The 53,735-nt window shown below is 71.9% G+C and carries 47 protein-coding genes and 1 pseudogene; 14 read left to right on the plus strand and 34 right to left on the minus strand.

Features of this window, described 5'->3' with window-relative positions; genetic code table 11:
• Positions 1-603: 603 nt before the first annotated feature.
• The 6 genes from ACFYWS_RS26605 to ACFYWS_RS26630 all read right to left on the minus strand — a co-directional run bounded on the left by ACFYWS_RS26605 (position 604) and on the right by ACFYWS_RS26630 (position 9,135).
• A complete protein-coding gene (locus ACFYWS_RS26605) occupies positions 604-1,320 on the minus strand; it encodes a TetR/AcrR family transcriptional regulator (protein ID WP_389280636.1) in 717 nt (238 codons plus the stop codon).
• Between the two features lie 68 nt (positions 1,321-1,388).
• Positions 1,389-2,468 carry a PDR/VanB family oxidoreductase gene (locus tag ACFYWS_RS26610; RefSeq protein WP_389280637.1) on the minus strand — a complete coding sequence of 360 codons (1,080 nt, stop codon included), beginning with the start codon at positions 2,466-2,468 and terminating at the stop codon, positions 1,389-1,391.
• Positions 2,465-3,346, minus strand: coding sequence for a metal-dependent hydrolase (locus ACFYWS_RS26615; protein ID WP_389280638.1), 882 nt, complete (start codon positions 3,344-3,346; stop codon positions 2,465-2,467). The genes ACFYWS_RS26610 and ACFYWS_RS26615 overlap by 4 nt, the downstream gene beginning before the upstream one ends.
• 91 nt (positions 3,347-3,437) lie before the next feature.
• Entirely contained in the window at positions 3,438-5,357 is a 1,920-nt protein-coding gene (locus tag ACFYWS_RS26620) for a hypothetical protein (protein WP_389280639.1), read from the minus strand.
• A gap of 79 nt (positions 5,358-5,436) precedes the next feature.
• Entirely contained in the window at positions 5,437-5,961 is a 525-nt protein-coding gene (locus ACFYWS_RS26625; protein ID WP_389281049.1) for a tetratricopeptide repeat protein, read from the minus strand.
• 36 nt (positions 5,962-5,997) lie between these two features.
• On the minus strand, positions 5,998-9,135 hold the full coding sequence (locus ACFYWS_RS26630; protein WP_389280640.1) for an alpha-N-acetylglucosaminidase: 3,138 nt from the start codon (positions 9,133-9,135) through the stop codon (positions 5,998-6,000).
• Positions 9,136-9,207: 72 nt separating this feature from the next.
• On the opposite strand from ACFYWS_RS26630, the gene ACFYWS_RS26635 reads away from it, so the two are divergent.
• Positions 9,208-9,675, plus strand: a complete 468-nt coding sequence (locus tag ACFYWS_RS26635) for a hypothetical protein (protein WP_389280641.1) — start codon at positions 9,208-9,210, stop codon at positions 9,673-9,675.
• Positions 9,676-9,709: 34 nt separating this feature from the next.
• Here ACFYWS_RS26635 and ACFYWS_RS26640 read toward each other — a convergent pair whose 3' ends face one another.
• The 4 genes and pseudogenes from ACFYWS_RS26640 to ACFYWS_RS26655 all read right to left on the minus strand — a co-directional run bounded on the left by ACFYWS_RS26640 (position 9,710) and on the right by ACFYWS_RS26655 (position 13,393).
• The gene (locus ACFYWS_RS26640; protein WP_389280642.1) at positions 9,710-11,221 is read right to left on the minus strand and encodes a DUF1996 domain-containing protein; all 1,512 of its coding nucleotides are present in this window, start codon (positions 11,219-11,221) and stop codon (positions 9,710-9,712) included.
• Positions 11,222-11,276: 55 nt separating this feature from the next.
• Positions 11,277-11,570 (minus strand): annotated as a pseudogene (locus ACFYWS_RS26645) (winged helix-turn-helix domain-containing protein); the annotation flags it as partial.
• 343 nt (positions 11,571-11,913) lie between these two features.
• Positions 11,914-12,945: a glutamine synthetase gene (glnII, locus tag ACFYWS_RS26650; RefSeq protein WP_389280643.1), complete on the minus strand. Its 1,032-nt coding sequence runs from the start codon at positions 12,943-12,945 to the stop codon at positions 11,914-11,916.
• 91 nt (positions 12,946-13,036) lie between these two features.
• The gene (locus ACFYWS_RS26655) at positions 13,037-13,393 is read right to left on the minus strand and encodes an arsenate reductase family protein (protein ID WP_389280644.1); all 357 of its coding nucleotides are present in this window, start codon (positions 13,391-13,393) and stop codon (positions 13,037-13,039) included.
• Positions 13,394-13,530: 137 nt separating this feature from the next.
• Between ACFYWS_RS26655 and ACFYWS_RS26660 the strand changes: the two genes are divergently transcribed.
• Positions 13,531-13,812: a hypothetical protein gene (locus ACFYWS_RS26660; RefSeq protein ID WP_389280645.1), complete on the plus strand. Its 282-nt coding sequence runs from the start codon at positions 13,531-13,533 to the stop codon at positions 13,810-13,812.
• A 63-nt stretch (positions 13,813-13,875) separates the two neighbouring features.
• On the opposite strand, the gene ACFYWS_RS26665 is transcribed toward ACFYWS_RS26660, so the two are convergent.
• Positions 13,876-15,096 carry a winged helix DNA-binding domain-containing protein gene (locus ACFYWS_RS26665; protein WP_389280646.1) on the minus strand — a complete coding sequence of 407 codons (1,221 nt, stop codon included), beginning with the start codon at positions 15,094-15,096 and terminating at the stop codon, positions 13,876-13,878.
• Between the two features lie 129 nt (positions 15,097-15,225).
• Here ACFYWS_RS26665 and ACFYWS_RS26670 point away from each other — a divergent pair, with 129 nt between their 5' ends.
• From ACFYWS_RS26670 to ACFYWS_RS26690, 5 genes are read left to right on the plus strand one after another with little or no spacing between them, the layout of a single operon-like run.
• Entirely contained in the window at positions 15,226-15,702 is a 477-nt protein-coding gene (locus tag ACFYWS_RS26670; protein ID WP_389280647.1) for a hypothetical protein, read from the plus strand.
• A gap of 57 nt (positions 15,703-15,759) precedes the next feature.
• On the plus strand, positions 15,760-16,368 hold the full coding sequence (locus ACFYWS_RS26675) for a chemotaxis protein CheB (protein WP_389280648.1): 609 nt from the start codon (positions 15,760-15,762) through the stop codon (positions 16,366-16,368).
• Positions 16,369-16,379: 11 nt separating this feature from the next.
• Positions 16,380-18,251: a CheR family methyltransferase gene (locus ACFYWS_RS26680; RefSeq protein WP_389280649.1), complete on the plus strand. Its 1,872-nt coding sequence runs from the start codon at positions 16,380-16,382 to the stop codon at positions 18,249-18,251.
• Positions 18,252-18,279: 28 nt separating this feature from the next.
• The gene (locus ACFYWS_RS26685) at positions 18,280-19,128 is read left to right on the plus strand and encodes a GAF and ANTAR domain-containing protein (RefSeq protein ID WP_389280650.1); all 849 of its coding nucleotides are present in this window, start codon (positions 18,280-18,282) and stop codon (positions 19,126-19,128) included.
• 12 nt (positions 19,129-19,140) lie between these two features.
• Positions 19,141-19,869: an ANTAR domain-containing protein gene (locus ACFYWS_RS26690; RefSeq protein ID WP_389280651.1), complete on the plus strand. Its 729-nt coding sequence runs from the start codon at positions 19,141-19,143 to the stop codon at positions 19,867-19,869.
• A gap of 25 nt (positions 19,870-19,894) precedes the next feature.
• Here the strand turns inward: ACFYWS_RS26690 and ACFYWS_RS26695 are convergent, their stop codons facing one another.
• Positions 19,895-20,407, minus strand: coding sequence for a DUF1269 domain-containing protein (locus tag ACFYWS_RS26695; RefSeq protein ID WP_389280652.1), 513 nt, complete (start codon positions 20,405-20,407; stop codon positions 19,895-19,897).
• 171 nt (positions 20,408-20,578) lie between these two features.
• Entirely contained in the window at positions 20,579-21,988 is a 1,410-nt protein-coding gene (glnA, locus tag ACFYWS_RS26700; protein ID WP_389280653.1) for a type I glutamate--ammonia ligase, read from the minus strand.
• 199 nt (positions 21,989-22,187) lie between these two features.
• On the opposite strand from glnA, the gene ACFYWS_RS26705 reads away from it, so the two are divergent.
• The gene (locus ACFYWS_RS26705) at positions 22,188-22,655 is read left to right on the plus strand and encodes an RDD family protein (RefSeq protein WP_389280654.1); all 468 of its coding nucleotides are present in this window, start codon (positions 22,188-22,190) and stop codon (positions 22,653-22,655) included.
• Between the two features lie 89 nt (positions 22,656-22,744).
• On the opposite strand, the gene ACFYWS_RS26710 is transcribed toward ACFYWS_RS26705, so the two are convergent.
• The 4 genes from ACFYWS_RS26710 to lipB form a co-directional block, all read right to left on the minus strand.
• Positions 22,745-23,458 carry a DUF4191 domain-containing protein gene (locus ACFYWS_RS26710; RefSeq protein ID WP_389280655.1) on the minus strand — a complete coding sequence of 238 codons (714 nt, stop codon included), beginning with the start codon at positions 23,456-23,458 and terminating at the stop codon, positions 22,745-22,747.
• Positions 23,459-23,516: 58 nt separating this feature from the next.
• On the minus strand, positions 23,517-23,714 hold the full coding sequence (locus ACFYWS_RS26715; RefSeq protein ID WP_389280656.1) for a hypothetical protein: 198 nt from the start codon (positions 23,712-23,714) through the stop codon (positions 23,517-23,519).
• Between the two features lie 234 nt (positions 23,715-23,948).
• A complete protein-coding gene (lipA, locus tag ACFYWS_RS26720; protein WP_389280657.1) occupies positions 23,949-24,914 on the minus strand; it encodes a lipoyl synthase in 966 nt (321 codons plus the stop codon).
• Positions 24,915-25,026: 112 nt separating this feature from the next.
• Positions 25,027-25,839: a lipoyl(octanoyl) transferase LipB gene (gene lipB / locus ACFYWS_RS26725; protein WP_389280658.1), complete on the minus strand. Its 813-nt coding sequence runs from the start codon at positions 25,837-25,839 to the stop codon at positions 25,027-25,029.
• 298 nt (positions 25,840-26,137) lie between these two features.
• On the opposite strand from lipB, the gene ACFYWS_RS26730 reads away from it, so the two are divergent.
• Positions 26,138-27,589, plus strand: a complete 1,452-nt coding sequence (locus tag ACFYWS_RS26730) for a regulator (RefSeq protein WP_389280659.1) — start codon at positions 26,138-26,140, stop codon at positions 27,587-27,589.
• Positions 27,590-27,653: 64 nt separating this feature from the next.
• On the opposite strand, the gene ACFYWS_RS26735 is transcribed toward ACFYWS_RS26730, so the two are convergent.
• The gene (locus tag ACFYWS_RS26735) at positions 27,654-28,982 is read right to left on the minus strand and encodes an FAD-dependent oxidoreductase (RefSeq protein ID WP_389280660.1); all 1,329 of its coding nucleotides are present in this window, start codon (positions 28,980-28,982) and stop codon (positions 27,654-27,656) included.
• Between the two features lie 279 nt (positions 28,983-29,261).
• Complete coding sequence (locus ACFYWS_RS26740; protein ID WP_389280661.1) at positions 29,262-29,915, minus strand: TetR family transcriptional regulator; 654 nt, start codon at positions 29,913-29,915, stop codon at positions 29,262-29,264.
• Positions 29,916-30,036: 121 nt separating this feature from the next.
• Here ACFYWS_RS26740 and ACFYWS_RS26745 point away from each other — a divergent pair, with 121 nt between their 5' ends.
• Positions 30,037-30,840 (plus strand): SDR family NAD(P)-dependent oxidoreductase, encoded by an 804-nt coding sequence (locus ACFYWS_RS26745; protein ID WP_389280662.1) that lies wholly within the window; start codon positions 30,037-30,039, stop codon positions 30,838-30,840.
• A 106-nt stretch (positions 30,841-30,946) separates the two neighbouring features.
• Here the strand turns inward: ACFYWS_RS26745 and ACFYWS_RS26750 are convergent, their stop codons facing one another.
• Positions 30,947-32,143, minus strand: a complete 1,197-nt coding sequence (locus ACFYWS_RS26750; protein ID WP_389280663.1) for a MarP family serine protease — start codon at positions 32,141-32,143, stop codon at positions 30,947-30,949.
• A 93-nt stretch (positions 32,144-32,236) separates the two neighbouring features.
• Between ACFYWS_RS26750 and ACFYWS_RS26755 the strand changes: the two genes are divergently transcribed.
• Positions 32,237-33,046, plus strand: a complete 810-nt coding sequence (locus ACFYWS_RS26755; protein ID WP_389280664.1) for a peptidoglycan recognition protein — start codon at positions 32,237-32,239, stop codon at positions 33,044-33,046.
• A 16-nt stretch (positions 33,047-33,062) separates the two neighbouring features.
• Here the strand turns inward: ACFYWS_RS26755 and ACFYWS_RS26760 are convergent, their stop codons facing one another.
• The 3 genes from ACFYWS_RS26760 to ACFYWS_RS26770 all read right to left on the minus strand — a co-directional run bounded on the left by ACFYWS_RS26760 (position 33,063) and on the right by ACFYWS_RS26770 (position 36,207).
• Positions 33,063-34,409: a hypothetical protein gene (locus ACFYWS_RS26760; RefSeq protein ID WP_389280665.1), complete on the minus strand. Its 1,347-nt coding sequence runs from the start codon at positions 34,407-34,409 to the stop codon at positions 33,063-33,065.
• A gap of 17 nt (positions 34,410-34,426) precedes the next feature.
• Positions 34,427-35,575, minus strand: a complete 1,149-nt coding sequence (locus tag ACFYWS_RS26765) for a PP2C family protein-serine/threonine phosphatase (protein ID WP_389280666.1) — start codon at positions 35,573-35,575, stop codon at positions 34,427-34,429.
• Positions 35,576-35,706: 131 nt separating this feature from the next.
• Positions 35,707-36,207 carry a GNAT family N-acetyltransferase gene (locus ACFYWS_RS26770; RefSeq protein ID WP_389280667.1) on the minus strand — a complete coding sequence of 167 codons (501 nt, stop codon included), beginning with the start codon at positions 36,205-36,207 and terminating at the stop codon, positions 35,707-35,709.
• A gap of 32 nt (positions 36,208-36,239) precedes the next feature.
• Between ACFYWS_RS26770 and ACFYWS_RS26775 the strand changes: the two genes are divergently transcribed.
• Positions 36,240-37,148 (plus strand): TIGR01777 family oxidoreductase, encoded by a 909-nt coding sequence (locus ACFYWS_RS26775; RefSeq protein ID WP_389280668.1) that lies wholly within the window; start codon positions 36,240-36,242, stop codon positions 37,146-37,148.
• A gap of 51 nt (positions 37,149-37,199) precedes the next feature.
• Here the strand turns inward: ACFYWS_RS26775 and ACFYWS_RS26780 are convergent, their stop codons facing one another.
• The 10 genes from ACFYWS_RS26780 to ACFYWS_RS26825 all read right to left on the minus strand — a co-directional run bounded on the left by ACFYWS_RS26780 (position 37,200) and on the right by ACFYWS_RS26825 (position 50,691).
• The gene (locus tag ACFYWS_RS26780) at positions 37,200-37,715 is read right to left on the minus strand and encodes a DUF4240 domain-containing protein (RefSeq protein WP_389281050.1); all 516 of its coding nucleotides are present in this window, start codon (positions 37,713-37,715) and stop codon (positions 37,200-37,202) included.
• Positions 37,716-37,843: 128 nt separating this feature from the next.
• Positions 37,844-38,836 (minus strand): helix-turn-helix transcriptional regulator, encoded by a 993-nt coding sequence (locus ACFYWS_RS26785; protein ID WP_389280669.1) that lies wholly within the window; start codon positions 38,834-38,836, stop codon positions 37,844-37,846.
• 39 nt (positions 38,837-38,875) lie between these two features.
• The gene (locus ACFYWS_RS26790; RefSeq protein ID WP_389280670.1) at positions 38,876-39,655 is read right to left on the minus strand and encodes a VOC family protein; all 780 of its coding nucleotides are present in this window, start codon (positions 39,653-39,655) and stop codon (positions 38,876-38,878) included.
• A gap of 116 nt (positions 39,656-39,771) precedes the next feature.
• On the minus strand, positions 39,772-42,477 hold the full coding sequence (gene aceE, locus ACFYWS_RS26795; RefSeq protein WP_389280671.1) for a pyruvate dehydrogenase (acetyl-transferring), homodimeric type: 2,706 nt from the start codon (positions 42,475-42,477) through the stop codon (positions 39,772-39,774).
• A 235-nt stretch (positions 42,478-42,712) separates the two neighbouring features.
• Positions 42,713-43,336: a GntR family transcriptional regulator gene (locus ACFYWS_RS26800; RefSeq protein WP_326022828.1), complete on the minus strand. Its 624-nt coding sequence runs from the start codon at positions 43,334-43,336 to the stop codon at positions 42,713-42,715.
• 252 nt (positions 43,337-43,588) lie between these two features.
• Complete coding sequence (gene sucB, locus ACFYWS_RS26805) at positions 43,589-45,337, minus strand: 2-oxoglutarate dehydrogenase, E2 component, dihydrolipoamide succinyltransferase (RefSeq protein ID WP_389280672.1); 1,749 nt, start codon at positions 45,335-45,337, stop codon at positions 43,589-43,591.
• 97 nt (positions 45,338-45,434) lie between these two features.
• Positions 45,435-46,823 carry a dihydrolipoyl dehydrogenase gene (gene lpdA / locus ACFYWS_RS26810; RefSeq protein ID WP_389280673.1) on the minus strand — a complete coding sequence of 463 codons (1,389 nt, stop codon included), beginning with the start codon at positions 46,821-46,823 and terminating at the stop codon, positions 45,435-45,437.
• Positions 46,824-47,095: 272 nt separating this feature from the next.
• Positions 47,096-48,619 carry a leucyl aminopeptidase gene (locus ACFYWS_RS26815; RefSeq protein ID WP_389280674.1) on the minus strand — a complete coding sequence of 508 codons (1,524 nt, stop codon included), beginning with the start codon at positions 48,617-48,619 and terminating at the stop codon, positions 47,096-47,098.
• Positions 48,620-48,762: 143 nt separating this feature from the next.
• Complete coding sequence (locus ACFYWS_RS26820) at positions 48,763-49,536, minus strand: adenosylcobinamide-GDP ribazoletransferase (RefSeq protein ID WP_389280675.1); 774 nt, start codon at positions 49,534-49,536, stop codon at positions 48,763-48,765.
• A gap of 81 nt (positions 49,537-49,617) precedes the next feature.
• Entirely contained in the window at positions 49,618-50,691 is a 1,074-nt protein-coding gene (locus ACFYWS_RS26825; protein WP_389280676.1) for a nicotinate-nucleotide--dimethylbenzimidazole phosphoribosyltransferase, read from the minus strand.
• A 240-nt stretch (positions 50,692-50,931) separates the two neighbouring features.
• Here ACFYWS_RS26825 and ACFYWS_RS26830 point away from each other — a divergent pair, with 240 nt between their 5' ends.
• A complete protein-coding gene (locus tag ACFYWS_RS26830; RefSeq protein WP_389280677.1) occupies positions 50,932-52,005 on the plus strand; it encodes a class I SAM-dependent methyltransferase in 1,074 nt (357 codons plus the stop codon).
• Positions 52,006-52,018: 13 nt separating this feature from the next.
• On the opposite strand, the gene ACFYWS_RS26835 is transcribed toward ACFYWS_RS26830, so the two are convergent.
• The gene (locus tag ACFYWS_RS26835; protein WP_389280678.1) at positions 52,019-53,233 is read right to left on the minus strand and encodes a bifunctional adenosylcobinamide kinase/adenosylcobinamide-phosphate guanylyltransferase; all 1,215 of its coding nucleotides are present in this window, start codon (positions 53,231-53,233) and stop codon (positions 52,019-52,021) included.
• 93 nt (positions 53,234-53,326) lie between these two features.
• Between ACFYWS_RS26835 and ACFYWS_RS26840 the strand changes: the two genes are divergently transcribed.
• On the plus strand, positions 53,327-53,575 hold the full coding sequence (locus ACFYWS_RS26840; protein WP_389280679.1) for a hypothetical protein: 249 nt from the start codon (positions 53,327-53,329) through the stop codon (positions 53,573-53,575).
• Positions 53,576-53,735: the final 160 nt, after the last annotated feature.

A 53,735-nucleotide genomic window follows, 5' to 3' on the forward strand; every position in this document is an offset into this window, starting at 1 on the left:
GGGCTTTGCCCCGGACCTCGCGTCTCAAGTGCTGGCGGGGCTTGGAAGGTCGGCCTCTGTGCCTTGCTTGTCGTGCGGGCTGGAAGGATCGGGGCTTTGCCCCGGACCTCGCGTCTCAAGTGCTGGCGGGGCTTGGAAGGTCGGCCTCTGTGCCTTGCTTGTCGTGCGGGCTGGAAGGATCGGGGCTCTGCCCCGGACCCCGCGCCTCAATCGCCGGCGGGGCTGGAAGAGAAGATCGGACCCTGCGCCTCGCTCGTCGGCGGGGCTGGAAAGGCGGGGCTCCGCCCCGGGCCCCGCTGGCTCTCGTCCAAGAGCGGGGCTTGATGTGCCCGCCTGCCCGTAGGGGCGTGAAATGCCCGCCCGTCCGCAGGCGTTTGATGTGCCCGCCCACCCGCAGGGGCTAGATGTGCCCACCCACCCGCAGGGGATTGGTGTGGCCCGCCTGCCCGTAGGCAGCCGTTCGCCGCCGGCTATCTCCCACCACCCGCCCCCTCCGGGGGCGTCGGCCTCGCGGGGGGACGCAGTCGCCTTGGGCAATCTGCCGCCTTGGGCGGCAGGGTGGGCAAGGCGGCGCCCCGGTGCGGCGGGTCCGTGAATGGGGGCTCAGCCCGCTGCGGCGGGGACGCCGGGGGGCGGAGCCAGTGCTGCGAGGCGGGTGATCAGGGTCGCGAAGGGGCCGTCCGCCGGTTCGTCCGTGAGGAGGTGGCGAAGGAGGGCCGCCGTCTCCTCGTCGTACGCCGCGCTCACCGCGGCGAGCGCCGCGAAGTCGTGGACGAGCTGGAGCTGGAGCTCCGCCCGGGGGATACGACGCCCGTCCAACCAGATCAACGCCGTCGACTCGGCGAGCGAGATCCAGGTGCGGACGACGAGTTCGAGTCGGGCGGAGGGCGCCGCCACCCCCAGATGCGCGAGGATCTGGACGTACGCCGCCTGCCGGACGGAGTCGATCAACGCGTTCGTCGCCGACGAGCCCACCGCCGGGCCACCCCGCATCAGCGCCGAGAAACCCGGCCCGTGCTCGTCCACGAAGTCGAAGAACCGGCCCATCACCCGCAGCAGCCGCGCCCCGAGCGGCCCCTCCTGCGGCTCCTCGAACCGCCCCGCCAGATCCTGCGCCGCCCGCCTCAACGCGGCCTCGTACAGGCTGAGTTTGCCCGGGAAGTAGTGGTAGACCAGCGGCCGCGAGATGCCCGCGGCGGCCGCTATCTCGTCGATGGAGACCTCGTCGGGGGATCGGTGGCTGAACAGGTCGAGCGCGACCCCGATCAACTGCCGCCGCCGCTCCTCGACTCCCATCCTGCGCCGCACCCCGGTAGTCATGCCGAACACTCTACCGAGCGAATCCGGCCTGCCAACCGGCCCCCGCGCGCCGCCCCCGCACGGCTTGGCTAAAGGTCGAGAACCAGACGCCCGCCCCGGGCCCGCGAAACACAGATCAGCATCGACTCGGCGCGCTCCGCATCCGTGAGCAACTCGTCGCGATGCTCGATCTCCCCTTCCAGGACGCGCTGTTGGCACGTTCCGCAGAACCCCTGCTCGCAGGAGTACGCGATCGAGGGCACCTCGGAACGCACCGCCGCGAGCACCGTCGTGTCGGCGGGTACGTCCACGATCCTGCCGCTGCGTCGCAGCTCGACCTCGAACGGGCCGTTGCCCTCCGCCGAATTGCGTGGCGTGAACCGTTCGCTGTGCAGAGTGCAGTGCTCGGGCAGAACCGCCTCCACGGCCGCCAGCAGACCCTCGGGCCCGCAGCAGTACACGGCCGTACCGGGCACGGTGTCCGCGAGCGCGGCGGCGAGGTCGGGCCGTCCGTCCTCGTCCTCCGCCACGACCGTGACACGGCCCGCGGCCCCGCCGCCCAGCTTCTCCACGTCCTCCACGAACGGCATCGAGGCCCGCGACCTGCCCCCGTACAGCAGCTTCCAGTCGGCGCCCCGCGCCGCGGCCTCCCGCAGCATGGGCAAGATCGGTGTCACACCGATGCCGCCCGCGACGAACACGTACGCGGGCGCCTCCCCGTCGAGCGGGAAGCGGTTGCGCGGCCCGCGCACCTCGACCTCCATGCCCTCCCGCACCTGCTCGTGCACCTCGCGCGACCCGCCGCGCCCGCCCTCTTCCGCCGGGATGAGCCGCGTGGCGACGGTGTACGACGACGTGTCCTCGGGGTCGCCGCACAGCGAGTACTGCCGTATGAGCCCCGAGGGGAGTACGAGATCGAGGTGGGCGCCCGGCCGCCAGGCAGGCAAGTCGCGCCCCTCCAGGCGGAGTTGCACCACCCCATCGGCGGTCTGCTCGTGCCGCGTGACGAGCAGGTTCAGCGCGCGGGCCCGCGGCCGCCCCGACGTCGGCTCCTCCAGCGCGGGCAGCGGCCACAGGGGCGAGCCCTGCACACGCCGCCGCATCGCGCGCCGCACGACGTACGCGGCGCCGGCGACGACCACGGCCTTGCGCAGCGTACGGACGTTCATCGGGCGGCTCCCGTACGGGCTTCGGCGGCGATGGCCGCGGGTGACGAGGCGAGATAGGCGACGGCCTGCTCGGTGTCGCCCTCCTGGTCGGGGTGGTAACTCCGGCTCAGATAGCGGGGGATGGACCGCGCCATGGCTCCGGACGTCGGCAGCACGCCCCGCTTGCCGCTCCGGTAGAAGTCCTTCCAGGTGGCCTTGCCGTCGAGCAGCGTCGGGTCGTTCTCCATGAAGAACCGCGCGCCGCGCTGCCAGAAGAAGACGAGCGCGGTGAAGGCGGTGGCCCAGGTGCGCACCCGGCGCCGGTAGCTGCCGTCGAGGTGCTCGAACAACTCGAAGGCCACCGCCCGGTGCTCGACCTCCTCCGCGCCGTGCCAGCGCAGCAGGTCCAGCATCGTCGGGTCGGCGCCGCGCCGGTCCAGTTCCTCGGCGTTCAGCACCCAGTTGCCGAGGAACGCCGTGTAGTGCTCGATCGCCGCGATCAGCGCGACCCGCTCCATCAGCCACCACTGCCGCGCCTTGCCCGGCGGCAGTGTCTTGTCGCCCAGCAACTTCTCGAAGAACCAGTCGAGTTGGGCGGTGTACGGCGTCGGGTCCAGGCCCTGCTCCCGCAGATGCGGCAACACCTCGTCGTGCGCCTGCGAGTGCATGGCCTCCTGGCCGATGAACCCGATCACGTCCTCGCGCAGCCGCTCGTCCGTGATGTACGGCAGCACCTGCTTGTAGACGTGCACGAACCAGCGTTCGCCTGCCGGCAGCAGCAGGTGCAGGACGTTGATGGTGTGCGTGCTGAACGGGTCGTCCGGCAACCAGTGCAGGGGTGTCCTGTCCCAGGCGAAGGACACCTGGCGTGCCTTCAACGGGACGCGCGTATTAGACATGGCGTCAATGTACTGACGGGTAGGCAAACAGAACACCCCCCGTGCACCACTTTTGCCTTCCAAGTCCCGGGGCGGAGCCCCGCGACCGGGCTCACTTCAGGGGCCGAATCTTGGCGCCCTGGGCCGTCCGACCGGACAGCGAAACCTCCGCGTCCCGCGCAACCCGAACCGCCAGCACATTCCCCTCAGCCGACCGCCCAGAGGCGGTCACCGAATTCACCCCCTCGCTGCCCGCGGCAACCAGGTACCACGCCCCCTCCCGCGACTTCCACCGCACACCCGCCAACACCTGCGGCCGACGCGAGCCACACGCCGGTGACGACTGCGACTTCGCCGCGACGACCGCCGCATCCGCCCCCGGCGCCCGGAACAGCGCGAGGGACCGCGGCCCGTCACCCCGCCACGTGTCGGCCCGCGTGCACCACCACTCCGCCGTCCCGTTCGCCTCGGGCAGCGACTGGCGGGCGTACGCCCAGGAGTTGACGGAGCGCACCCCGTGCGAGCGCGCCGCCGTGAGCGAGCACGCGGTCGTCGCCCAGTCCGCGGGCCGCGCCTCGCGGGGCGCGGCGGGGCTGCCGGACGTGAGGTGCGCGGGAACGAGCTCGCCGAGGTCGGTGGTGAGCCGGGTGCCGGTCGAGTCGGTCAGCGCGAGCGCGTTCCAGGACGTGCAGGTCGTCGCGAGCGCCGGGCTCGGGAACGGCGCCGTCACTCCGTCCTTCGTACGCGACAGCGCCCGCGCCCCCGCCGACGGCTTCAGGAGGTCGCGGGTGGCCGCCTTGGCCACCCAAGGGGCTGTCAGATAGCGGACGTTGCCGTCGGCCCGGTCCATCACCACGGCGCTCGACTGCGCGTCCGCCGCACCGTCGACCCGCGCGAAGTCGAGCGCGGCGCCGCTCGTGCCGCTCCTCGGCTCGGCGTAGCGCACGATGCGCAACCCGTCGTAGAGCAGCACGACGCGGGCCTGGTCGAGCTCGCCCGCGTACAGCAGCTGCGGCGGTCCGGGCGGCGCGCCCGCCGGGGTGCCCGGTGTCGCCGAGACCTTCACGGAGCCGCCGGGCCGCGCCCACACGGCGAGCGCCCTCCGCAGCAGATCCTTGTCCCCGGTGAGCGAGCCGCGCGCGGGCCACACCGAGAAGTCGGTGCGGGCCGACGTCTTCCACGTGTCCGGCGCGACCTTCCGCAGCTCGGCCGGATTCAGGGCGGCCTGGCCCGCCGGGTTCTTCGCGTACGGCGGGGCCGCCGCGCCGTCCGGCGCCCAGCCCTCGCCCGGAAGACCGAGCAGCGCGCCGCACACGAGGGTCGCCGCGACCGCCGCGATCGCCGCCTTCAGGTGCTGGCGGCGGCGCATCAGGTCGGTGGGCCGCGCGTGCAGGGAGCACGGGTCGAACTCGGGGGACTCCAAGAGCTCCGTGCAGGACCCGGCGTCGGCCGCCAGGCCGCGCGCCTCGGCGAGGGCCGCGGCCGCGTCCTCCTGCGTGCAGCCCGCATCGGTGAGGACCGCGCGGACGGCGGCGTCGTCGAGGCGCTCCAGGCCGCGCAGCACGTACGCGGCGCGCGCCGGTCCGCTCAGCGCGGAAAGCTGCTGGTCCAGGGTGAGTTCATCGGCGCCGCCCGACTTCGGGAACAGCCGAAGACCCCACACCTGCGGCAGCAGCGGCGGCAGCTGCGCCCGCTTGGGCCAGGCCGCGCGCCGCAGCGGAAGCCCCGCCTCCAGGGCGCTGCGCAGCACCTTCAGGCGTACGTAGGCGAAGCCCGGGTCGCCGGTGCGGCCCGCCGAGTCGCGCTGGGCCGGGACCGGCGCGGGCGCGTCCGCGGTGCGGCCGCGGGGGAGCGCCCGCTGGACCACCGAGTGGGCGGTCAGCACACGGCGGTTGCGGCCGAGGCCCGGCGGTAGCACGAGATAGGCGAGCCGGACCAGTCGTGGATAGTGCTCGACCAGGGCGGCCTCGGCCTGCTCGACGTCGATGACGGCGGCCGGCGCTGCGGACGGGGGCGTGGATTGCTGCTGCACCTTTGACTGCACGTTCAGCTGAACGAGCGAATCGTGGGATGGTCACAGCCGTCACTCTCCGCACGGGCCCCGCACGGGCCTATTCGGACACGGCCAGCGCCTTCGCGTAATTGGCCATGGACCGCTGGTATCGGGGCAGATGGGGCGCCAGCGCGCCGAGCACCAGGGCGAGCCCCTCCCTGTCACGGCCGAGACTCGACAGGCAGAGGGCCAGGCAGGCCCGCACCGCGTCGTCCAACTCGTCGCCAGGAGCGGTCAATTCCGGTTCGAGCAGCGCGACGCCCTCCTCCGGGCGCCCCATGTTCCGCAGTGAGCTGGCCAGTTGAATCTTCGTACGACGGGCCCGGTAGCCGCTCAGGCCGAGCCGCAGCGCCTCCCGGTACAGCGGGGCCGCCTTGTCGGAGTGGCCGGTCGAGTCGAAGGCGCAGGCACGCTCGAACGGGGCGACGGGGCTGTCGGCGGGCAGCTCCGCCGCGAGTCCGTCGATGAGCGCGCGGAAGGCGCCCGCGTCGGCCTCGGCATAGTCGTCGATGGTCGCCCACGCGGCCGCGGTCCGCTCTTCCCAGTCACTGCTCTCGGTGCTCACCGGGGCACTCTCACACAGCGGCGCCCCGGTGTCACCGGAGTTGCGGGTACCGGATCAGCTCAGCTTCCACCCGCTGAACTCCACCGTGCCCCGCGTCCCGTTCCCGCCGTTCGTCGCGCTCATGAACAGGCCCACGCCCTGCGCGGAGGCGAGCCTCGGCGACGGCACGGTCGCGACGGTCCGCCACGTCGCGCCGTCGTCCGTCGAGCACTCCCCGGTGTACGAGTCGCCGGCCCGGGACAGCCGCAGCAGCACCGGCGCCTTGATCCCGGTGATCCGCTTGTACGTGTCGAGGGTGCCGTCCCCGTTGCTGTCGTAGGAGAGGACGACGCCGTTGGCGGGCGTGACCGACAGGTTCGCGAAGCCCGCGGACCCCGAGCCGCCGATGGAGTTGCTCACCATGATCCCGGCGCGCGCCCACGGGCCCGTCACCGCCTGCGCGTCCACCCGCACCACCGCCACCGAACCGTCCCGGAACGCGTTCGCGCGGTACATCGCGCCGAACTCCGTGGTGCCCTTCCACAGGTCCGCGCCGCCGCCGTCGATCGCGAACCGCTCGTCGAGCTGCCCGAAGACCGCCCCGTTGTTGCTGTACGTCCGCCAGACGTCGGCCAACGGCCCGGCCTCGAACAGCGTGCCCCTGTGGACGTAGGTGACCCGCCGCTCGCCGGCCGGACCGTACTGGACGTCGATCGTGTACGGCAGTGGGCGCAGCGGCTTGTCGAGCGGGGTGCCGGGCGCGCTCGCCTGCCAGGCCACCGTGCCTTCCCCGGCCGCCTGCACGCGCGGCAGTGATGTGGCGCCCTCCGGCTCGGCGGTGATCCCCTTGAGTTCGAAGTCGACACGGCCCGTCGCGCGCAGCCCGTTGACATTGCGGAACGTGGCCGTCACGCGCGCGTGCCCGCCCGGCGGGAAGGCGGGCGGCTCGGCGGTGACCGCCACCGAGCCCTGGTACGGGGCGCGCGCGAGGACGTCGCGGACCTTCGAGGCCGTCCGGTACGGGTCGCCGTACGCCCGCAGCGGGTAGTCCTTGCGCTCACGCGTCCAGGGCTCCTCGAACGCGAACCAGTCGACCTTCGCGGGCTCCCGGCCCGCGGCCAGCGCGTCGGACAGCTCGTCGAGCCACTTCTGCCAGCGCGGCAGGTAGAAGTCGGCGATCAGGCCGTGCCAGTCACGGTTGCCGTACTCGTGGAGGTTGCCCGGATCGGACGTGGCCCGGTCGCCCCACACCGTGATCAGCGCCTTCGCGCAGCGCTCGAACTCGGCGCGCTCGGCGTCGCTCGTGGCGAGGTTGCGGGCGTCCCGGATCCACGGGCCGAGCAGGAACGCCCCGTGGGTGCCCGTCACGTCGTCCGAGAGCCGCATCAGCTTCAGCCACAGCGTCGACAGCGCCTTGAAAGCGGCCCGGTCCTTGTCGGCGTAGGCCGACTTCAGCTGCGGCAGGAGCTGGCGGCTGCGGTGCGCGAGGGCCTGGCGCGCCACGTCCACGAGGTCGTACTTGTAGGCCGCGCTGCCCCTCGACTTCCCGTCGACGCCCAGGAGTCCGGCGAGCGCCGCGTCGAAGCGGCCGGGGTCGTAGGAGAGGGCGCGCGGCCCGTAGTAGGCGGCGCGGTCGGCGGACAGGTCGGGGCGGGCCGCGAAGAGCGAGTCGTGCGGGTCCGAGCGCTCGGCCGCCTTGTGCTGGTACGCCGTCTCGTGCAGCGCCTGCCAGGCGGCGCGGGCGTCCTTGTCGCGGCGCCCGTAGCGGAAGTCGGCGTACGAGGCGAACCAGGCCGCCCGGTCCACCTTCGTGTCCATCCACGCGAGTTCGGACCACAGCTCGAACGCCGCCGGGTCCCGGTCGGTGGCCTCCGGCATGTACGCCGTACCGGCCAGCGCGCTGTCCGGCTTGTCGCGCCAGGCGAAGAACTTCTGCTCCCAGATGTGCGCGCGGGCCCCGATCGTCGTCCGCCCGCCGAAGTTGGGGATGGTCCCGAACGCGTACGGGGTGCCGCCCCAGTCCTTCTCGCGGTCCGTGACGGAGGTGAACCGGTCGGACACCCCGTCCACGATCAGCATCTTCTTCTTGTCGATCGCGTCGATCAGCTCGGGCAGCGGGTTCGCCTCCCAGCCGAGGATGACCCACGTCGCCCCAGGACGGTTCTTCTGGAGCGCCGCCTCCACGCCGCGCGCCGCGGCCGGGACCGGCACGTCACCGGCCGTGCCGCCCTCGTGCAGCAGGTCCATCTTGAAGGCGCCGATCTCGCCGAACAGGTCCTTCTGGTGCTTGTAGAACGACTCGGCCACCCGCGCGAAGGCCGTGGTGCGCGGGTCGAGCCAGTCGGGGCGCTCGAAGCCGTGCCACACGCCCTGCGGCACGACGTGCGCGTCCCCGCCGGCCCGCTCCACGAACTCCTTCGGCACGTGCCCGTAGTAGCCGGGCATGACGGGTCTCATGCCGAGCGCACGCAGCCGGTCGACGATTCTTCTCCCCAACTCGGCGCGCCGCCCGATCAGTTCGGGCGACAGCGGCCCTCCGTACGAGGAGAGGTTCTGCAGGAGCCACCACGGCTGGTGGGACGGGGCGGGCAGCCAGGACCGCGCCTCCTCGTCGCTGTAGCCGAAGTCCTTCAGTACGCGGTGGTAGACGGCCTCCATGCCCGCGATGACCAGCACCTCGTTGCAGCCGTGCAGCGCCAGGATGTCGATCTCGCGCTCCCAGTACGACCAGTCGGCGAAGGGCGCCGTATAGCCGTCGTTGGTGTCGTTGAGCGCGAAGCGGTGGGGGAGCGGGGTGCTGCGCTCCAGCGTTTTCGAGGGGGCCGGGAGGCGGTCCGGCAGGTCCAGCTGGGAGCCGTTCCAGGCGATGTGCGCCCCGCACTCGTACTTCAGGAAACAGTGGACCCCGGCGAGCAGCGTCGCCGGGGTCGTCCCGTACACCGTGATGCGGCCCTGCGTCCCGGTCACCCGGAAACGGTCCTCCGTGCCGCTCGCGGTCAGCAGTCTGAGTCTGAACTGGTCCGCGTGATGCGGCAGTTGACGGTTGAGTGCCGCGCGGGCCTCAGCCGTATCAAGAACGGGCACCTCCCTCGCGCCGATCGACCGCGGAGCTGCCTGAGCCGCCTGAGCGGCCGGGGCGCCGGCCCCCAGGGCCGTGCCGAGGCCGACGGCGGCCGTCGTGCCGAGAACAGTGCGTCGCGATGGTGCGGACATACGTGTACCCCCCTTGCGTCGCGGTTGGTGCGGCGCACGGTAGCAACGGAACGTACGGGACAGGAGAGCGCAATGAGGAAAATACTGGTGGCGGCGGCCGTGCTGCTCGCGGCCCCGGCCGCGACCGGATGCGGCTCGGGCGGCTCCGGCGGGGCCCCGGAGGACGACACGCCGAAGATCCCCCGTACGGCCTCCGGAAGCCTGGAACACCTCGCTGAGGAGGCGGGCTGCCGCCCCGACATCCAGACCGACGCCGCCGAGATCCGGCAGGCCAACTGCGGTGCGGGGAAGGGGCGTTACATCCTCGCCACCTTCAGCACCGACAAGGGCCAGGCCCAGTGGTTCGACGAGGCCAACGACTACGGCGGCGTCTACCTCGTCGGACCCAAGTGGATCGCGGTCGGCGGCGCCGCACAGCTCACGAAGCTGCGCGGCCGGCTCGGCGGGACCCTGGAGAAGCCCGCCTCGCACCACACGGGGAGCAGTGGTGGTGGGGGTCACGAGGCGGGGCGGCTCTCCGGGTACGAGGGTCGCCGCTGAGCCGGCCGCGCAGCGGCCGGGGTGGGGCGATCGCTCAGTCGCAGCGATCGCCCTTGTTGATGCAGTCCACGACCGTCCGCATGGTCTGGTCGTCGAAGACGTTGATGAAGTCGTCATGATCCGTGATCGGCTTGTGCAGCTGCTCGGGGAAGCCGTCCAACGCGAACGGGTTCTTCACCTGCCCGTCCTCGATCGTCGGCGTCTGCACGTCGTACACCAGGCGCATCTTCAGCTGCGGGATGGCCTTGAAATTCTGCGGGCAGTTGCCGGCCTGGTCGGCGAATGCCACGTGTGTGCGATGGTTGGCGCTGTCGATGTTCTGCCCGTCCCAGCAGCTCTGGAACGCGAAGCTGCGCACCACCTTCGAGCCGTCGGGGCACAGCGGGTACTTGTCCGTCAGCTGACGGTCCTCGAAGCCGGTGCAGCTCCAGTGCGCGTTCGCGTTCGCCGTGCCGTTGGTGAACGCCTTGGCGTCGCCGGTGATGATGCGCAGGAACCTCGGCATCGCGGTGACCTCGCCCTGCGGGCTCCCGACGAACTTGATGCTCGCCTTCTGGGCCTGAAGGATCGTGCCGACGTTGCCTTCCTTGCCGCCGCCGTCCTTGTCGGCGTCGAAGTCCTCCGAGCCGTCCTGCACGCGCAGCACCGGCCAGTAGTACGTCGACTTGTCGCCCTGGTTCTGGCAGCTGGTGTCGGCGTTCGCCAGGTCGTCGTTGCTGGAGAAGGCGTCGTTGTCCTGGTTGCCCACGTAGTCGTGCAGGTGGTGCGCGCCGTTGGACACGCCGGGCGCCGCGATGAGGTTGTCGGTGTTGAACTTCTTGTTGTCGTTCACTCCGCAGCGGGTGGTGAAGCTGCCGGTCGAGGCGTTGTCGCCGTTCTGGGGCTTCTGGACGTTCGGCTGGACCTTGGTGATGTCGGCGAAGTCGGCGGCGACGGGCCCGTTGCCCGCCTGCCCGCCGTTGCCCTGCTGCTGGTCGCCGTCGCCGTCGCCGCCGCCGTCGCCGCCGTCGCCCTGGTCCGAGCCGTCGCCCTGCCCGTCCGGTGGCTGCTGTTCGCCCTCCTTCGGCTGGGCCGTGCACTCGGCCATGTCGTTCATGCCGCCCGGGGCCTGTCCGCCGCGGCGCTCCATCTCCAGGCGGATGCGCTCAAGGACGGCGCCGCGTTTCTTCTTCAGCGGATCCATGATGCTGTTCCGCACGAACTGCGGGTCCCGGGCTGCCGCATCCCGCGTCGAGGCGAGCCGCTGGTAGGCCTGTGTGATCTGGGTGTCCAGGGTGGCGAGTTCACCGTCGACCTCGTCGCGGGCGCCGCCCGGTACGTCGGACAGCTGTGTGCCGACGTCCGGACAGTCGATGGTGGCCACTTGTTGCGTCTGCTGTGTCTGTTGCGTCCCGCTGCCCGCGTCCTGCCCGCCGGCGGAGTCCTCGTGGGCCGACGCGTATACGTTGACCGCGACCAGCCCACCTCCGCCCAGGAGCAGTGCGGCCGACGCGATGGTCATGCGCGTCGCCAGCGATGAGCGCCGTTTCCGTGAGGTGCGTCCCATGGGACTACGTACGCAACGGGGGCCGACCCTGTTCAATCGGCCCCCGGAATTCACCTCAACTGCCGGTGGGTGGCGTGTACTTGTAGCCGACGCGGCGCACCGTACGGATGGTGTCCCGGTACTCGGCGCCCAGCTTCCGCCGCAGGCGGGCGACATGGACGTCGACGGTGCGGCCGTCGCCCACATGCCCGTATCCCCACACGGTGTGGACGAGGGTGTCGCGGGTGTGCACGCGGTGCGGGTGCCCGACGAGATGGGCGAGCAGCTCGAACTCCAGGTAGGTGAGGTCGAGTTGGCGGCCCGCGACGTGCACCGTGCGGCAGGCGGTGTCGACGGAGATGAGCGGGTCGGTCAGCAGGGCAGGAGCCATGGGGATTCAACTCTTTCGCGCGAGGAGACGTCGGGGAGAAGGACGTACGTCGTGCGCGCGGACCGAAGGCCGTGATGGTCGTGCCAACGGCTTTAGAGGGCCCGCGCGTTCCTCACGCTGCGACACACACGGTCGAAATCGTGGTGCTGTCGGGACGGCCAGAACGGCTCGAGGTCGTGGGAGCGACCCCACGAGCTGCTGTTCCGACAGAGACTGGCCATGCCTCTCATTGAAACAGATGAGTCACGCGGACGAGAGGGCGCCCACACAATGTGGACACCCTCCCGAAGCGGATGGCCGGATCAGGACCCGGCCGGCGCCCTCAGACCTGGCCGGCCTTCTCCAGGGCGGCGCAGCAGGTGTCGACGAGCAGTCGCGTCACGACGTACGGGTCGACGTTGGCGTTCGGACGGCGGTCCTCGATGTAGCCCTTGCGGTCCCGCTCGACCTGCCAGGGGATGCGGACCGAGGCGCCGCGGTCGGAGACGCCGTACTTGTACTCGTCCCACGGGGCGGTCTCGTGCAGACCGGTGAGGCGGTCGTCGATGCCGGCGCCGTAGTTCTTCACGTGGTCGAGCGGCTTGGAGCCCTCGCCGAGCGACTCGCACGCGGTGATGATCGCGTCGTAGCCCTCGCGCATCGCCTTCGTGGAGAAGTTGGTGTGCGCGCCCGCGCCGTTCCAGTCGCCCTTGACCGGCTTCGGGTCGAGGGTCGCGGAGACGTTGAAGTCCTCGGCGGTGCGGTAGAGCAGCCAGCGGGCGATCCACAGCTGGTCGGAGACCTCCAGCGGAGCCACGGGGCCGACCTGGAACTCCCACTGCCCCGGCATGACCTCGGCGTTGATGCCGGAGATGGCGAGACCGGCGGTCAGGCAGTGCTCAAGGTGCTTCTCGACGATGTCACGGCCGAAGATCTCGTCCGCGCCGACGCCGCAGTAGTAGCCGCCCTGCGCGGCGGGGAAGCCGCCGACCGGGAAGCCGAGCGGGCGCTCGCCCTCGAAGAAGGTGTACTCCTGCTCGATGCCGAAGATCGGCTCCTGGGAGCCGAACCGCTCCTCGACCTCGGCGAGCGCGGCACGCGTGTTGGAGTAGTGCGGCGTCATGTCGATGTTCAGGACCTCGCACATGACGAGGATGTCGTCGCCGCCGCGGATCGGGTCCGGGTACTGGGCGACAGGGCGCAGCGCGAGGTCGGAGGCGTGCCCCTCGGCCTGGTTGGTGGAGGACCCGTCGAAGCCCCAGACGGGAAGCGTCTCCAGGCCCTGCGGGGAGCCCGCGATTATCTTCGTCTTCGAACGGAGCTTGGCCGTCGGCTGGGTGCCGTCGATCCAGATGTACTCAGCCTTGAAGGTCACGGGGGCCACATCCTCATTCACGCGGGTCTCGAACTTCCGGGAGCGTGTCACCAGGGGGTTTCCCGGCCGTTGCCCGTTTGTGAACCCCGTGTTACCTGAGTGCCTCGCGTACCGACTCCTCGCTGCGGCCCACGACCGCCGTGCCGTCGTCGGCCGTGATGATCGGGCGCTGGATCAGCTTCGGGTGGGCGGAGAGCGCCTCGATCCACTGCTCGCGGCTGTCCGCGTCGCGCGCCCAGTCCTTCAGGCCGAGCGCCTTCGCGTCGGCCTCCTGGGTGCGGGTGATGTCCCACGGTTCGAGGCCGAGCCGGCCGAGCACGGCGCGGATCTCGTCGGGGGAGGGCACGTCCTCCAGGTAGCGGCGCACCGTGTAGTCGGCGCCCTCCGCGTCGAGCAGGCTGAGCGCGCTGCGGCACTTCGAACAGGCCGGGTTGATCCAGATCTCCATGGGGGCAACGGTACGCGAGTGAAGCCGTGCGACGCCCTCAAGTCGCCTCTGGCCAGCGGCTTTTGTCAGTGCCCTGCCGTAGAATAGAAGCAGTGTTCGAGGGCTACGGGGGCTCTCGGACGACTCGCGACAGGAGGATGCCTGTGCCCGCTGCCGCCGCTCCGATGCTGATCGATCTGCCGTATACGCCACTCGCGAAGAGGCCGCTCCCCGCGGGGCGCCCGCGCGACTGGTACATCACCCACAACCGCCGCCTGAAGGCCATGCGCCTGGCGATAGCCCTGCTCGACTCCGGCGTCTACCTCCCCACCCAGGCCCACAACCACAAGATCCGCGCCACGGCCGACAAGGTCGGGATCCATCCGCCGTCCGACACGACGTGCCACATGGTGCGGGCGCTGATGCGGTATAGCCGATAACTCGTCGCTCCCGGCGTCCGGGGCGTTCCCTACGCCACGGGGCTCCGCCCCGGACCCCGCTGCTCAATCGCCGCAGGGGCTTGCTGTGCTCAACTCCTTCTCCAACGGCGTACGAAACCGCGGCGTGACCCGGGTCGCCCCCAACCACGCCCGGAGGCGATCCGCCTCCGCGGAAACCGCCCGCTCCGCATCGCGCCCACCCGAGGTGTCAAGCAACCGCCACACCACCTCGCCACCCGCCCCCTGCGACCAGCCGCCCACGATCCGCCCGCCCCACCACACCGTGGGCCCGATGTTCCCGCTCCCGTCGAAGAGCGCCGGGCGCAGCTCCGGCGGGCAGTACCAGTCACGCTCCTGCCAGCCCATCGACGTAGGGTCAAGGCCGGGAAGCAGCGCCGCCCACGGCTCCAAGTCGCCCTCCGGCGCGTCCACTTGGTCCGCCGACACGTACCCCGTGCCACCGCCGTCCAGCGACACCGCCACCGCCCCCACCGCGGCGAGCGCCCTGCGTACGTCCGTGACCTTCCAGCCCGTCCACCACTTGAGGTCCCCCTCCGTGGCGGGCCCGCACGCCCCCAGCCACAGCCCGAGCAGCTCCGCCTGCGCATCGGCGACCGGCAGCTCCGGATGCGGCGGCGCGACCGCCCACCGGAACCGCGTCGAGGTCCACGAGCCGAGCGGCCGGCCCCGTACGACCCGCCCCTCCACCCCGAGCACCCGCATGAGCCGCGACGACACCGTGTGCGCGGCCTCGTAACTCTTGCCCCTGCCGTACGTGAACTGCTCCCGCAACCGCGGCTCGTCCGCCACGAGTTCGGTCACCGTCGCCTCCCCGCGCCGCTCAAGGGCGGCCAGCGCCGACGCCTCCACCTCCGCCAGCCACTGAGGAGTGAGGCGCCCGTCGCTCCCGCCCACCATGTCCTTGAGCAGCCCCGCCCGCGCCTTCGCCGCCACCGCGAGCCCGGTCGACGCGTGCACCGTCGCCGCGAGCCCGGAAGGGAACGTGAACACCGTGTGCCGCATCCCGTGCATCCGCACCAGCGTCCGGTCCTCGTACAGCGCCCGCTCGACGTCCGCGACCGTCCCGGAGGCATCCGCGAGCCGCGCCCCCACCGCCAGGTACACGGTCGCCGGATCCGTGCCGTGCAGCGCCACGAGCGAACGCGCGACGTCCTCGGCGCGGCCGGCGCGTACCGAGGGGGCGAGGCGGTGCGCGCGGGCCAGCCGCACGCGTCGCTCGTCGTCGCCGATGTGCCGCACCGTCCCTGTGCTCTTCGTGGTCATGCGGCACATCCTGCCCGCAGCCCGGCCCCGCCGCGTAGGTCACCTGTTCGGCCTCCTTGGCATGCGTCCCGCCCCCGCCCACCGTTGACTGGGGCGACCAGCTGTGATGGTCGAGCGGAGGTGTCGGCAGTGGCGGACGTACGACGAGGTGCCCGAGGCGTACGAGCGGTGGGCGCGGCCCTGTGCGCGGCGGCCCTGACCGTGGCGGCGGCCGGCTGCTCCGAGGACGGCGACGGCCCCTCCGGCGCCGCGTCGAAGGCCGCGTCCAGGGCCTCGGACGTGGTGGCGTCGGCGACCGCGGAGGCGCAGAAGAAGTTCGACGACTTCAAGGACGGCGTCGACGCCAAGGGAGACGTGAAGCTCGGCGACGTGAACTCCGACGGCGATCGCAGCACGGTCCCGGTGACCGTCAGCAACGGCGCGTCGGACACCCAGTCGTACGTCGTCGAGGTCGACTTCAAGAACGGCGACGGCAAGCTGGTGGACACCGTCGTGCTCAAGGTGAACGACGTGAAGGGCGGTGGCTCCAAGGACGCCACCGCCCGCAGCACCCACTCTCTCGACGGTGACATCACCGCCGAGGTCTCCCGCGCCCTGCGCCATTGACCGCCGGCCGCCACGCACCCGTAGCCGCGGACCCGCCGGGCGCCTAGGGTCGATGCTGTGCCGTCACCGATCAGTGCCGACCGTCCGGACGACAGCTTCGGCGTCGTGGCCGTCGCCGCGTCCGCGGGCGGCCTCCATGCCCTTGTCACCGTCCTCGGCGGGCTCGAAGCCGACCTGCCCGTGCCCGTCCTCGTCGTCCAGCACCTGGACCCGCGCCACCGCACCGTCCTCGCCGACATCCTCGACCGCCGCGCCGTCCTGCACGTCAAACTCGCCGAAGAGGGCGAGCCGGCCCTGCCCGGCACCGTCTACATCGCGCCGCCCGACCGCCATCTCCTCGTGCGGCCGGACGGCAGCCTCGGCCTCTCCCAGAGCGAACTGGTCCACTTCCTGCGCCCCTCCGCCGACCTGCTCTTCGAGTCCGTCGCGGGCGCCTACGGACGCCGCGCCATCGCCGTCGTCCTGACCGGCACGGGCAGCGACGGGACCATGGGTGTCGACGCCGTGAAGTCCCGCGGCGGTACCGTGATCGCCCAGGATCCGCACACCGCGGAGTTCCGGGGCATGCCGGAGGCGGCGGTGGGTACGGGCACAGTGGACTTCGTGCTGCCGCTGAATGAAATCCCCACGGTGATCCGCGGACTGGTCGACACCAAGAAGCAGTAGGTAGGACAGCGATGAGCGAGGCACAGCGCGACGCGGAGACGGACGAGGAGCTGGAGGAGCTGCTCGGCTTCCTGCGGGACTCTCGCGGCTTCGACTTCACCGGCTACAAGCGCTCGTCCCTGGGACGCCGAATCCGCAAGCGGATGAGCGACGTCGGCATCGACTCGTACGCCGACTACCGCGACCAGCTGGAGACGAACGCCGACGAATTCAGCGCCCTCTTCAACACCATCCTGATCAACGTCACCTCCGTCTTCCGCGACGCGGACGCCTGGACGTACCTGCAACGGGAGGTGATCCCCGAGGTCCTGTCCGAGCACGGCCCGGAGGACGAGATCAGGGTGTGGAGCGCGGGCTGCTCCAGCGGCGAGGAGGCGTACTCGCTGGCCATCATGTTCGCCGAGGCCCTCGGCGTCGAGGAGGCCGTCAACCGCGTCAAGATCTACGGCACCGACGTCGACGACGAGGCCCTGCGCGACGCCCGCTCCGGCCTCTACCCGGCCAAGTCCCTGGAACCGCTCTCCGACACCCTGCGCGAGAAGTACTTCGAGCAGAACGGGGCCCGCTATCTCTTCCGCTCCGACCTGCGCCGCCGCGTCATCTTCGGCCGCCACGACATCACCCGCGACGCCCCCATCTCCCGCCTCGACCTGCTCGTCTGCCGCAACGCGCTGATGTACTTCAACGTCGAGGCGCAGACCCAGATCATCGACCGGTTCCACTTCGCGCTGCGCGAGGGCGGGTTCCTGTTCCTCGGCAAGGCCGAGATGCTGCTCAACGACGCCGAGCGCTTCGACGTCGTGAACATGCGCCAGCGCGTCTTCCGCCGCCGCGCGGGCGAGTCCGCGGCCCCCTACCAGCCCACGCCGGTGAAGCTGCGCGCGAACCTGGGCGGGGAGATGCAGCACATGGCCCGCAACCGCCAATTGCGCGACCTGATCCTCGACGCCTCGCCCGGCGCCGCCATCGCCGTGGACGCCGAGGGCGCCGTCGTCCTCATCAACAACCACGCGCGCACGCAGTTCGCCCTCACCACGAACGACATCGGCCGCCCCTTCCGGGACCTCGAGATCTCCTACCGGCCCGTCGAGCTGCGCTCACTCATCGAACAGACCACGCATGAGCGCCGCACGCTGCGGGTGAACGGCGCGGAGCGCCGGGTCGGCGAGGACATCCAGTTCTTCGACATCGTCGTCCAGCCGCTGGTCGGCGCCGGCGGAATGGCGGCGGCCACCCACATCACGTTCACCGACGTCACCGTGGCCACCCAGCTCAAGGCCGAGGTCAAGCAGGTACGCGAGGACCTGGAGACCGCCTACGAGGAACTCCAGTCCACGAACGAGGAGTTGGAGACCACGAACGAGGAACTCCAGTCCTCCATCGAGGAGCTGGAGACGACCAACGAGGAACTCCAGTCCACGAACGAGGAGTTGGAGACGACCAACGAGGAACTCCAGTCCGGCAACGAGGAACTGGAGACGATGAACGAGGAGATGCGGATCCGCAGCGACGAGCTCGACGAGACCCGCGCCTTCCTGGAGGGGGTGCTCACCTCCATCGCGGCCGCCATCGTCGTCCTCGACAAGGACCTCAAGGTCAAGAGCTGGAACCGGGGCGCGAGCGACCTGTGGGGGCTGCGCCAGGACGAGACGGCCGACAAGCCCTTCTTCGGCCTCGACCTCGGGCTGCCCACGCAGCCGCTGCGGGAGGGCGTGGAGGAGTGCGTCAGGTCCCGCAAGCGCGCCGACCCCGTGGTGATCGCCTCCGTCAACCGCCTCGGCCGCAGCATCAACTGCACTGTGCACTGCAGCCCCTTCGACGGGCACCGCGGTGGCGTCGTGCTGCTGATGGAGGAGGGCGGCCGGGGCAACGGAGCCTCCTGATCCGCTCCCCGGGCGTACGCTGAAGGGCATGACCCTCGGGGGGAGCTCGGTGGAGCTGGCGGCGGCCGTCTGGCAGCGAGCGGCCCGCGCTCGTGAGCGCGCGGACCGCACGCTGGACCTCGTGCGCGAGTGCGAGCGCTTTGCCCGGGAGGGCGGCGGCGACCTGCATGTCCGCCTGGCGCACATCCACCGGACGAGCGCGAAGCGGCACGAGGTGGCCGCGCAGCTCCTCGAATCCCATGCCCGCCGCGCCGCCCGCTGGGCGGACACGGGAGGGCGGCCCCCGCTGTTCATGACGGGGGTCGCGGAGGCCTGCGGGGCCGACAGCGCCGCCGTCACCCTCGTCGACATCGACCGGAACCAGATCGCGACCGCCGCGTCCGACGAGCACGCGCGCGCCGCGCAGGACCTGGAGTACATCCTCGGCGAGGGCCCGGCGCGCGACGCGGTGCGGGACCGCTGCGCGGTCGCCGCCTCGGGGCCCGTGCTGACGGACCGCTGGCCCGGCTACGGTGCCGCCGCCGAGGGGCTTGGAATCGGCGGTGTCCTCGCCGTGCCCCTGCGGTCCGCCGACAGCTGCATCGGCGCCCTGGCCGCGTTCGGCGTGCGCGCGGACGCCGCGTCCACCACGACCGTCACTCAGGTCGCCGATTCCCTGACCGGCAACGTTTTCCTCGGCACGGACGCGGTACCCGGTTTGTTCGGAGGCATCGACTACCGCGCCGAGGTCCACCAGGCCGCGGGTATGGTGGCCGTCCAGCTCGGCTGCCGCATACCGGATGCACTGGAACTGGTCAAAGTGCGCGCCTTCGCGGACAGCCGTCCCCTCGGCGAGATCGCTCAGGATATCGTCCAGGGACGACTCCGACTCGGCTGAGAGGTCAGCACCGTGACACTGCGAGAGCAGGAAGTCGCCGCGGTATTCGCCGAGTTGACCGGCGGAGCCGCCCGCGACCCCATGAATACACAGACCTTGCTGGCCACCCTCGCCGAAGGGGGCAGGCGGCTGTTCCACGCGCGCGGGGCAAAGGTGGGGTACGTGCCCGGCGGCCGCTCGCCGGCCCTCACCGACGGCACCGATCCCTCCCTCGGCTCCCTCGCGGCCGACGCCGCCCGCTGGGAGGAGGGCGCGGGCCACGACGCCCGTACGACGGGCTGCGCCCTCGTGGACGTCGATGTGACGGCGCGCCCCGCCCAGCTGCGCTGGCCGCGCTGGTCCGCGCGCGCCAGGGCCCTCGGCTTCGGCCGGGTCACCGCCCTGCCGCTGCACGGCAGGGACGGGGAGATCGGTGCGCTGGTGCTGTTCTCCGCCCCCGGGAAGCCGCTGGACGAGGAGGCCCTCGCCCTGGTCCGGAGCTTCGCCGACGTCGCGGGGCACACGCTCACCCTGCAGCGTGAGCTGAACGAAAGCCAGGTCCTCACGGGCCAGTTGGAGCACGCGCTGTCCAGCCGGGTCGTCGTGGAGCAGGCCAAGGGCATCCTCGCCGCCCGCCACGGACTGTCACTGGACGAGGCCTTCGCGGGACTGCGCGGCTACGCGCGCTCCCACCAGCGCAAGCTGGCCGACGTGGCCCGTGAGGTCACCGAGGGCCAGCTGCTCGAACTCCTCGCCCAGTGAGCCCGTCAGGCCCAGTGACCGGCGGCTACGCCGACGCCTGAGCCTTGGCCTGCGCGTCCTCCAGGATCCCGCGCAGCACCTCCTCCTCGTCGTTGCTCAGCGAGGTCTGCACGAGCTGACCGCCGTACGTGGCGATCTCGGGCACGACCTTGTCCTTGGCGGCCTGCTTGACGAGGACGAACAGCGCGGCGGCGCCGGGCCGCAGGTTCTGGCTGAGTTCCTTCATGAAGTTGTCGTTGATCCCGGTGTCCGTGACGGCCCCGCCCGCGGCACCCGCGGCGGCGCCCACGGCGGCCCCCAGGAACGGCACGAGGAACAGCATGCCGATGACACCGCCCCACAGCGCACCACCCGTGGCGCCCGTCGTGGTGTGGTTCACGGCCTGGTTCAGCTTGATCTTCCCGTCGGACTCCCGGCGCTCGACGACGACGATGTCCTCGAGCTCGACGAGGTGCTCCTTCGACATCTGCAGGAGCCGTTCGCGGACCTGGTTGGCGGTGGCGAGGTCGTTATAGGCGACGACGAACAGATTGCTCATGACGGCACTCCTCCGAGGCTTGTCAGCGTGTGCGACTTGCCCGAGTTTAAGGCGCTTGCCCGGTTTTCGCCTGGCGAGGTTCACACACCCCTGACACGGCCGAGGGCCCGGCCTCCCTGGTGGGGGAGACCGGGCCCTCGGCGCCGAGCGCGTCCGGAGTTACGGGACGGCTTAGAGGTCGAAGTAGAGCTCGAACTCGTGCGGGTGCGGGCGCAGCTGGATCGGGGCGATCTCGTTCGTGCGCTTGTAGTCGATCCACGTCTCGATCAGGTCGGCCGTGAAGACGCCGCCGGCCAGGAGGTACTCGTGGTCCGCCTCAAGGGCGTCGAGGACCGCGGGGAGCGAGGTCGGGACCTGCTGGACGTTGGCGTGCTCCTCAGGAGCCAGCTCGTACAGGTCCTTGTCGATCGGCTCGGCCGGCTCGATCTTGTTCTTGACGCCGTCGAGGCCCGCCATGAGCAGCGCCGAGAAGGCGAGGTACGGGTTCGAGGACGGGTCGGGCGCGCGGAACTCGACGCGCTTGGCCTTCGGGTTCGAGCCCGTGATCGGGATGCGCATCGCGGCGGAGCGGTTGCGCTGCGAGTACACCATGTTGACCGGCGCCTCGAAGCCCGGGACCAGGCGGTGGTACGAGTTCACGGTCGGGTTCGTGAAGGCGAGCAGCGACGGGGCGTGCTTGAGGATGCCGCCGATGTAGTAGCGGGCGGTGTCCGAGAGGCCCGCGTAGCCCTGCTCGTCGTAGAAGAGGGGCTCGCCACCGGCCCACAGGGACTGGTGGACGTGCATGCCCGAGCCGTTGTCACCGAAGATCGGCTTCGGCATGAAGGTCGCGGTCTTGCCGTTGCGCCAGGCGACGTTCTTCACGATGTACTTGAAGAGCATCAGGTCGTCGGCCGCGGCGAGCAGCGTGTTGAACTTGTAGTTGATCTCCGCCTGGCCGGCCGTGCCCACCTCGTGGTGCTGGCGCTCGACCTTCATGCCCTGGCGGTCGAGCTCCAGCGAGATCTCGGCGCGCAGGTCGGCGAAGTGGTCGACCGGCGGGGTCGGGAAGTAGCCGCCCTTGTAGCGCACCTTGTAACCGCGGTTGTTCTCGACGGCGCCGGTGTTCCAGGCGCCCGCCTCGGAGTCGATCTCGTAGATCGAGCGGTTGGCCGTCGTCTCGAAGCGCACCGAGTCGAAGACGTAGAACTCGGCCTCGGGGCCGAAGAACGCGGTGTCGGCGATGCCGGTGGAGGCCAGGTAGGCCTCGGCCTTCTTCGCCACGTTGCGCGGGTCACGGCTGTACTGCTCGCCCGTGATCGGGTCGTGGATGAAGAAGTTGACGTTCAGCGTCTTGTCACGGCGGAAGGGGTCCACGCGGGCGGTGGTCAGGTCCGCGCGCAGCGCCATGTCGGACTCGTGGATGGCCTGGAAGCCGCGGATCGACGAGCCGTCGAAGGCCAGCTCCTCCGTGGGGTCGAACGCCTCGGCCGGCACCGTGAAGTGCTGCATCACACCCGGCAGGTCGCAGAAGCGAACGTCGACGAACTTGACGTCCTCGTCCGCGATGAATTTCTTGGCGTCATCGGCGTTCTGGAACATCCAACTCCTCCTACTCCCACCCAGGGAGGGGCGGGGTTGCAGCTCTTGGCAGCTCGATCGCGCGACCGGTGCGGTGGCACACGCTGGGGCCTGACGATATGCAGGCGTGATTTCTCAAGCATGACCCATTTGTTTCGCCCAAGTTAACCGGAGCGGGGGTCAGAGCCGCATCAGGAGAGCGGCGCAGTACCGTTGACGCGTGGACAACAGGGAAGCAATGGGATCGTGGCTGTCCGGGCCTCGTGAGGCCATGGAACAGGCGGGCGCCGACTTCGGCTACCGCGGTGAACAGCTCGGTCTGCCCGAGCACGGACCCGGCTCCATCGCGCGCCCCGGCCGCCGCATCGGAGCCCTCGTCGTCGACTGGGCGCTGTGCATGCTGATCGCATACGGCCTGGTCACGGACGGCTACAACCAGGCGACGGGGAACTGGGCGCTGCTCATCTTCTTCGTACTGAGCGTGCTCACGGTCGGCACCATCGGCTGCACGCCCGGAAAGCGGCTCTTCGGTCTGCGGGTCGTCTCCGAGGCCGGCGGCCGCGTCGGTATCGGCCGGGTCCTCGCCCGCTCGGTGCTGCTGTGCGTCGCCATCCCGGCGCTGATCTGGGACCGCGACGGCCGCGGCCTGCACGACCGCGTCGCGAAGGCGGTGCAGGTCCGCATCTAGGGGCGCGGGGAGCCGCGGGAACGTAGGAGAGGCGGGCCGGAACCATCAGGTTCCGGCCCGCCTCGTTCACGTAGAAGCAGCGGAGCGTGTCAGCGGGTCCGGCCGCCGCCACCCTTGGGCATCTTCATCCCCTTGGGCATCGGACCCTTCGGCAGCGGCATGTTCGACATGAGGTCGCCCATTGCCTTCAGCCGGTCGTTGGTCGCGGTCACCTGGGGACCGGTCAGCACGCGCGGCAGCTTGAGCATCGTCGTGCGGAGCTTCTTCAGCGGAACCGTTCCCTCCGGTCCCTGGCTCGTGCCCACCACGAAGTCGTGGACCGGGACGTCGGAGACGATGCGGGCCATCTTCTTCTTCTCGGCCGCGAGGAGCGACTTCACCCGGTTCGGGTTGCCCTCCGCGACGAGCACGATGCCGGCCTTGCCGACCGCGCGGTGCACGACGTCCTGGCTGCGGTTCATGGAGACCGCAGGAGTCGTCGTCCAGCCACGGCCGATGTTGTCGAGCACTGCCGCGGCCGCGCCGGGCTGTCCCTCCATCTGCCCGAAGGCCGCCTTCTCGGCCCGGCGCCCGAAGATGATCGCCATCGCGAGGAAAGCGAGCAGGAGGCCGAGAATTCCGAGATAGATGGGGTGACCGAGCAAGAAGCCGATCGCGAGGAAGACACCGAAGGTGACGATTCCCACAGCCGCGAGTACAAGACCGATCTTCGGATCGACCTTGCGAGTCATCTTGTAGGTCTGAGCGATCTGCTTGAGCCGCCCGGTGTTAGCAGCGTCCGCTGCAGTTTCCTTCCTCGCCATGTCCTGAAGTCTACGTGGCCGGGGAGGCGGGCAGAACCCGCACCTGGTCCGGGTTCGCTCAGCCCCGCGAGGCGGCGGCCTCCAGGACGCGCTGCGCCTCGAACCGGTCCTTGGCGCGGCGGCGGTCCTCCAGGACCGAGGTCCAGGCGTTGCGGCGTGCGGTGCGCTGGCCGCTGCTCATGAGCAGCGACTCCACGGCGCGCAGGGCGTCGGTGACGGTCGGGATGGCGGTGGCGCGGACGGGCGCGGCCTGCATGGGTGAGGTCCCCCCTCGAAGAGTGATCACGGCAGTGGCACGGGATGTACGGGGCGTGATTCCAGAGTCACTGATTGGTGTTACCAGGGCGTGACCGGACGGTCAAACACCAATGAAGCCTTGACGCTCGCGCCGCAAACGCAGACGCGGCCCTGACGGTGCCCCCCAACTGCGGGGATCGTCAGGACCGCGCCTTACCGGCCACTACTGGCTAGTAGCCTCTTGTGCGTGAATTCACACGGCCTGCGAGGCGGTGAAGGAGCCGCGCCTCTCCTTGGCCATCTGGAACAGTCGGCCCGCGCGGTACGAGGAGCGGACCAGCGGGCCCGACATGACGCCGGAGAAACCGATCTGCTCGGCCTCGTCCTTCAGCTCCACGAACTCCTGCGGCTTGACCCAGCGCTCCACGGGGTGGTGCCGCACGGAGGGGCGCAGGTACTGCGTGATGGTGACCAGTTCGCAGCCGGCGTCGTGCAGCTGGCGCAGCGCGTCGCTGATCTCCTCGCGGGTCTCGCCCATGCCGAGGATCAGGTTCGACTTGGTGACCAGGCCGAAGTCGCGGGCCTCGGTGATGACCTTCAGCGAACGCTCGTAGCGGAAGCCCGGACGGATCCGCTTGAAGATCCGCGGGACCGTCTCGACGTTGTGCGCGAAGACCTCGGGGCGGGAGGAGAAGACCTCGGCCAGCTGCTCCGGGTTCGCGTTGAAGTCCGGGGCGAGGAGCTCGACCTTGGTGCGGCCCTCGGCGCGGTTGGTGGTCTGGCGGTGGATCTGGCGGACCGTCTCCGCGTACAGCCAGGCGCCGCCGTCCTCCAGGTCGTCGCGGGCGACGCCGGTGATCGTCGCGTAGTTCAGGTCCATCGTGACGACGGACTCGCCGACGCGGCGCGGCTCGTCACGGTCGAGCGGCTCCGGCTTGCCGGTGTCGATCTGACAGAAGTCGCAACGCCGGGTGCACTGGTCACCGCCGATGAGGAAGGTGGCCTCGCGGTCCTCCCAGCACTCGTAGATGTTGGGACAGCCCGCCTCCTGGCAGACCGTGTGCAGACCCTCGGACTTCACGAGGTTCTGCATCTTCGTGTACTCGGGACCCATTTTCGCCCGGGTCTTGATCCACTCGGGCTTGCGCTCGATGGGGGTCTGAGCGTTACGGACCTCCAGGCGCAGCATCTTGCGTCCGTCGGGTGCGACTGCGGACACGACCGGCTCCCTAAAGCTTTGATTCCTCGGCGTACATCAGGGTACGCCCGTGATGTTCATGGCCCTTACGGGTGGCCAACCGGCGGCCTGCGGGGTGCATTCCCCGTATGGGCTAGACCGAGGCCTTCTCCGGTTTCTCGACGGCGCGGGGCCTGAGGTCCGCGTTCCCCAGCACGGTCTGCAGATGCCTCTCCGCGATCGGCAGCACTTCGTCCATCGTGACCTCGCGCCCGAGTTCGTACGAGAGGGAGGTCACGCCCGCGTCGCGGATGCCGCAGGGGATGATCTTGTCGAAGTTCGAGGTGTCCGGGTTCACGTTCAGCGCGAAGCCGTGCATCGTGACGCCCTTGGCGACGCGGATGCCCATGGCGCAGATCTTGCGGTCCTCGTGCCGCTGGCCCGCGTTCGAGGGCGCGTACTCGGCGCCGACGAGGCGGTGGTCGAACTCCTCGTCCTCGCCGCTGAGGCGGGGGTCGAAGTCCAGCGACAGACCGCCGAGCTTCGTACGCTGCTCGATCGGGTCGCCGAGCACCCACACCCCGGCCCGGCCCTCCACGCGCGCGGCCTCGATGCCGAACTCGGCGCAGACCGCGATCATCGCGTCCTCCAGGCGGCGCAGATGCGCGACCACGTCCACGGGGCGCGGGAGCTTCTGGATCGGGTAGCCGACGAGCTGTCCCGGACCGTGCCAGGTGATCTTGCCGCCGCGGTCGACGTCGATGACCGGGGTGCCGTCGAGCGGGCGCTCCTCGGGGGCGGTGCGACGACCGGCCGTATAGACGGGCGGGTGCTCAAGGAGCAGACAGGTGTCGGGCGTCTCGTCGGCGAAGCGAGCGGCGTGCACACGGCGCTGCTCGTCCCAGGCGACCTGGTAATCGACCATGTCCGCACCGAAACCCATGCGGACGAACCGGAACTCACTCACGGCAAGTGCCTCCCTAAGAACCTTCACCGTGCATATAACGCGCCCGGAGCAACTGTACGGCTCCCGGTTCGCGGCTCAGCCGTCCACCCCTCGCGCGGTTTGTCACACGATCGGATGAAGGAGGGGTTCGGCTCGGCTGATTGGGGGACGCCGTGTGCGCTGCGTGATAATTTCGGCGCCGTCCGTGAGCGGGAGCCGGTCACGGCGTACGCCGTTCCATGAGGGAGCAGCGACCAGAGGGGGGCACTCGATGGCCCCCCTTTACCGCTTCCAAGGGCCCGGAAGGCAAACGCACAGCATGACGGAACGACCTCCGCAGCGCATTCCGAACCGCCAGCTCGCCGCGCTCATCGCGGAGGCCGGTTTCTCCAACGCGGGCCTCGCGCGCCGCGTGGACCAGCTCGGGCTCGAACACGGGCTTGACCTGCGGTACGACAAGACGTCCGTGACGCGGTGGCTGCGCGGGCAGCAGCCCAGAGGGACGACGCCTGCGCTCATCGCGGAAGTGTTCACGCGCCGCCTCGGCCGCCGACTCTCCGCGCAGGACCTCGGGCTCGACGCGTGTGCGCCCGTGTACGCGGGTCTTGAGTTCGCGGGATCGCCCGAGGAGGCCGTCGACATCGTCAGCGGTCTGTGGCGCAAGGACTCCGGCAGCCATGCCGAGCTCCGGAAGATCGCGTTCACCCCGGCCGGGCTCGTCGTGCCCAGCCGCGACTGGCTGATCGGCCGCGCCGACGACCGGGTGGCCCACGGCGAGCAGCTGCCGCGGGTGCCGGTGCAGGGACGGCCCGGCGCGGCGCCCACCGCCGTGCCGCGGCAGCGGGGGCAGACCGAGCGCGGGCCGGGGCACCGGGTGACGAGCGGGGACATCGCGGCACTGCGCTCGGTGGGCGAGCTGTTCCGCGCACTCGACCACGCGTACGGGGGTGGGCACGCGCGCCAGGCCCTCGTGCGGTACCTGGAGCACGAGGCCGAGCCGATGCTGCGCGGCGCGTACGGGGAGCAGCACGGGCGGCGGCTCTTCTGCGCGGTCGCCGATCTGACCCGGCTCGCGGGCTGGACCTCGTACGACATCGCGGCGCACGGGCTCGCCCAGCGGTACTTCGTGCAGGCGCTGCGGCTCACGCAGGCGGCGGGGGACCGGATGTACGGCTCCTACGTGCTGGTCACCATGAGCCGGCAGGCCGTCTACCTCGGGCACGGGCGGGAGGCGGTGCAGCTCGCGCGGGTCGCACAGCAGGGCGTGGGGGCTTCGGCGCCGCCCGCGGTGCAGGCGCTGCTGCATGCCGTGGAGGCGCGCGGGCACGGGGTGCTGGGTGAGGTGCGGGCGTGCACGGCGTCGCTGGTGCGGGCCGAGCGGGCGCTCGGGGCGGTGCGGCCGGGGGACGAGGTGCCGCCGTGGGCGCGGTTCTTCGACGAGGCGCAGTTGGCGGACGAGTTCGGGCACTGTCACCGGGATCTTCAGCAGTACCGGGCCGCCGCGCAGCATGCGGAGCGGTCGCTCCAGTTGCGGGCGCCGGGCTTCGCGCGCAGCCGGTTGTTCTGCCGGGTGGTGCTGGCGTCGGCACGCCTCGGGCTCGGGGAGCTGGACTCGGCGTGCACGCTCGGGGCGGAGGCGGCGTCGGCCGCGGCGGAGATGCGGTCGGTGCGGGCGCACGAGTATGTGCGGGAGTTCGAGCGGAGGCTGGAGCCGTACCGCGACGCGGGGCCCGTCCGGGGATACCGGGAGAGGGTCGCGGCGTTGGGGTGAGAGTGGGGCGCCCGCCCCCGGAGTAGGGCCACGGAGGCGGGCGCGGTCTGGAGGGGCACTGTCCCTAGGCGGCGTGGGTGATCGGGGGCGCCGCGGGTTCGGGGATGCCCAGGTCGGTCAGGAGCGCGTGGGTCGCTCGGCGGGCCGAGTGGAGGGCGCCCTGCACCGTGCCGGCGTCCCGGTGGTCCCCGCATACGTACAGGCCGTCGAGGAGGCGGACCGGGCGGCGCGGGTCGTGCGGGGGTGGCATCGCGGGAACGGCGTGGGTGTCGTGGTGCACAGCCAGGGTTTCCCAGTCGGCGGTCGACGTGCCGTAGAGGGCGCCGAGTTGAGTGCGGAGTTCGCGGTCCGTGGGGGGTGGGCCGAGGACCGTGGAGGAGACCAGGGCGCGGCCCGCAGGGGCTCTCGTGGGGTCGACCTGGCTGATCACCGACGAGTGTGCGACCGGGCCGAGCCGGTCCGCGTCGAGCAGCAGCGCGGGTTCGGCGAGCGGCGGCTCGGGCATGGCGTGGTGCACGACCGTGACCTCGTGGAAGGCGGGGACGCGCAGGCCGGGGAGGAGTTCGGCGGCGTCGTGCGCGCCGGTGGCCAACACCACGGCGCGGCACGGGAGTTGGCCCAATTCGGTGGTCGTGACCGAGGTCGTGGCGACCGCCGTGGCCCGTACACCGGTGTGCACCGTGCCGGGCGGCAGGCCCGCCGCGAGCAGCTCGGGCAGTGCGTCGGCGCCGCCCTCCGGTACGGCGAGCCGGCCCGCCGCGTACGCGTGCAGGGCGAGGTCGGCGCACCGGCTGGAGGTGTGGAGGTCCGGGTCGCAGAGCAGGGCCGAGAGCAGGGGGCGTACGAAGCCGTGGAGGGTCGAGGGTGGCAGGCCTCGGGTCAAGAGGGCCTGGGCGGTGGGGAGTTCGGGGCGGGCGAGGAGGCGGGACGGCTCCGTCGCCGCGAGCCGGGACAGGCTCGCGCCCAGGCGTGCGTGGTCGAGCGGGCCGCCGAGGGCGGGGCGGGTGCCGCGCGGACTCCGGGGGGCGCTTGCCAGGGCGCGTGCCGCGTTGAGTGCGCCCCTTGTGCGCCGGGGGCCGGTGGGTTCGCCCGCCCGGTGCCGCAGTCCCTCGCTGTGCACGAGCGCGCCGGGGGAGAAGCGGCGCAGGGCGAGGGGAGCGAGGGCGGGGTCGCGGCGCAGTTCGGGGTACGAGGTGCACAGTGGCCGGCCGGTCCGGTCGAGGCGGAAGCCGTCGACCTTCTCTGTGGACATGCGGCCGCCGATGCCCGTGGCGGCCTCCAGGACCAGCGGGTGCAGGCCCGCCCTGGTCAGGTGCCGGGCCGCCGCGAGTCCCGCGATCCCGGCGCCCACGACGACGATGGCTCCCGGGCTTACGTCTGCAGGGTCGAGCACGGTGTGCCTCCGCGGGTCGGGTGGCTGACGTCCGGGGGCTCATGCCCTCAACGCTCCCTCGGGATACCTGAGTTCGAGGCCCAGGGAACTTGAGGGTAGGCGCGCCGCGCACGCCGGGCAGTCGCGCGCGGGGGCGGCACGGGGGCACGACGGCGCACGACCACGCGTCTGCGTGCGGGACGGGTCCCGCGGCGTACGGCCCGGCCCCGCATCGGGCGCCGCGGCTCCGAGCCGGACTCCGCGGTCCCGCCGTCCGATGCCCGGCGGTCCCGCCATCGGTCACCCGGCAGTCCCCGCCGCCAGATGGCGCAGGCCGCGGATCGCCAGTGACGCGGGGGAGTTCGGGCCGGAGGTGGGTGCGTCCGTCGTGGCCCAGAGTTCAAGTGCCACCCGGATCGCGTCGGTCGCCGCGGCGGCTGTCAGGCGGGTCTCCAGGGGGTCCGTGCCGGGGGCCGCGAGGCGGGTCACCACCGCGAGCAGTTTCTCCTCCGACTCCTGGTTGACCCGGTACCAGACGGCGCGCAGGGCCGGGTCGTCCTGGGCCGCGCGCAGCAGGGTCCGGGTGCCCTGCAGTGCCTCCTCCGCCGCCTCGTCCGGGGGTGAGAGCGTCGCCGCCGCGGCGGATTCGAGGGCCTGCGGCAGCGGCGTGCCCGGCTCCGTCGCGGCCAGCAGCTCGCGCCAGCGGTCGCCGCCGGACGCGAGCAGCGGGCCCACGGCGTCCTGCTTGTTGCGGAAGTAGCGGTAAAAGGTGCGCAGCGCGACCCCGGCGCCGCGCGCGATCTCCTCGGCCGTGGTGCCGTCGGGGCCCTTCTCCGTGAACAGCTCCATCGCCGCGCGGGCGATGTCGAGCTGGGTCGCCGCCTTGCGGCGTTCGGTCAGTGAGGGCTGTGCGGGTGGCGAAGACGGCGAAGAGGGCGTTCTGGGCTCGTTCACCTGACGAAGCGTAACCGCACCGGGAATGGAATGGCACGAAACGCCGTTATGGCAAAACGTGCCACCGAAGCGTACGGTGAGCAGCGTGCGAGGACGCACACAGGAACGTAAGGGAGTCGCCATGAACAGCCAGAACGGCCTCAACCGCTACGAAGGGCGCCGTGCGCTCGTGACCGGTGGCGGGTCCGGCATCGGCCAGGCCACCGTGCTGCGCATGCTGGCGGAGGGTGGCCGGGTCGTCGCCGCCGACGTCAGCGAGGCCGGCCTCGAAGACACCGTGAGCAGGGCCGGCGCCGACGCCGAGCGCCTCACCACCGTCGTCGTGAACATCGCCGACGAGGAGTCCGTGCGCGACGCCGTGGCCGGGGCCGTACGGACGCTCGGCGGCCTGGACGTACTCGTCAACGCCGCCGGCATCCTGCGCTCCTCGCACACCGAGAAGACCAGCCTCGCCGAGTTCAACCAGGTGCTCGCGGTCAACCTCACCGGCACCTTCCTGATGATCCGCGAGGCGATACCGGCACTGCTCCAGGGCGAGGGCCCCGCCGTCGTCAACTTCAGCTCCACGTCCGCGATGTTCGCCCACCCGTACATGGCGGCGTACGCGGCGAGCAAGGGCGGCATCCAGTCCATGACGCACGCGCTGGCCGCCGAGTACAGCAAGCAGGGCATCCGGTTCACCGCCGTGCAGCCCGGCTCCATCGCGTCCGGCATGACCGACGGCTCCGGTCAGAGCAAGCAGAGCCAGGGCCCCGGCCTGCCCGAGGACACCGACTGGAGCCTCTTCGCGAAGCTGTCGCCCTCGCTCGGTGACGGCTTCGCAGGGCCCGAGTCCGTGGCCGGTGTCGTCGCGATGCTCGCGTCGCAGGACGGGAAGTTCATCACCGGTACGGAGATCCGTATCGACGGCGGCACCCACTACTGAGCCGACTCCAGCCGCTGACGGGCACGCTCGACGCGCGCCGACTCGACGTACGGGCCCGTGCCGTTGCACTCGACGGTGTCGTCCCGACGGGGAAGTCGCTCTCGGCCTAAGAGGACACCAGCGCCCCGGTGTCCACCGCCGTCGTCGCTGACGCCGCCCGCCGCGCGTCGGGCGACACCTCGTCGGCCGTCAGCACGTAGCCCGTCCCGTCGTCGGTCGTGGACCGGGCGAACACCACGCCGTACACCTCGCCGTCCGTGTCGAGGAGCGGGCCGCCGGAGTTGCCGGGGAGGACCGTGGAGCGGATCGAGTAGATGTCGCGCGAGACGTTCCCGGAGCCGTAGATGTCCTGGCCCGCAGCCTTGATCGTGTCGTCGACCGTGGCGGCCTGGAGGTCGAGGCTGCCGTTCTGCGGATAGCCCGCGACCACGGCGGCGTCCCCGCGCTCGGCCGAGTCGTCGAAGCGGAGCGCGGGCGCGTCGAGCCCGGGGACGTAGAGGACCGCCACGTCCTTGTCGGGGTCGAACAGGACGACCTTCGCCTCGTACGCCTGGCCCGTGCCGCCCACCCGCACCGTCGGGTCGTCGATGCCCGCGACCACGTGCGCGTTGGTCATGACGTGCTCGGAGCTGTACACGAAGCCACTGCCCTCGCGGCCCTGGGTGCCGGACGCGCCCTGCACCTTGACGCTGCTGCGCTGGGCCGCGCCGGTCGCCTTCGCCGTCACGCTGTCCCCGGAGGGCTTCGCGACCTTGGCGGGCGGCTCGCTCGCGAACGGGTCGAAGACCTGGGGGAAGCCCGCCGAGGTGAGCGCCCCCGTGGCCTGCGAGAACCAGGACGGCGTCGTCGACGGCATGGTGTGCTGCACCGCGCCGAGCACCGAGGAGTTCCGGATCGTCTGGTTGAGGACCGTGGAGGAGGAGGCGACGAGGACGCTGCCCGCCACCCACGCCACCACCAGGACGGCCACCGCGGTCGCCGCGCCGCCGCCCACCCCGTCGGCCACGCGCAGCGGACCCGGCGCGTGCGACATCCCGCCGCGCACCCGCGTCGCGAGCAGCCCGGCGAGACCGTGCCCGGCGACCGCGGGCACCAGCACCGTCAGGACGGCGACGACGGTGGCCGACGTGGTGCCCGGCGTGACCGTCTCCATCAGGTACGGCAGCAGCCAGACGCCGACGGCCGCACCGCCCACGAACCCGGCCAGCGAGACACAGCCCGCGAGCAGTCCGCGCCGATAGCCGGACACGGCGTAGGCGAGGGCCACCACGAGCAGCAGCACGTCGAGTATGTGGAGGTCCATACCGGTAAGAAACGCCCGGGCGCCCCCGATGGTTCCACCACCTGGCCCACTGTGGCTGACCGCACAGGGCGCGCAGGGCCCAGGGTGAGAAGCGTGCGTGTCATACGGAGAAGGTTGCGCTGGCTGCCCGGGGCCCTGGTCCTCGGGCTGTTTCTGCTGTGTGCCGCGGCGGTCGACCGGCCCGGTCCCGAGCGCCTCGCGACCACGGCCCGCGGCGAGCCGCAGGCCTCCGCGGGATCGGCGAAGCGGGTCGCGGCCGTGGGCGGGCGCGTACCGGCCGCGCGCCCCCGGATCGTGCCGCGCTCGCGGTGGCTCGCGGGAGCGGAGACGTACCACCGCGACCCGATCCGCTACGGCGACCGCGTCAAGGCCGTCTTCCTGCACCACACCGACTCGCCGAACGACTACGACTGCGCGGACTCGCCGCGCATCATCCGCTACCTGTACGCGGGTCAGGCGGGCGGCGGCGCATCGGGCGGCAAGGAGTGGGACGACATCGGCTACAACTTCCTCGTCGACCGCTGCGGAACGGTCTACGAGGGGCGCGCGGGCGGCATCGCCCGGCCCGTCGTCGGCGCCCACGCGCAGGGCTTCAACCGGAACACGGCGGGGATCGCCGCGATCGGCACGTTCACCGAGGGCACCCCGGTGCCGAAGGCGATGACCGAGGCGATCGCCGCCCTCTCCGCCTGGAAGCTGGACCTGTCCAGGATCGACCCGCGCTCGCACGTGCGCCTGGTGTCCAGCAACGACCTGGCCCGCTTCAGGTCGGGCAAGGCGCACAACTTCTTCGCGGTGTCCGGGCACCGCGACGGCTACGAGACGTTCTGCCCCGGCCTCGCCCTGATGGGAAAGCTGCCCGAGATCAGGGAACGGGCCGCGGCGCTCCAGAACCGCCTGTAGGGCTTGCTCACCGGCCCTACGCGGGCTTGAGCTGGCCGCCGCCCTCCAGCTGGTACTTCTTCCCGTGCAGGTCCGGGCTGGACGCCTTGTCGTACGTCACCGTGTGACCGTTGCCCACGATCACGTCGGAGACCTTCGCCCCGCCGGCCAGCTTCAGGCCCTTCAGCGCCGAGTCCCCGGACACGGACCACTGCGTCCTGGGGCCGAGCGTCAGCGACGCCGCTCCCACGATCTTTCCGTCCAGATCGGCGGAGCCGGTCAGGTCGAGGGTGGCGGAGGAACCCTTCGTCACGGCGACGCTGCCCTTCAGCTTCTCGCCGTCCGCCGTGAACTTCGCGGTGCCCTTGTCCGTGACCCGCAGCAGCTTGCCGTCCTTCGTCTGCACGTCGGCGCCGCCGCTCAACTCGATCTCGGCGTCGGCCTGTTGGACCGCGAAGATGTCGCCGTCGGAAGCCTGGAGCGCCCCGCCGGTCATCCGGTACGAGGTCTCGCCGTCGCCGCGCAGCACCACACCGCCCGCCGCGGCGGACGCCCGGACGTCCTTCAGGGTCAGCGAACCCCCGGCCTCCACGGTGAACGCCTCCGAGTTGGCCAGGTCGAACAGCGTCTGCGACAACGACACGTCACCCGCCGTCTGCACACCGGGCGACCCGCAGCCCGCCGAGGTCATCGTGCCGCCGGACACCGTGACCTTCCCGCCGCCCGGCCCGACCGCCACCGGAGCCGCCTGCGCGGCCGCCGTGTCGATCTCCACGTACGTCAGGTCGAGCGCGCCGCCGTGCGCGGCCGCCACACCGTGCGAGGAGGCGCCGTGAGTGCGGATACCGGCCGAGCTGAGCGTGGCCTTCGTGCCCTCGCCCGAGGCGAAGACCGCGATCGCGCCCTTGTTCTGGGTGGACATCCGGCCGCCGGACATCGTGAGCGTGCCCCCGTCGCGGGCGAGCGCGGCGGCGTTGAGGCCGTGCCCGTCGGACGCGGTGACGGACGAGGTGCCGCCGTGCTTGATGAACTTCCCGTCGCGCGTCGTCAGCTTCCCCGAACCGGACACGAGCAGCGCGGACTCGTCCGGCTTCGTCGTCTTGAACTCCTTCTGGGCCTTCGCCTTCACGGTCTTGTCGGTGACCGTGTACGCGGCCTTCGCGCGCGGCTCCGCGTCCGGGCCGTGGTCATCGGCCGAGCGGTCCGTGACACAGCGGGCGCCGCTCGCCGTCGCGGCGGGCGAGGCCGTGGGCGGCGGATTGGTCGCCCCGTCGTCGTCGGAACAGGCGGACAGCGTGGACACGGCGAGCGGCAGCAGCAGTACGGAGGCGGTGGCCGCGGCTCGGCGGTGTCCCTGGCGGCGCGGGAGTCCCGGGTTCTTCATGCGCCTACGTTCACACCTCACGCCTCGCGAGGCACGTCCGGGGTCCGCGTGGCGCCGGGAGCGGACACGAGAGGGGCGAAGACGAGCAGTGTCAGATCGTCCCTGACCGCTCCCGCGAACCGGATGACGTCCCGCCACACCGCGTCCGTGAGCCCGGCCGGATCCTCGCCCGCGAACTGCGGGAGCCGGTCGGCGAGCGGATAGAACTCCCCGTCCCGGTTCCGCGCCTCCGTCACCCCGTCCGTCGGCGCGATCAGCCGGTCCCCGGGCCGCAGCTCGACCGTCAGCCGCTCGGGCGGCGCGGCCTCCGCGAGGCCGAGACCGAGCGGCGCCCCCGACGGCACGTCCAGCTCGGTCACCCGCCCGTCGCGCAGCAGTAGCGGGGGCGGATGGCCGCAACTGATGACGCGTACGACGGGCGCTTCGCCGGGGGAGGGGTCGGGGAATTCGAGCAGCACCGCCGTCGCGAACAGCTCCGCGTGCTCGTCCTCCGCCGTGTCCACCACGAGCCGCCGGTCGAGCCGCGCCGCCACGCCCTCCAGGTCCGGCTGGTCGAGCACCGCCTCCCGGAACGCGCCGAGCAGCCCCGCCACCGTGCCCACCGCCGACAGACCATGGCCCTGTACGTCGCCGACGACCGCCCGCACGCCGGTCGGGCTCTTGCGCACGTCGAAGAGGTCGCCGCCGACCAGGGCACCGCGGTGCGCCGCCCGGTACAGGCCCGCGCAGCACACGGCGCCGACCCGCTCGGGCAGCGGCGGCAGCACCGCGAACTGGGCGGCCTCCGCGACCGTGCGCACCGAGACCAACTGCTCGTCCCTGCGCCTGCGTACGAGGGCGATCGCCGTGCTCAGTACGGCGACAAGACCCACCGTCAGGATGTCGCTGTCGCCGGGGCGCCCGAAGCCGGTGCGGGGCAGTTCGAGGAGCAGGACGACGAAGCCGCCGTAGAGGGCCGTGGCCGCGGGACCGTACGACAGCGCCGCGAGCGGCGGGATGGCCGCGAGCGGGAACGCGAGCTCGAACCGGTATCCCGTGGGGGCCTGCAACGCGTACAGGACCACCAGCAGCCCGATCGGCAGCCATCGCACCCAGCGCGGCGGCGGCGCACCGCGCAGCCAGGCGCGCTCCGCCTCGTCTCTGCGGCGCGCCACGGGCCAGGTCATGCGGGCTACGGCTCCCTTCGCGACGGAGACGTTGGACGGGGTGTCGGAGACAAGGGGGTGTTGGAGGTGTCACCTCACCCTGCTACGAGTCGCCGCCCGTCGCACGCCGTGACCGCGCCGCGCCGGGCGGCCTACAAGGCCTGTCCCATCAGGACGTCGTCCACGTACGCCCCGTCGAGCAGGAACTCCTCGGGCAGCACGCCCTCGACGACGAAGCCCTCCGCCTCGTACAGCTTCCGTGCCGGGGTGTTGTGGCCGAGGACGCGCAGCGTGATCCGGCGCGCGCCCTGCCGTCGCGCCAGCGCGACCGCGCCCCGCACCAGGGCCCGGCCCGCGCCGCGCCCGCGGGCCGCGTCGCCGACCGCGAGCCCCATGATCTGCCGTACGTGCGCGTTCGTCTCCAGGGGTGTGGGCCGGCCCAGGCGGACATAGCCCACGAGCCGGGCGTCGAGCTCGGCGACGAGGTGGTCGCGCGGCCCGAAGCGCTCGTTGAAGAACGGCGAGGGGGCCGGGTCGAGCGGCTTCACCGCGTGCAGATACGACCAGGTCTCCCGGTCGAGACGGTCGAGCGCCGCCTCGTCCTCGGGGACGGCGAAACGTATGTGGGCCTCGGAGCCCTCGGGGGCTGACATGCGGCCGACTGTACGACGGGCAGGATGGGCCCATGACACGTTTCGCGGTGGCGGGCGCCTCCGGACTCATCGGCTCCGCCCTGGTCCGGTCCCTGACGGACGACGGGCACGACGTGGTGCGCCTGGTGAGGCGCGCCCCACGGGTTGCGGACGAGGCCCGCTGGGATCCGAAGGAGGGTTACGTCGACACGTCGCGGCTCGCCGGCTGCGAGGCGATCGTCAACCTCGCGGGGGCCGGGGTCGGCGACCACCGGTGGACGGCCGCGTACAAGCGGGAGATCCGCGACAGCCGGGTCCTCGGCACGCAGACGCTCGCGCGGGCGGCGGCCGAGCTGGACACGCCGCCGCGCGTCTTCCTCAACGGCAGCGCGGTGGGCTACTACGGCGACACGGGCAGCCGGACCGTCGACGAGTCGGCCCCCGCGGGCGACGGCTTCCTGCCCTCGCTCAGCGTCGAGTGGGAGGCGGCGGCCGCGCCCGCGCACCAGGCGGGCATCCGTACGGTGTTCGCCCGTACCGGCCTCGTCGTCGCGCGGGGCGGAGGCGCCTGGGCCAAGCTCTTCCCGCTGTTCAAGGCGGGGCTCGGCGGGCGCATGGGAGACGGCCGGCAGTACTGGTCGTACATCGCGCTCGCCGACCATGTGGCGGCGCTGCGGTACCTCTTGGACACGGACGACCTGGCCGGTCCTGTGAACCTGACGGCGCCGCAGCCCGCGACGAACCGTGAGGTGACGGCGGCGATGGGGCGGGTCCTGCGGAGGCCTGCGGCGCTGCCGGTTCCGTCCTTCGCCCTCCGTGCGGTCCTCGGCGAGATGGCGGGGGACGTCCTGGGGTCTACGCGGGCGGTGCCCACGCGGTTGCTGGAGTCGGGGTTCGAGTTCGCGCACCCGGGGGTGGATCAGGCGATCCGGGCGGCACAATCAAGCCCCTGCGGCGATTGAGCAGGCCCGTCCGGCAGGACTGTCGGGAATGGCCCCGCCCCGCTGCCGCGGCTACCCGAACCGTGCCGTCAGTCGCGGGTACGTCCGGGACATCACCCCGTCGTCCTCGAAGTCCAGAGGGGTGCCCTCCGGTTCCGGGGGCGCGGGGGAGAGGCCCAGGTCGGGGGCGACCACCCCGGTCAGCTGCTCGTACGCCTCGTCCGCCGCGTAGCCGATCTCCTCGCCGTCCCCGTCGACCTCCTCGTCGAAGTCGTCCAGGAGTTCCGCCAGCGAGTCCGGGTCGTGCAGCGCCCCCTCGAACATCTCCCGGCCCTGGCCGATCAGCCAGCACCGGAAGTAGTCGAAGGCGTCGTCGCTCACCCCGTCGAGCAGCACCCACGCCGCGCCCCAGAGGTCCCAGCGGTACGCCCGGTTGTACCGGGACTCGAAGTGCCGGGCGAAGTCGAGCACGAAGTCCGGATCGGACCGCAGCAGCCGCTCGACGAGCAGCTCGGCGTGGTCCTCGGGGTCGCCACCCGCGGCCTCACGCGTACTGTCCACGATCTCCCAGAACTCGGTCTCGTCCATCACGGGACCAGCATCGGCCCTGTACCGATGGGGCGCACGCCGAGCGCGGGAGCTGCTCCACTTCGTTATGCATGCACATGCCCACGGCACGCCCCGGAGCGCCGCCCGGCGCCGCCCGGCACGCACCGTCAGCCGTACCACCCCCACATCCGCCGCGCGGCCAGCGCGAACCGCTCCCGCAGCGCCTCGGGAGCCACCACCTCCGCCTCCGGCCCGAGCGCCATGAGCTGCGTGTACGCCACGTCCTCCGACTCGACCGGCAGTGTCACCGTCACCCGCCCCTCCGCGTCCGCGGCCTCCGCCGACCCCACGGCCTCGCGCGCGGACGCCGGATCGGTGGCGTACGGCAGCTGACGTACCCCCGAGGGCGTGAGCCGCACGACGACCTCCGACCGCAGCAGTGCCCGCACGAACTGCGCCGACCGCTCCTCCCAGAACGCGGGCAGGTCGAACGCGTCCTCCCCCTCGGACCGCCCGAACCGCTCCTCGCCCGGCTCCACGGCCGTGAACCGGTCGACCCGGTACACCCGGAAGGCGTCCGCCCCGCGCACCGACGCCGCCAGGTACCAGACCCCCGCCTTGAGCACGAGCCCGTACGGCTCCAACTCCCGCTCCACGTCCTCCTCCCGCCCGAGCGAAGTGCGGTGGTAGCGGACCCGCACCACCCGGTCCTCCCACACCGCCTCCGCGAGCGCGGGCAGCAGCTCCGGCGTCTGCGGCTCCTGGAACCAGCCCGGCGCGTCCAGATGGAAGCGCTGCGCCGCCGCCCGCGGCGCGTCCCGCAAGGAGGGCAGCAGGGCCGCCGACACCTTCAGATGCGCCGCCGACGCCGCGTCCTGAAGGCCCATCTCGCGCAGCGCCCCCGGCACCCCCGACAGGAACAGCGCCTCCGCCTCGCCGCGCGCCAGCCCCGTGAGCCGCGTCCGGTACCCGCCGATCAGCCGGTACCCACCGGCCCGCCCCCGGTCCGCGTACACCGGAACCCCGGCCTCGATGAGCGCCTGCGCGTCCCGCGTCACCGTCCGCTCGGACACCTCGAGCTCGCGCGCCAGCTCGGCCGCGGTCATGGACGGCCGGGACTGGAGCAACAGCACCATCTTGATCAGGCGGGCAGCACGCATACCGTCATCATGAAACGCTCCACTGACAACGGGCCCCGCTCATACCGCCGGGGCCGCGAATCGCATCACCGAGAACGCCGCGCCCTGCGGATCCGCGAGCATCGCGAACCGGCCCGGCGCGGTCACCGTCGGCTCCACCAGGACCTGCCCCGACAGCTCCGTACAGCGCTCGGCCACCGCGTCCGGATCGTCCACGGACACGTACAGATTCCAGTGCGAGGGCACCTCGGGCGGGAACTGGCCGGTCGACATGTCGACCATGCCGCCGAAGGGCTCGTCGGCGACGGACCACTGCGTGTAGCCGCCGTCCGCGCTCGCGCCCCAGCCGAGCACCGACTGGTAGAAGTCCACCGAGCCCGCCCCGTCCCGCGTGTGGAGTTCGAACCAGCAGAAGCTGCTCGGCACGTTCACCGCCTCGAACCCGGCGTGCTCCCGCGGCTCCCACAGCCCGAAGGCCGCGCCCGCCGGATCCTGGCAGACCGCGAGCCTGCCCTGGCTCCGCACGCCCCTCGGACCCACGACGCCCCGGCCGCCGTTGCCGCCCACGCGCGCGGTGACCGCGTCGATACCGCTGGACTGGAAGTACGGCAGCCACGCGGCGGGCTGATGCCGGTTCATCACCGGGCCGACCCCGGCGACCTGCGGCCCGTCCGGGCTGTCCAGGGCGAACAGGCCGTACCCGCCGTCCTCGTCCTCGGGATCGTCGACCGCCCGCGAACTCCAGCCGAACAGCGCCTCGTAGAAGAGGCGCGCCGCGGGCGGATCGGGGGTGGACAGATCCGCCCAGCAGGGCGCGGAGGGGGTCTTGGAGATCTTCATGGAGGTATGCCTCCCAAGACGGTGAACGGGCCCCCGGAGCGGACGCGTCCATTCACGCACGCGTGCCCCGCCCCGGCAATCGGGACGGGGCACGCACGCGTACCTCTCAGCAGGCCTTACAGGCCGTAGCGCTCGCGCGCCTCCTTCACGGCCGTCGCCTTGACCTCGCCGCGGCGGGCGAGCTGGGCGAGGGACGCGACGACGATCGACTCGGCGTCGACACCGAAGTGGCGGCGGGCGTCCTCGCGGGTGTCGGAGAGGCCGAAGCCGTCCGCGCCGAGCGAGGTGTAGTCCTGCTCGATCCACTGCGCGATCTGGTCGGGGACCTGGCGCATGTAGTCGGAGACGGCCAGGACCGGGCCCTCGGCGCCGGCCAGCGCCTGGCGGACGAACGGCACCCGCTCCTCGCCGTTCAGCAGCGCCTCGTCGGCCTCCAGGGCGTCGCGACGCAGCTCGGTCCAGGAGGTCGCGGACCACACGTCGGCGGCCACGCCGAAGTCCTCGGCGAGCAGCTGCTGCGCCTTGAGCGTCCAGTGGATCGCCGTACCGGAGCCGATGAGGTTGATCCGCGGGGCGTTCGCCGCCGCCACGTCCACACCGGCGGTCTCCGCCGTGTTGAAGCGGTAGAGGCCCTTGATGATCGCCTCGTCGAGACCGTCCACGGCCGGCTTGGCCGGCTGCGGCATCGGCTCGTTGTAGACCGTCAGGTAGTAGAAGACGTCCTGGTCCTCGCCCGGCTTGGCCTCGCCGTACATGCGGCGCAGACCGTCCTTCATGATCGCGCCGATCTCGTACGCGAACGCCGGGTCGTACGTCACGGCCGCCGGGTTGGTGGCCGCGATCATCGGCGAGTGGCCGTCCGCGTGCTGCAGGCCCTCACCGGTGAGCGTCGTGCGGCCCGCCGTGGCGCCGATGACGAAGCCGCGGCCCATCTGGTCGCCGAGCTGCCAGAACTGGTCGCCGGTGCGCTGCCAGCCGAACATCGAGTAGAAGATGTACAGCGGGATCATCTGCTCGCCGTGCGTCGAGTACGACGTGGCGGCGGCGATGAAGTCCGCGAGCGAACCGGCCTCGTTGATCCCCTCGTTGAGGATCTGGCCGGACTCGGACTCCTTGTAGTACATGAGCTGGTCGCGGTCGACCGGGTCGTACGTCTGGCCCTTGGGCGAGTACAGACCGAGCGACGGGAACAGCGACTCCATGCCGAACGTGCGCGCCTCGTCGGGAATGATCGGCACCCAGCGCTTGCCGGACGTCTTGTCCCGTACGAGGTCCTTCAGCAGGCGTACGAGCGCCATCGTCGAGGCGACGGTCTGCGTGCCGGAGCCCTTGTCGAACGAGGCGAAGGCCTTGTCCGCGGGCGCGGGCAGCGGCGCGAGCGGCTGCGTACGGCGGGCCGGGGCGGGGCCGCCGAGGGCGGCGCGACGCTCGGTGAGGTAGCGCAGCTCGGGGGAGCCCTCGGCGGGACGCGCGTACGGGACGACGCCGTCCTCGAAGTGGCTGTCCGGGATCGGCAGGTCAAGGAGGTCACGCATCCCCTTGAACTCGTCGATCGTCAGCTTCTTCATCTGGTGGTTGGCGTTCTTGGACTCGAAGCCCTTGCCGAGCGTGAAGCCCTTCACCGTCTGGGTGAGGATCACGGTCGGCTTGCCCTTGTGCTCGACGGCCGCCTTGTACGCCGCGTACACCTTGCGGGGCTCGTGGCCGCCGCGGGAGGTGTGGAAGCACTCGGAGATCTTGTCGTCGGACAGGACCTTGGCGAGCTCGATGAGCGCCGGGTCGGTGCCGAAGAAGTTCTCTCGGATGTAGGCGACGTCGCGGGTCTGGTACGTCTGGAACTGGGCGTCCGGGACCTCGCGCAGGCGGCGCAGCAGGGCGCCGGTGGTGTCGAGCTGGAAGAGCTCGTCCCAGGCGTTGCCCCACATGGACTTGATGACGTTCCAGCCGGAGCCGAGGAACTGGGCTTCGAGCTCCTGCACCACGCGGAAGTTCGGACGGACCGGGCCGTCAAGGCGCTGCAGGTTGCAGTTGATGACGAAGGTCAGGTTGTCCAGACCCTCGCGGGCGGCGAGCGTGAGCGCCGAGGTCGACTCGGGCTCGTCCATCTCGCCGTCGCCGAGGAACGCCCAGACGTGCGAGTTCGACGTGTCCTTGATGTTCCGCGCGGTCAGGTAGCGGTTGAACCGCGCCTGGTAGATCGCGGACAGCGGGCCGAGGCCCATGGACACCGTCGGGAACTCCCACAGCCAGGGCAGGCGCCGCGGGTGCGGATACGACGGCAGGCCGTTGCCACCCGCCTCGCGGCGGAAGTTGTCGAGCTGCTGCTCGCTGAGGCGGCCGTCGAGGAACGCGCGGGCGTAGATGCCGGGCGACGCGTGGCCCTGGATGTAGAGCTGGTCGCCCGAGCCGTCGCCCTCCTTGCCGCGGAAGAAGTGGTTGAAGCCGGTCTCGTACAGCCAGGCGGCCGAGGCGAAGGTGGCGATGTGGCCACCGACGCCGTGCTTCGAGCCACGGGTCACCATCGCGGCCGCGTTCCAGCGGTTGTACGCGGTGATCTTGGCTTCCATCTCCTCGTCGCCCGGGAACTCCGGCTCGGCGGCGGTGGGGATGGAGTTGACGTAGTCCGTCTCAAGAAGCTTCGGCAGCGCCAGGCCGCCCGCTTCGGCGCCTTCCAGGGTGCGCCGCATCAGGTACGCGGCACGGTGTGGCCCGGCCGCCTTGGTGACGGCGTCCAGGGAGGCCCGCCATTCGGCGGTCTCCTCGGGGTCACGGTCCGGGAGCTGGTCGAGCTCGCTCGGCTGGATGCGCATGGGGTCGGTCATAGTCGCCGCACGCCTTCCTGAGTCGAAGGGGGTGGGGTGGGGGTGCCCTTTGTCTTTGGCAGGACAGGGCGAGGTCCCGGTAGGGACCCATCCGGGACTGTAACTCCCTGATCGATGATCGATCAAAGGATTCACCCGCAAAATCTCTTCAGATCGAGAAAGTCGGCACAGGGTGTCGCCGGTTTTCCCGGTTCAGGGCACGGAGTGCCTGGTCAGAGCTGCGGACCGTGACGCCTCATGCGCGGGGCGCACACCCCAGGACGTGGGCCTTCACGAGGGCCGCGATCTCCGGGTCACGCCGCCGGAACGCGGCGACGAGATCGGCGTGCTCCTCCGCGTACGACTGCTGCACGGTGCCCAGCCAGCGGATGGACAGCGCGGTGAAGACCTCGATGCCGAGCCCCTCCCACGTGTGCAGAAGCACCGAATTGTCCGCCGCCCGCACCAGCGCCCGGTGGAACGCGACCGTGTGCCGCACCTGGGCGGTCCCGTCCGCCTCCTGGTCGGCCCTGTACAGCGCTTCTACGTGGGGTTCCAGGGCCGAGCAGTCGTCGGCGAGGCGGGCGGCCGCCAGCTCCGCCGCGATGGCCTCCAGGCCCGCCCTGACGGGGTAGGACTCCTCCAGGTCCGCCGCCGAGAGGTTCCGGACCCGCACGCCCTTGTTCGGCGCCGACTCGATGAGCCGCAGCGACTCCAGCTCCCGCAGCGCCTCCCGCACCGGGGTCTGGGAGACCTCCAGCTCGGTCGCGATCCGGCGCTCCACGATGCGCTCGCCCGGCTTCCAGCGGCCGCTGACGATCCCCTCGACGATGTGCTCGCGAATCTGATCGCGAAGCGAGTGGACGACGGGCGCGGTCATGGGGGCTCCTTGGCAGGGTGGACCCGGTGGGTCGGCGGGGACCCTTAGACAATACGGCCGCTGCCCTGGCCAGACGGGGTACGGCCGCGCATGCGACGGGTGATGCCGGTTACAGAGAGCGTTTGTCGCGGCGGGCTACAGAAGGGGGTGCCCGCCGGAGCGTGCGGCTACGCACGCGCGCGTACGACGGCGCCCCCGACCGGAAGCTTCCGGTCGGGGGCGCCGTCGTACACCTGCTGTCTTTACCTGCCCTTACAGACCGAGCTCGGCGGTGAACTCGCCGGCCTCGAGGATCTGCTTGACCGTCGTCAGGTAGCGGGCGGCGTCGGCGCCGTCCACCAGGCGGTGGTCGTAGGAGAGCGTCACGTAGGTCATGTCGCGCACGGCGATGGTGTCGCCGAGCTCCGCGTCGGAGATGACGACGGGGCGCTTGACCGTGGCGCCGATGCCCAGGATGGCGACCTGGTTCGGCGGGACGATGACGGTGTCGAAGAGGGCGCCGCGCGATCCCGTGTTGGAGATCGTGAAGGTCGCGCCGGACAGGTCGTCCGGGGCGATCTTGTTGGTGCGGACCTTGTCGGCCAGCTCGGCGGTCTTCTTGGCGATGCCCGCGATGTTGAGGTCACCGGCGCCCTTGATGACCGGGGTCATCAGGCCCTTCTCCGAGTCGACGGCGATGCCGACGTTCTCGGAGTCGAAGTAGGTGATGGTGCCCTCGTCGTAGTTCAGGCGGGCGTTGATGACCGGGTGGGCCTTCAGCGCCTGGACGGCGGCCTTGACGAAGAACGGCATCGGGGACAGCTTGACGCCTTCGCGGGCGGCGAAGCCGGTCTTGGCCTTGTTGCGCAGCTTCATCAGCTTGGTGATGTCGACCTCGATGACCGAGGACAGCTGGGCCTGGTCGTGCAGCGCCTTGTGCATGTTGTCCGCGATGGCCTTGCGGATGCGGGGCAGCTTGACCGTCTGGCCGCGCAGGGGGGAGGCCTCGATCGACGGGGCCTTCGGCGCGGCAGCGGCGGCCGGGGCGGCTGCGGCGGGGGCCTGGGCCTTGGCGGCTTCGGCGGCGGCGGTGACGTCCTGCTTGCGGATGCGGCCGCCGACGCCGGTGCCCTTGACGGTGGACAGGTCGACGCCGTGCTCGGAGGCGAGCTTGCGCACGAGCGGGGTGACGTAGGCGCCCTCGTCGGCCGGGGTGACCGGCGCGGCGGGGGTGGCCGGCGCGGCCGGGGCGACCGGAGCCGCGGGGGCGGCCGGCGCGGGGGCCGGAGCGGCCGGGGCGGCGGGAGCCGCGGGGGCGGCCGGAGCCGGGGCCGGGGTGGGCTCGGGGGCCGGAGCGGCGGCCGGAGCGGCCGGGGCCGGGGTCTCGGCGGCGGCCGGGGCGGTGCCCGCGGCGCCGACGACGGCGAGCTTGGCGCCGACCTCGGCGGTCTCGTCCTCGGCGACGGTGATCTCCAGGAGAACGCCGGCGACGGGGGAGGGGATCTCGGTGTCGACCTTGTCGGTGGAGACCTCGAGCAGCGGCTCGTCCTCCGCGACCTCCTCGCCGACCTCCTTGAGCCAGCGGGTGACGGTGCCCTCGGTGACCGACTCGCCCAGCGCGGGCAGCACGACGTCGGTACCGGAGGCGCTGCCACCAGAAGGTGCGGGCGCGGGCGCGGCGGGGGCCTCGGGAGCCGGGGCCGGAGCGGCCTCGGCGGCGGGGGCGGCCGGAGCCGGGGCCTCGGCGGCGGCCGGGGCGGGCTCGGCGGCGGCCGGGGCGCCCGAGCCGTCGTCGATGACGGCCAGCTCGGCGCCGACCTCGACGGTCTCGTCCTCGGCGACCTTGATGGACGCGAGTACACCGGCGGCGGGCGAGGGGATCTCGGTGTCGACCTTGTCGGTCGAGACCTCGAGCAGCGGCTCGTCGACCTCGACGCGCTCGCCCTCGGCCTTCAGCCAGCGGGTGACAGTGCCCTCGGTGACGCTCTCACCGAGCGCCGGAAGGGATACGGAAACCGGCATGGTTTCGGTTGCTCCTTAACGGTGTGCAATGCGCGGCAACGCAGTGCGGAAGTCTGTGGTGGTCGGTCGTCGCGCCCAGGTGCGACAGGGGCGTGGCTCAGTCGTGCGCGTGCAGCGGCTTGCCCGCGAGGGCCAGGTGGGCCTCGCCGAGCGCCTCGTTCTGCGTCGGGTGCGCGTGCACGAGCTGGGCGACCTCGGCGGGCAGCGCTTCCCAGTTGTAGATCAGCTGGGCCTCGCCGACCTGCTCGCCCATGCGGTCGCCGACCATGTGGACGCCGACCACGGCACCGTCCTTCACCTGCACGAGCTTGATCTCGCCCGCGGTCTTCAGGATCTTGGACTTGCCGTTGCCCGCAAGGCTGTACTTCAGCGCGACGACCTTGTCCGCACCGTAGATCTCCTTGGCCTTGGCCTCGGTGATGCCGACGGAGGCGACCTCAGGGTGGCAGTAGGTCACGCGCGGGACGCCGTCGTAGTCGACCGGAACCGGGTTCAGGCCGGCCAGGCGCTCCGCCACCAGGATGCCCTCGGCGAAGCCGACGTGCGCGAGCTGGAGGGTCGGGACCAGGTCACCGACGGCCGAGATGGTGGGGACGTTGGTCTGCATGTACTCGTCGGCGAGCACGTAGCCACGGTCCATGGCCACGCCCTGCTCCTCGTAGCCGAGGCCCTGCGAGACCGGGCCGCGGCCGATGGCGACCAGGAGGACCTCGGCCTCGAAGGTCTTGCCGTCGGCGAGGGTCACGCGGACGCCGTCCTGCGTGTACTCGGCCTTCTCGAAGAACGTGCCGAGGTTGAACTTGATGCCGCGCTTGCGGAAGGCGCGCTCCAGGAGCTTGGAGCTGTTCTCGTCCTCGACGGGGACGAGGTGCTTGAGGCCCTCGACGACCGTGACGTCGGTGCCGAAGGACTTCCACGCCGAGGCGAACTCGACGCCGATGACGCCGCCGCCCAGGACGATCGCGGACTGCGGCACGCGGTCCAGCTTCAGCGCGTGGTCCGAGGAGATGATGCGGTTGCCGTCGATCTCCAGGCCCGGCAGCGACTTCGGCACGGAGCCGGTCGCGAGGAGGATGTGACGGCCCTGGATCCGCTGGCCACCCACGTCCACGGACGTCGGGGAGGAGAGCTTGCCCTCGCCCTCGATGTACGTCACCTTGCGCGAGGCCACGAGGCCCTGCAGGCCCTTGTACAGGCCGGAGATCACGTCGTCCTTGTACTTGTGGACGGCGTTGATGTCGATGCCCTCGAAGGTGGCCTTGACACCGAACTGGCCGGCCTCGCGTGCCTGGTCGGCGATCTCGCCGGCGTGCAGCAGGGCCTTCGTCGGGATGCAGCCGTTGTGCAGGCACGTGCCGCCGAGCTTGTTCTTCTCGATCAGGGCGACGTCCAGGCCCAGCTGCGCTCCACGCAGGGCCGCGGCGTAACCGCCACTGCCACCGCCGAGGATCACTAGGTCGAAAACAGTGCTGGCGTCGTTCGCCACGTCACGTCCTCCATGCATGTGCGCCGTACGCCGGTCTCCGACGACCGGGCGGCGGGGTGTGCGGCCGCTCGTTCTTCGGCCCTGGGTGAGGGCCCTGTCCTGCCGTACCCCATCCTCGCACTTGTCGGCGGCAGTCGGGACGTCGGGCTGGGGGGTGAGACGGCCGTTACACCGGAAACAGCCGTGACAAGCGAGGACAAACCCGAAGATTTCGTTCAAAGCGAACAGCCCCCGGTGCTGTGCACCGGGGGCTGAACAGTGACTTTCCGGGGTCAGCCGAGGTCGCCCGCCGCCGTCCGCTCCGCGAGACGGACCAGCGTGCGCACCGCGGAACCCGTGCCGCCCTTCGGCGTGTAGCCGAACGGGGCCGACTCGTTGAAGGCCGGGCCCGCGATGTCGAGGTGGGCCCACGTGATGCCCTCGCCGACGAACTCCTGAAGGAACAGGCCCGCGACCAGGCCGCCGCCCATCCGCTCGCCCATGTTCGCGATGTCGGCGGTCGACGAGTCCATGCCCTTGCGCAGGTCGGCCAGGAGCGGCATCGGCCAGGCCGGCTCGCCGACCTCCTCGGCGGCCTCGTGGATCGAGCCGCGGAAGGCGTCGTCGTTGGCCATGATGCCGAAGGTGCGGGCGCCGAGCGCCAGCATCATCGCGCCGGTGAGCGTCGCGACGTCGACGATCGCGTCCGGCGTCTCCTCGGAGGCCTTGGCGATGGCGTCGGCGAGCACGAGGCGGCCCTCGGCGTCGGTGTTCAGCACCTCGACCGTCTTGCCCGAGTACATGCGCAGCACGTCGCCGGGGCGGGTGGCCGAGCCCGACGGCATGTTCTCGGCGAGCGCCAGCCATCCGGTGACGTTCACCTCAAGGCCCAGGCGCGCGGCGGAGACGACGGCGGCGAACACGGCGGCGGCGCCGGCCATGTCGCACTTCATCGTCTCGTTGTGACCGGCCGGCTTCAGCGAGATGCCGCCCGAGTCGTACGTGATGCCCTTGCCGACGAAGGCGAGGTGCTTGTCCGCCTTGGCGCTCTTGTACGAGAGCTTCACCAGGCGCGGCGCCGAGGCGGAGCCCGCGCCGACGCCGAGGATGCCGCCGAAGCCGCCCTTCTCCAGGGCCTTCTCGTCGAGCACCTGCACCTTGATGCCGTGCTCCTTGGCCGCGGCCTGGGCGACGGCGGCGAAGGACTCCGGGTTCAGGTCGTTCGGCGGGGTGTTGACCAGGTCGCGGGCGCGGTTGAGCTCCTCGGCCACCGCGAGGGCGCGCTCGATCGCGGCCTTGTGCGCCTTGTCCCGGGGCTTGGCGCCGAGGATCGCGACCTCGGCGAGCGGCTCCTTGCCGTTCTTCTTCGGGTCCTTCGGGGACTCCTTGTAGGCGTCGAAGGAGTACGCGCCGAGCAGGGCGCCCTCCGCGATCGCGCCGACGTCCTCGGCGTCGTCGACCGGCAGCGCGAACGCGGCCTTCTTCGAGCCGGTCAGGGCGCGGGCCGCGACACCGGCGGCGCGGCGCAGCGTCTCGCCCTCGTAGGAGCCGTTCTTCTCGGGCTCGCCGCCGAGACCGACCGCCAGCACGACCGGCGCCTTGAGGCCGGACGGCGCGGGGAGCTTCGTCACCTCGCCCTCGCCGCCACTGGCGCCGAGGGCCTCCAGGACGGAACCGAGCTTTCCGTCGTACGCCTTGTCCACGGCTTCCGCGCCGTGCGCGACGACGGGGCCCTTGTCGCCCTTGACGACGCCGACGACGATCGCGTCGGCGCGCAGGCCGGTCGCCGCGGCGGTGCTGAGAGTCAGAGCAGTCACGGTGGTGAGGTCCCTCTTTCGTACGGGTGAGTCCGGCTTCTTCGCCGGGGTCGGGGGGAGTTGGCCCGCCCGTGGCTGAGCCTACGCCCGTCGTTCTTGGGGTGCTTCGTCCAGGTGCGGCCCGCCGCTGGGGCTTGAATGGTTCACCCGAGCGTGAGGATCACCAGGGACGTCGTGGCCGCCGTCTCGGCGAGTGCGCCGAAGACGTCGCCGGTCACGCCGCCGAAGCGGGCTACGCAGCGGCGGGACAGGAGTTCGGCCGCCGCGCAGCCGAGGACGACGGCGAGCGCGGCCTGGAGCGAGAGGGCGGCGCACAGTGCGACGACCACCGCCCCCGCGATCAGCGCCGCCCGGCGCGACACCGTCTCCGCGACCGCCGCGCCGAGGCCCTCCGGGCGGGCGGCCGGTACCCCGGTGCGGGAGGCGAAGGTCAGGGCGAGGCGCGCGGTCACCGCGGAGACGGTCGCGGCGAGGGCGCCGCGCCACCACGACTGCCCGAACTGGTCGGCCAGTACGGCGACTTGGGCGAGCAGCGCCAGGACGAGGGTGACCACACCGAAGGGGCCGATGTCGGACTGCTTCATGATCCGCAGCGCGTCCTCGGCGGGTTTCCCGCTGCCCAGGCCGTCCGCGACGTCCGCGAGCCCGTCGAGGTGCAGTCCGCGGGTCAGCGCCGCGGGCACCGCGACGGCGGCGACGGCGGCGAGCGGCGCGTCCGCCCCGAGGAAGGTCAGCGCCACGCCGACAGTGGCCGCGGCGAGGCCGACGACCAGCCCGGCGAGCGGCGCGCAGAGCATCCCGGTCCGGGCGGCCGCACGGTCCCAGCGGGTGACCTTCACCCGCAGAACGGTGAGGGTCCCGAAGGCGAAACGTATGCCGTCCGGCACGGAGGCGGGGGAGGAGTCGGTAGCGGACACCGGGGGAGGTTACCCGGCGCCATCAGGACGGATCTTTCCAGCCCCGCCGGCGCTTGAGGCGCGGGGACGTCCGGCCTCCCCCTACGCCTCCTGGTCGGCCGGCTCCGCCGAGTCCGCCTCCGGCAGCTCCGCCGCCAAGGACGCCGCCGCCTGCACCAACGGAAGCGCGAGAAGCGCGCCCGCGGCGCCGCCCACCCGGACGTCCTGGTCGAGGAGTACGTCCATGGCCATCCGGTCGAGCGCCTTCGCCTGGGCCGGTTCGCCGCTGGCGTGGGCGGCCAGCCACCAGTCGGGGGCGCGGAACGCGACGCGCTGGCCGACGAGCGCGCAGGCCGCGGAGACCACGCCGTCCAGGAGCACGGGCGTGCGCCGCACCGCGCACTGGAGCAGGAAGCCGGTCGCCGCCGCGAGGTCCGCGCCGCCCACCGTGGCGAGGAGCTGGAGCTGGTCGCCGAGGACGGGGCGGGCCCGGCGCAGCGCGTCCCTGATCGCCGCGCACTTGCGCATCCAGGCGAGGTCGTCGATGGGGTCGCCGCCGCGCCCGGTGACGACGGACGCGTCCGTGCCGCACAGCGCCGCGATCAGCGTGGCCGCCGCCGTCGTGCCGCCGACGCTGATGTCGCCGAGGACGACGAGATCCGTACCGGAGTCGGCCTCCTCGTCGGCGACCGCCATGCCCGCGCGGAACGCGGCCTCCGCCTCTTCGAGGGTGAGCGCGTCCTCGGTGTCGATGCGCCCCGAGCCGCGCCGCACGCGCCGGTCGTCGACGGACTTGGGCAGCTCGTCGGGCTCACAGTCGAGGGAGACGTCGACGACCCGTACGCCGACACCGAGCCGGCGCGCGAGCACCGCGCCTGCGGAGGCGCCCTCGACGACATCCCGTACGAGTTCCGTTGCGCTGCCCGCCGCCCGCTTCGACACGTCGAGTCCGGCCACGCCGTGGTCGCCCGCGAAGAGGACCACGCGCGGCCGGGCGACCGGTCGTACGGGCACCGCGCCCTGGGCGGCGCTCAGCCACTCGCCCAGTTCATCGAGGCGGCCGAGGGCGCCCGGAGGCACGGCGAAGCGGGCCCTGCGCTCCTCCGCGTCGCGGCGGGTCCCGCCGTCGGGGCGCTCGATCAGATCGGTGAAGTCGTCGAGGTTCAGCGAGCTCATTCGCCGAACAGTACCGGCCGTCGCGGACGTCTGGCCCCAGCCGCACCCTCCGTCACGGGACACCGATGGGTGCGTCCTTACGGCGGACGGTGGAGACGGGCGGTGAGTCGCCTCCGGCCTGTCATGAACTGCACGGAGATGATCGGTTGCGTTCGTATTCGCGTCGAATTGTCATATCTGGCGCGCTTGTTTAGGCACCGCAGACCACGGCAGCGCAGACCATGACTGGAGGCATCACCCTTGACCGCCCCCGCCACCCCCCAGGCCGTCGCCGAGCGCCGCCCCGCCTATCTCACCGAACTCGCCCAGGGCACCGAACGCTTCCACGAGCCGCGCCGCCCCGACTGCCCCTGGTGCGGCAGCACCCGGCTGCGCACGCGCCTGCGCACCACCGACCTCCTCCAGCACAAGCCCGGCAGCTTCACCCTGGTCCAGTGCGGGTCCTGCGCCCACTCGTTCCAGAACCCCCGCCTCACCCCCGAGGGCCTGGACTTCTACTACCGGGACTTCTGCGAGGGCCGCTACGCCGACCAGGCCGAGTGGATCTTCCGCGCGCGCACCTCCGCCCAGCGCGACCGGTCCCGCGCCCGCGCCCTCGCCGCGTTCCTCGAACCGGAGAGCTGGCTCGACATCGGCACCGGCCAGGGCCACTTCCCCGCGGCCGCCCAGGAGATCCTGCCGTACACGTCCTTCGACGGGCTCGACAGCGGAGACTGCGTCGAGGAGGGCCGCAGGGCGGGCCGCGTCGAGCGGGCCCACCAGGGCCTGCTCACCGAGCTCGCCCCCGGACTCCAGGGCGGCTACGACGCGCTGAGCATGTTCCATTACCTGGACCGCTCCCGCGATCCGCGCGAGGAACTGAAGGCGGCGCACCGCGTGCTGCGCCCCGGCGGGCATCTGATGATCGAGCTCCCCGACCCCGAGAGCCGCTTCGCGAAGCTCCTCGGCAAATGGTGGATCTCGTACTTCCAGCCGCAGCACCTGCACCTGATCCCGCTCGCCAACCTCCGCGCCGAACTGCGCGCCCTCGGCTACACGGTCGTCGCCGTCGACCGCCGCGCCGCGCACGTCCCGCTGGATCTCGCGGCCGGCCTCGCCCTGTTCGCGGGCCGGCACCTGCCCGATGCCGACGACCCGTGGCGCACCAAGGCCCCCGGCGAGGCCAAGCGCGTCCTGCGCAAGGCACTGATGTACGCCGTCGCGCCCGCGTTCCTCGCCGCCTGCGCGGCCGACCGGCTCCTCGCGCCACTGGCCCGCCGCACCCGCTTCTCCAACGCCTACCGGGTGATCGCGCGCCGCGACCCGGACGCGTAGCAGCGGATCGGGGTCAGCCGCGCAGCGCGAGCGGCTGACCCGCGACGACGAGCAGCACATGCTCGCACTCGGCCGCGAACGCCGCGTTCAGACGGCCGAGTTCGTCCCGGTAGCGGCGCCCCGACGCGGTCGCGGGCACGATCCCCGAACCCACCTCGTTCGAGACGGCGACGACGGTACGCCGCGCGCGCCGCACCGCGTCGACGAGCCCGGCCACCTTCTCCCGCAGCGCCTTCTCGCCACCGCCCGCCCACTCGGCGTCGTCCCAGGCCCCCACCTCGTCCATCGCGTACGTCAGCCACAGCGACAGACAGTCGACGAGCAACGGAGCCGTGTCCTCGCGATCCTCAAGCAGCGGCACGAGGTCGCAGGTCTCCGCCGTCCGCCACGAACCGGGCCGCCGCTCCCGGTGCGCGGCCACCCGCTGCGCCCACTCAGGGTCCTTGGCGGCTCCGCCGCGCGTCCCGCCGGTCGCCACGTACAGCACGTCGGGGAACGCCTCCAGGCGCCGCTCGGCCTCCACCGACTTCCCGGACCGCGCCCCGCCGAGCACCAGCGTCCTGCGCGGCACATCGGGCACGTCCTCGTACGTGCCGACGTCCAGGGTCGTGCCATCGGGCACGGCCCGCGCGCCCGCCGCCGCGAGCCGCCGCACGAGTTCCGGGCCCGGGAAGACGTCGTGGTCCAGATGGACGGCGAGGACATCGGTGGTCGGGCCGATCGCGCCCGCGGCGCGCAGCCGGGCCAGCGCGTCGGGGCGGCCGACGACATCGGCGAGCACCATCTCGTACGGCGCCCGCGGCTCGTCGAGGCCCGCGGGCGCGGTGCCCGGCGGCAGATACAGCAGCCGCTCGCCCTCGGGCCCCGTCACCTCGTAGCCGGTGCCCGGCGCGTCCAGCGCCAGCGCCCGCACCCGGTGCCCGCTCATGAGCGCCAGCTCCCGGCCGTCCGGCACCCGGCCGGGCTGCGGAAGCCCCGCGGGCACCTCGACCGCGGGCCCGTCGTGCGGATGCGAGAGCAGCACCTGCCGCACGCCGCCGAGGCTGTGGCCCGAACGGGCCGCGGCGAACGCGGCCCCGGGCGTCAGGTCGAGCAGCAGCGTCCCGTCGATCAGGACCGCCGTCGCGGCACGGGCGTCGCGGCCGAGCGCGGTGGCGCATGCGGCGCAAGGGCAGTCGGGGCGGGGCAGCCCGTCGGGGCCGCCGGTGCCGAGCAGTGTCAGTTCCACAGGAAGATCCTCCCGCGCCCCCTTCATCGACGCGCGCCCGGATAGGCTTCCGGGGACAGCGGCACAGCGGACGTCCGAGACCGGGAGGCTGACATGGCGGCGTGGACGTGGCGGTTCGAGAAGTCCGACGGGACGGAGGTGGCTCCCGCGGTACAGCCCGAGGAGTTCACCACACAGGGGGACGCCGAGTCCTGGGTCGGCGAGTACTGGAAACAACTCGCGGACGGAGGAGCCGACCAGGTCACTCTCCGCGAGGACGACAAGGTCATCTACGGCCCGATGAGCCTGCACCCGGAGGACACATCGACTCCGTCAGGCTCTTCAAGCCCCGCCGAGGGCTGAGCCTCTTAAGCCCCGCCGGCGATTGAGGCGCGGGGTGCGGGGGGGGGCCCCCCGGCCCCCCCCCCCGGGGGGGGGGGGGGGGGGGGGGGGGGGGCCCCCCGGCCGCCGGGGGGCGACGCCCGCGGGGGGGGGTGGGGTGGACGCCGCGCGCGAGGGCCCG

It is taken from the genome of Streptomyces sp. NPDC002795 (assembly GCF_042888725.1).
Classification (GTDB): Bacteria; Actinomycetota; Actinomycetes; order Streptomycetales; family Streptomycetaceae; genus Streptomyces.

Excerpts from the sequence above, each read along its gene's own strand:
- ACFYWS_RS26605 (WP_389280636.1), bottom strand. The coding sequence starts at position 1,320 with ATGACTACCGGGGTGCGGCGCAGGATGGGAGTCGAGGAGCGGCGGCGG.
- ACFYWS_RS26610 (WP_389280637.1), bottom strand. The coding sequence starts at position 2,468 with ATGAACGTCCGTACGCTGCGCAAGGCCGTGGTCGTCGCCGGCGCCGCG.
- ACFYWS_RS26615 (WP_389280638.1), bottom strand. The coding sequence starts at position 3,346 with ATGTCTAATACGCGCGTCCCGTTGAAGGCACGCCAGGTGTCCTTCGCC.
- ACFYWS_RS26630 (WP_389280640.1), bottom strand. The coding sequence starts at position 9,135 with ATGTCCGCACCATCGCGACGCACTGTTCTCGGCACGACGGCCGCCGTC.
- ACFYWS_RS26635 (WP_389280641.1), top strand. The coding sequence starts at position 9,208 with ATGAGGAAAATACTGGTGGCGGCGGCCGTGCTGCTCGCGGCCCCGGCC.
- ACFYWS_RS26640 (WP_389280642.1), bottom strand. The coding sequence starts at position 11,221 with ATGGGACGCACCTCACGGAAACGGCGCTCATCGCTGGCGACGCGCATG.
- ACFYWS_RS26655 (WP_389280644.1), bottom strand. The coding sequence starts at position 13,393 with ATGGAGATCTGGATCAACCCGGCCTGTTCGAAGTGCCGCAGCGCGCTC.
- ACFYWS_RS26660 (WP_389280645.1), top strand. The coding sequence starts at position 13,531 with ATGCCTGTGCCCGCTGCCGCCGCTCCGATGCTGATCGATCTGCCGTAT.
- ACFYWS_RS26665 (WP_389280646.1), bottom strand. The coding sequence starts at position 15,096 with ATGACCACGAAGAGCACAGGGACGGTGCGGCACATCGGCGACGACGAG.
- ACFYWS_RS26680 (WP_389280649.1), top strand. The coding sequence starts at position 16,380 with ATGAGCGAGGCACAGCGCGACGCGGAGACGGACGAGGAGCTGGAGGAG.
- ACFYWS_RS26685 (WP_389280650.1), top strand. The coding sequence starts at position 18,280 with ATGACCCTCGGGGGGAGCTCGGTGGAGCTGGCGGCGGCCGTCTGGCAG.
- ACFYWS_RS26695 (WP_389280652.1), bottom strand. The coding sequence starts at position 20,407 with ATGAGCAATCTGTTCGTCGTCGCCTATAACGACCTCGCCACCGCCAAC.
- glnA (WP_389280653.1), bottom strand. The coding sequence starts at position 21,988 with ATGTTCCAGAACGCCGATGACGCCAAGAAATTCATCGCGGACGAGGAC.
- ACFYWS_RS26710 (WP_389280655.1), bottom strand. The coding sequence starts at position 23,458 with ATGGCGAGGAAGGAAACTGCAGCGGACGCTGCTAACACCGGGCGGCTC.
- ACFYWS_RS26715 (WP_389280656.1), bottom strand. The coding sequence starts at position 23,714 with ATGCAGGCCGCGCCCGTCCGCGCCACCGCCATCCCGACCGTCACCGAC.
- ACFYWS_RS26730 (WP_389280659.1), top strand. The coding sequence starts at position 26,138 with ATGACGGAACGACCTCCGCAGCGCATTCCGAACCGCCAGCTCGCCGCG.
- ACFYWS_RS26745 (WP_389280662.1), top strand. The coding sequence starts at position 30,037 with ATGAACAGCCAGAACGGCCTCAACCGCTACGAAGGGCGCCGTGCGCTC.
- ACFYWS_RS26750 (WP_389280663.1), bottom strand. The coding sequence starts at position 32,143 with ATGGACCTCCACATACTCGACGTGCTGCTGCTCGTGGTGGCCCTCGCC.
- ACFYWS_RS26760 (WP_389280665.1), bottom strand. The coding sequence starts at position 34,409 with ATGAAGAACCCGGGACTCCCGCGCCGCCAGGGACACCGCCGAGCCGCG.
- ACFYWS_RS26765 (WP_389280666.1), bottom strand. The coding sequence starts at position 35,575 with ATGACCTGGCCCGTGGCGCGCCGCAGAGACGAGGCGGAGCGCGCCTGG.
- ACFYWS_RS26770 (WP_389280667.1), bottom strand. The coding sequence starts at position 36,207 with ATGTCAGCCCCCGAGGGCTCCGAGGCCCACATACGTTTCGCCGTCCCC.
- ACFYWS_RS26775 (WP_389280668.1), top strand. The coding sequence starts at position 36,240 with ATGACACGTTTCGCGGTGGCGGGCGCCTCCGGACTCATCGGCTCCGCC.
- ACFYWS_RS26780 (WP_389281050.1), bottom strand. The coding sequence starts at position 37,715 with ATGGACGAGACCGAGTTCTGGGAGATCGTGGACAGTACGCGTGAGGCC.
- ACFYWS_RS26785 (WP_389280669.1), bottom strand. The coding sequence starts at position 38,836 with ATGCGTGCTGCCCGCCTGATCAAGATGGTGCTGTTGCTCCAGTCCCGG.
- ACFYWS_RS26790 (WP_389280670.1), bottom strand. The coding sequence starts at position 39,655 with ATGAAGATCTCCAAGACCCCCTCCGCGCCCTGCTGGGCGGATCTGTCC.
- aceE (WP_389280671.1), bottom strand. The coding sequence starts at position 42,477 with ATGACCGACCCCATGCGCATCCAGCCGAGCGAGCTCGACCAGCTCCCG.
- ACFYWS_RS26800 (WP_326022828.1), bottom strand. The coding sequence starts at position 43,336 with ATGACCGCGCCCGTCGTCCACTCGCTTCGCGATCAGATTCGCGAGCAC.
- sucB (WP_389280672.1), bottom strand. The coding sequence starts at position 45,337 with ATGCCGGTTTCCGTATCCCTTCCGGCGCTCGGTGAGAGCGTCACCGAG.
- ACFYWS_RS26825 (WP_389280676.1), bottom strand. The coding sequence starts at position 50,691 with ATGAGCTCGCTGAACCTCGACGACTTCACCGATCTGATCGAGCGCCCC.
- ACFYWS_RS26840 (WP_389280679.1), top strand. The coding sequence starts at position 53,327 with ATGGCGGCGTGGACGTGGCGGTTCGAGAAGTCCGACGGGACGGAGGTG.